Origin of the sequence: Thiomonas sp. X19 (assembly GCF_900089495.1) — a bacterium.
In the GTDB taxonomy this organism is placed as follows: domain Bacteria; phylum Pseudomonadota; class Gammaproteobacteria; order Burkholderiales; family Burkholderiaceae_C; genus Thiomonas_A.
The window spans coordinates 4,008,297-4,064,279 of sequence record NZ_LT605203.1 but is presented as its reverse complement, the minus strand read 5'-3'; the positions used below and the strand labels follow the sequence as shown (position 1 = coordinate 4,064,279).

Genomic DNA, 55,983 nt, shown 5'->3' with positions numbered 1-55,983 from the left:
CCGAGCGCGATTCCAGGTAACGGCGCCGATGACTTTGCCAAGCGCCACGCTTTACGTCGCCGAGCCGCCCGAGATCTATCTGGCGCGCACGCCTGCTGTGGTGGATTGCAGCGTGCTGGCGGCCGTCCTGTTCGAAGAACGCGAGCGCGACTTGGCGCTGGAACAGCTACGCGGCAAATCCCTGCATGCCCCCGGGCTGCTGGGTTACGAGATGGCCAGCGTCGCCCGGAAAAAGCGCGCAGGGGGTTGGCCCGAAGCCTCGGTGGCGCTGGCGCTGGAGGATTTCGATGCCCAGCGCATCCAGCTCCATACGCCGTTGGCTGCGGAACAGGTCGACCTGGCCTTGCGCTACGGTTTGTCGGCCTACGACGCGGCCTATCTCTGGCTGGCCGCCAGCATCAAGGCGCCGCTGCTGACCTTCGACCGCCTGCTCGGCGAGGCGGCGCGGCAACATCTCGCCTCCCTGGCCTAGGCCCTAGGCCGCGCATTGCCATGGCCTCGTTGTCCAAGCGCCGTACCTGAACCCCGATCCCGCATGAGCCTCTCCCATCTCAGCTTCGAATTCTTTCCGCCCAAGACGCCCGAAGGCGCCGTGAAGCTGCGCGCCGCGCGGCAGCGGCTCTATGTCCACAAGCCCGAGTTCTGCTCCGTCACCTTCGGTGCCGGCGGTTCCACGCAAGACGGCACGCTGCACGCCGTGAAGGAAATTGCCGAGGAAGGCGTGGCCGCCGCGCCGCACCTCTCCTGCGTCGGCGCCAGCCGCGACAGCGTGCGCGCCATGCTGCAGCGCTACCGTGCCGAAGGCATCCGCCGCATCGTCGCCCTGCGCGGCGACTTGCCTTCGGGCTACGGCCTGGGCGGCGAGTTTCACCACGCGCGCGACCTGGTGGAATTCATCCGCACCGAGACCGGCGACTGGTTCCACATCGAGGTGGCCGCCTACCCGGAGGTGCACCCGCAGGCGCGCAGCCCGCAAGACGATCTGCGCCACTTCGTCGAAAAAATGCAGGCCGGCGCGAACTCCGCCATCACCCAGTATTTTTTCAACAGCGACGCCTACTTCCGCTTCGCGGACGACGCCCTTGCCGCTGGCGTGGACGCGCCCATCGTGCCCGGCATCATGCCCATCACCAATGCCAGCCAGTTGCTGCGCTTCTCGGAAGTGTGCGGCGCCGAAGTGCCGCGCTGGGTGCGCCTGCGCCTGCAGAGCTTCGGCGACGACCGCGCCAGCATCCTCGCTTTCGGCCGCGAGGTGGTGGCCGACCTGTGCAACCAGCTCGTGTCCGGCGGCGCCCCGGGACTGCACATCTACACCCTCAACCAGGCGGAGCCCACGCTCGATCTGCTGACCGATCTCGGCACGCGTTGAGCCTTGCGGCGCGCGCCGAGGCGTCTGAAGATCGGCTGATTCAGACGCCCGGCCTGGGGTGAGATTGGCGCGACGGAACGAAGATCGGGCCGCCCTCAAGCACCGCAACCAGCGGCCGGCATGTCGGGTTCGCGCGAAGGCGCTTGCGCAGCCCTGGTGCCGGCAAATGGCCTTGTGGCCATGCCGGCCTGGCCCGTTTGCGGCGCTTGCCACATGGAAGCTGCATCAACGGCGACTGGGCTGGGCCGGGCGTTTGCGACCATGGCGCTTGCAGCCGGGGACGTTGCCGCGACCACCCGCAGGTTGATGGGTCCCCAGGCGCTGGCCACCATGCGCCCATGGCCGCGCAGCACATGGCTTTCGCCCGGGCGCAGGAACACATCGTCCGGCTCGCCTTCCTCGGTCAGCCACAGCAGCGGCGCGTTCTGCCCGGGGCAGGGCGGCGCGGCCGCTTCCACCCGCAGCCCGAACGCGCCGCGCAACCGCAGCGAATCGCCGGTTTGCAAGGCCACCCAGGCGCGTTGCACCTGCAGGGTATCTGTATTCCATTCGCGCATGATGAACTCCGTCGTTTCCAGGCTCGGGCGCAGTGGAGTTTTTCCTTTCCGCGCCCAAGACTACCTTGACATGGATGCAAGCATAGGTGCCGGACGACGCTTGCAAAAACGGTCATTTCGTATTCTCATGATGCACAGAACGCATGATGAAGGAAGCCGGATGCCACCTCCAGCCACAACCCCGCCACGGCGCCCGACACGGCGCATCGACACCGGCTTCCTGCGCGCGTTCGAAGCCGCCGCGCGCCTGGGCAGCTTCACCGCGGCGGCGCATGAGTTGTCCATCACCCAGTCGGCGCTGAGCCGGCAGATCCAGGCGCTGGAGGCCGAGGTGGGATTGGCGCTGTTCACGCGCGACGGCCCGCGCATCCGCCTCGCCCCGGCCGGCGAACGCCTGGCCGCGACCCTGCGCCCGCTGCTGGCCGCGCTCGACGACATGGTGGCTGCCCTGCGGCGCGGCACGCAGCGCCCCAGCGTGCGCATCACCACCTTCCCGTCCTTCGCCAGCCTGTGGCTGATGCCGCGCCTGCCGCTGTTCCAGGCCGAGCACCCGGAGGTGGACATCGCCGTGGAAGCCTCCGACCGCATGGCCGATCTGGAGACTTCCGGGCAGGATGTGGCGCTGCGCCTGGTGCACCCCGACAACCCGCTGGCCCGCGCGCCGGGCACCCGTGCCCTGTTCGAGGAGCGCATCGCTCCGGTTTGCAGCCCGCGCCTGCAGGCCGAGTTGCAGTCGCGCGGGGGTTTGCGCCGGCCTGCGGATTTAAGGAGGGCCACGCTGATTGCCGATGTTGGCTCCACGGGCGGGCAGGCAGGCTTCGGCCAGCAGCACATCGACGCCCTGTCCTGGCCCGGCTGGTTCGCCAAGATCGGCCAGCCGATGGTGGAGCCGCAGAGCTGGCTGCACCTCAACTTCACCCACCAGGCGGTGCAGGCGGCGCTGGCCGGCATGGGCGTGGCGATGGGGCAGATGGTGCTGATGCGCCACCTGCTGGCCGACGGCAGCCTGGTGCTGCCGCTGGGCGAGCCGCAGGCCAGCGGCTATGTCTACCACCTGGCCCTGCGCAGCGACGCCACGCGGCGGCCCGAAGTGGCGGCTCTGGTTCAATGGCTGCAGGCGCAATTGCTGCCGGATGGCGCGGGCATGGGTTGACAGCCCCCAGCCTCTTGCGAAACTTGTTTCAAGCTGCCGAAGCAGCAGACCGAGTCATTCAGGCAGCAGGTCTTCAGAGTCATCGGCAACGTCAGCAACGTCTTCAGCGACACCCATCCAACATGTCCCACCCCACCGCCCCAAGCACCCAACACACCAGCGCCGACAGCGCGCTGGCCCAGGTTCAGGCCATTTACGCGCAGGGCGTGGCACGGCTGCATGACGCGCTGCACCGCTTTCTCGCCGGCGACGAGCCGGCGCAGCCGGTGCACGCCTTCTACCCCTGCGTGCGCATTCGCACCACCAGCAGCGCCCATGCGGACTCGCGCCTGAGCTACGGCTTCGTCTCGCGCCCCGGCACGTTCGAGGCCACGCTCACCCGGCCCGACTTGTTCGGCGACTATTTCCGCGAGCAGTTCCAACTGCTGCTGCGCAACCACGGCGTGCCGCTGGAAGTGAGCGAGAGCACCACCCCCATTCCGCTGCCCTTCACCTTCGCCGACCACGAGCCCTTCCAGTCCCAGCTCACGTTGGCGCAGCGCGACCGCCTGCGCGAGTTGTTCGACGTGCCCGATTTGTCGGTGATGGACGACGGCATCGCCAACGGCACCTTCGAGCCGCAGCCCGGCCAGCCGCGCCCGCTGGCCCTGTTCAACGCCCCGCGCGTGGACTACTCCCTGCACCGCCTGCGCCACTACACCGGCTGCGATCCGGCGCATGTGCAGAACTTCGTGCTGTTCACCAACTACGGTTTCTACATCGACGAGTTCGTGCGCTTCGCGCGTGAACTCATGCGCACGCCGGCGCAAGGAGCGGATGACTACATCGCTTTCGTCGAGCCGGGCAACGTCGTCATCCGCCGCGTGGGTGAGGCCGCTGAAAGCCACGACGCCCTGGGCGCAGGACCTGCGCGCATGCCGCAAATGCCCGCCTACCACCTGCTGCGGCGCGACCGCAGCGGCATCACCCTGGCCAACATCGGCGTCGGGCCGGCCAATGCCAAGACCATCACCGACCACATCGCCGTGCTGCGCCCGCATGGCTGGATCATGCTCGGCCACTGCGCCGGCCTGCGCAACAGCCAGCAACTGGGCGACTACGTGCTCGCCCACGGCTATGTGCGCGAAGACCATGTGCTCGACGAAGACCTGCCGCCCTGGGTGCCCATCCCGCCGCTGGCCGAAGTGCAGGTGGCCATCCAGGAGGCCGTGGCCGAGATCACCCAGTTGCAGGGCTACGAACTCAAGCGCGTGATGCGCACCGGCACCGTCGCCACCACCGACAACCGCAACTGGGAGCTGCAGCCTTTCCACGGCCCCCTGAGCACACCCGAGCGCCGCTTCAGCCAGAGTCGCGCCATTGCGCTCGACATGGAAAGCGCGACCATCGCCGCCAACGGCTTCCGCCTGCGCGTGCCCTACGGCACCCTGCTGTGCGTGAGCGACAAGCCGCTGCACGGCGACATCAAGCTCCCCGGCATGGCCGACCGCTTCTACCGCGAGCGCGTGGACCAGCACCTGCGCATCGGCATCCGCGCCCTCGAAAACCTGCGCCGCCAGCGCATGGAACAACTGCACAGCCGCAAGCTGCGCAGCTTCGACGAGGTGGCGTTTCAGTAAGACTGCGTCGGCAGTCCCCAGCGCTGCGCAGACGATCGTGAAGCCTATGAAGATGAAAGACTATTTCGGCAATCTTTGGATCAGAGTCGGCTTTGCGCTGGTCGTGTTCGGGTGGGCGCCGCTGTTGGCCATCACGCTTCTGGTCGCAATCGGTTTTTGGCCCCATCTCAATCCCATCGTGCCGAGGCTGCTGTACTTTTTCACTGGATGGCCTGCGGTGTTCTGTCTGGTCATCGGTTTTTTTCAGGTGAAGCGCGATCGCGTGCCGGGGACGGCGCAAGTGGGCGCGGTACCCGCGCAAGCGCATGAAGACTCGCCGCCCTGGAGGGAACACCCTGCGGCTCGCGTCGTGTTGGGGCTCGTCGGCATGGGGCTCGTTGTTTATGGCACGAATGCGATGCTGCACGGTGAGGGGCGGGGGGCTGCCGTGGCCCTGGCCGTTGGCGTCGTCGCCGTGTACTGGGCCTTCGTCGGGCGCTTGCCATTCTGGTTCTGGCGCTGAACTGCACGGCTGGCGGACTCGCATCGCCCAAGCCAAACGCATCGCCCAAGCGAAACACGACCAGGCCAAGCAGCTTGATTGCGCAGCGGGCTGAAGCCGCCAAGGGGTGGCATTCACCTCGCGTCGATCAAGCCCTGGGTGGCTCGCCCCGCAGCGCCCGGCGCAGGCCGAAGCGGCCTGGCGCCAGGGCGGCCAGGAGGTCGCGTTCCACCGGCGCCGGCTCGCCTTCGATGTGGCTGGCGATGCATTCGGCAGCCAGTGTCGCCAGGGTCAGGCCGCGCGAGCCCATCGCGGTGTTGAGGTAGAGCCCCGGCAGGGGCGGCAGTTCATCGGCTGGACGCTGCAGGACGGCGGGCTTGGCGCGCGCCAGCGCTTCCCAGTCGGGCCAGGGTCCGGCGCAGGGCAGGCGATCAACGGCCACGGCGCGCACAGCTCGAAACACACGGGCTTCGGCGGGAGGCGCAGCGGGCAACGCACCCACAAGAGGTTCAAGCCCTTGGGCGATATGCGCCCAGGCCGCCTCGATCGGCATGAGCGCCGCCGGGTCGTCCTCGTAGGTGGCGCCGAGGAGTTGCCATGTTTCTCCGGCAGGCAACCCCAGCGACTGCAGGGCGGCAGGCGGCAGGGGCAGCACATAGGCGTCGCCCGCCAGTGGCCGTTGCAAGCGGGCCAGTTGGGGCAGCGTGGACGCAGGCACGAGGAAGGCCTGCCCGGCCTGGGCGCGCAATGGCAAGCTCTGCAAGTTCTGCAGGCACGGACCGCTTGGGGCGAGGCCGCTGGCGCTCAGCAGGCGGGCCGCGTCCAGCGCGGTGGCCATGATGCAAACCGGCGCTTGCGCCAGGACACGCCCGGCCGCGTCCAGCGCTTGCCAAGGGGCGGTGGCATGACCGGAGCTGTCAGGGTGGGTGACGGTGAAGATCGGCGCGCGCCGCAAGCGATGCACCTGGGCGTCGCCTTGCAGCCGCACGCCGGGGGTGGCCAGCCAGGCGCGCACCAGGCTGCCGGCCGCGGCCACGCCACCCGCCGGCCACCAGCCGCCTCGGGTGACTTGCGCGCCAGCGCGCAAGCTCGCCTCGCCAGCATCCACGGCCTCGGCGACGCTCGGCGGAAGGGCCAGGGCTGCGGCGATGGCGGAAAGATCAGGCGGGGCGGAGTCGGGCTCGGCCAGCAGCAGCCCGCCGCCTTGCCAGACGGCGTGGCGCTCGGGCTCGGGCAGGGCGGCGAGCAGGGCTGCCAGCCCGGCGCGGCTGAGGCGGGCGAGACGATCGTCGTCCGGCGAGATGCGCGCATGCGCCAACCCGGCCGGCAGCGCCGAGGCACCTGCCGCAGCGCCGTCGGCGTCGAGCACGTCCACCGTCCAGCCCCGCCTGGCCAGGGCCTGCGCGCATGCCGCTCCCGCCAGACCCGCGCCGATGACCATGGCGTGACGCTCAACCGATGTTGCAGCGGCGCGCGGCTCCAGCCGCCGGGTCCGCCAGCGCGGTGCATACACGGCCTGCAAGCGTGCCGCCTTGCCGCCGTAGCCGGGTGGCCTGCTCACGGCGAACCCGGCTTGCACCAGCGTGGCGCACAGGGCATGCGCCACGCTGGTGCTGGCCAGCCGCGCACCGGGCCGCGCCAGCCGGGCCGCGGCCTTGATGACACCGGGCTCCCACATGGCAGGGTTGCGTGCGGGGGCGAAGCCGTCGAGGTAGATGGCGTCGGCGCCCAGATCGAGCCGGGGCAACAGTTCGCGCACATCGCCCAGTGCCAGAGTGAGCTTGACGCGCCCTGCGGCGAATTGCAGTTGGTGCAGACCGCGAACGGCGGGCGGCCAGGCGGCGGCGAGTTCGTGCGCCAGCGGCAGCAGGGACGGGTCGGCGCAGGCCGCGATCAGGTCGGTGGCCGCGAGGGGATGCAGCTCCACGCTGACGAAGTGCAGGGTGTCGGGACGTGCCGCGTCGGCCAGCCACGCTTGCCAGGTGGCGAGGAAATGGGTGCCCAGGCCGAAGCCGGTTTCCAGCACCACGAATTGCCGCCGCCCGGCCCAGGCCGAGGGCGTGTCGAGCAGGCCGCAGCCACCGAGGAACACGGCGCGCGCCTGGTCCAGCGCCGCGGCGCTGCTGGCGTCAATGTCGCCATGGCGTGCGCGGTACGGACGGCCCTCGGCGTTGCGCGCCAGCGGCTCCGGATGGATGGGCGCGGGGAGACTCAAAGCTCCTCGTCGCCCAGCAGGCCGGCTTCCAGGCCGAAGCTGCCGGTTTCGGTGAGGATGAGGTCGAGCAGGTGGTCGTGCGGTTCGGCGCGCAGGTCGTCGAGTTCGCAGAGATCGAAGGCCAGGCCGATGGTGTAGACATCGCCACGGCCGGCCATGTAGCGGTCGTAGTAACCGCCGCCATAGCCCAGGCGCAGGCCGGCCTCGACGAAGCCGACGCAGGGCACCAGCAGCGCGTCGGGTTCCACCGTGCGGCTCTGGTCCACCGGCACGGCAATGCCGTAGGCGCCGGCTTGCAGCGCCTCGCCCGGCGCCCAGGCCACGAAGCGCATCTGCCGCGTCGCCGGGTCCACCACGGGCAGGGCGAATTGCACGTCGGGCAGGGCCTGCGCCAGTTGCCGCAGCGCCGGCAGCGGGTCGAACTCGCCGCGCGTGGCGCAATAGGCGCCGAGGCAGATGGGTTCGAGCGCCGTGACGGCGCGCACCACGGCGGCGGTGAGGGCGGCTTCCTTCGCGCTGCGGTCGGGCAGTTGTTCGCGCCGGGCGATGAGGGCGCGGCGCAGCGCGGCACGGTCTTCACCTTCGTTTTCGCGGGGAATGGGTGTCAGGGAGTAGGGGCTCACGCTAAGCTACGGGGTATGGAGTTTGCCGACATGGTCTTGCATATTGTGCCCTCGCCCAAGCGCCCCCCGCGGCGAGGAGGGTGGTACCGGCTGAGGCGGCTTGTGTTGAGCCTGGCGTTGAGCCTTCCGTTTCTTGCCGGCATGGGCGGCACGGCCCGGGCACAGATGCCGGCCAGCGCGCCTGACACCATGCAGACGGCGGCCAGCCAGCCTTTCGCCAACGACGCCGCCGACCAGCTCATTCTGCAAGCCTCGCAAGGCTTCCAGCGCGGCGACCCCAAGCCGGCCCAAGAGGCGCTGCCGCAGCTGCGCGGCAATCTGCTCGAGCCCTGGGTGGCGTATTGGGCGACCCAGCCCAACCTGATGCGCATGACCCAGGCTGACTTCGACCGCTTTGCGCAGCGCTACCCCAACACCTATGTGCTCGACCGCCTGCGCAACGACTGGCTGCTCGAACTCGGCCGGCGGCAGGACTGGGATGACTTTGCCAAGGTCTACCCCGACTTCATCATGCGCGACGACCCGCAGGTGCAGTGCTACGACATGCAGCGCCAGTTCGAGACCGAGAACCGCGACACCAGCGCTGACGTGCTCAAGCTCTGGACCGAGCAAAAATACGGCGGCGCGGGCTGCAACAGCGCCGCGCGCAGCCTGCTGGCAGCGGGCAAGATCAGCCAGCAGCAACTGTGGCTGCGCCTGCGCCGGTTTTTCGAGGACGAGCAATTCAAAACCGCCTTGAGCTTCGCCCCGAGCCTGCCGGTCGGAGCCTGGCAAGGCATCGACGCCGCCGCCCACAACCCCTTGCGCCTGGTGCTGAACGACGCGCGCCAGGGTGTGCCGCGTGACGCCATGCAGCGCCAGTTTCTGGTGCTGGCGCTCCTGCGTCTGGGGCAGCAAGACCCGCAACAGACCATGCACCTGCTGCTGGGCAGCTTCACAGCACTGCCCACCGCAGACCGCGCTGCAATCGCCTACCGCGCAGCCCGCAGCGGCGCGCTGCAACTCTCGCCCAACGCGGCGCTGTGGTTCGCCCAGGCGCGGCACATCGACCCCGAATACCGCCCCGCCGACTCCACCCTGGAATGGATGGTGCGCGCGGCCCTGCGGGCGCATGACTGGAAGCTGGTCGAGCAGGCCAGCCGCCAGTTCACCGGAGCCGATGCGCAGCGCCCCGACTGGACTTATTGGCACGCCATGGCGCAGCGCGAGCTGGGCCACCCCATCGAGGCGCAGGCGCTGTTCGCGCAGGTGGCCAACCCCTGGACTTACTACGGCCAACTGGCCACCGAAGCGCTGGGCATGAAGATCAGCCTGCCCGCCAGCCTGCCGACGCCGCCGGCGCGGAAGGTGCTCGAGCAGGTCCGGCAGGCGGGCTTCCAGCGCGCGCTCGCGCTGTTCCAGCTCAACCTCTACACCCCGGCGGTGCGCGAGTGGAACTTCACCTTGCGCGGGCTGAGCAACGAGCAGTTGCAGGCCGCGGCGCAAGTGGCTTGCGACCAGCAGGTCTGGCTGCTGTGCATCAACACCAGCGAGCGCGTCAAGGGTGGTGTCGACTGGTCGCAGCGCTACGCCATGCCCTACCGCGACGCCATCGGCGCCGCGGCGAAATCCACCGGCGTGAACGAGGCCTTCCTGTTCGGCCTCATCCGGCAGGAGTCGCGCTTCATTGCCGGCATTCGCTCCTGGGTCGGCGCCAACGGGCTGATGCAGCTCATGCCGGCCACGGCGCGCTGGGTGGCGAACAAGATCGGCATGGGCGACTACGCGCCCGACCGCATCGCCCACGTCAACACCAACGTCACCCTGGGCTCGGCCTATCTCGACATGCTGCTGCAGCGCTTCGACGGCTCCGAGGCGCTGGCGGCGGCGGGCTACAACGCCGGCCCGGGGCGCCCGGCGCGCTGGCGCAATATGGGCCTGCCCGACCAGCCCGACCTGTCCGGTGCCATCTTCACCGAGAACATTCCCATTCCTGAAACGCGCGACTATGTGAAGCACGTGCTGGCCAATGCCACGGTGTACGCGGCGCTGCTCACCGGCCAGCCGCAATCCTTAAAATCGCGTCTGGGCCAGGTGGGGCCGCAAGCGCAGCAGCAGGCCAACGTCGAGGCGCTGCCCTGATCCGCTGCGGCCCAGGAAACGGCCGACAGCATCAGCGGTCAGCCGGCACGGGCGGTTGGCGTTCAACGCATACAAGCAAACAGCAAACAGGGATATCGATGCAGAACATCGTGGTCTTCGGGGGTTCGGGTTTCATCGGTTCGCAACTGGTGGCGCGTCTGAGCGCAGCGGGTTGCCGGGTGCTGGTGCCCACGCGCCGGCGTGAGCGGGCCAAGCATCTGCTGCCCCTGCCCACGGTGGACGTGGTGCAGATCGACACCTTCGACACCGCCACGCTGGAGCGCCTCATGCAGGGGCAGGATGCGGCGGTGAACCTCGTCGGCATTCTCCACGGCCGCGGCGGCAAGCCTTACGGCGGCGACTTCGCCCGCGCCCATGTGCGCCTGCCGCAGAACCTGGCCGCCGCCTGCATGGCCACCGGCGCCAGCCGTCTGGTGCATGTCAGCGCCATCGGCGCCGACGCGCACGGCCCATCCATGTACCTGCGCTCCAAAGGCGACGGCGAAGCCGCCGTGCGTGCGCAGGACGGCCTGCGCTGGACCATCCTGCGGCCCTCGGTGGTGTTCGGCCCCGGCGACAACTTTCTCAACCTGTTCGTCCGGCTGCAGCGCCTGCTGCCGGTGGTGCTGCTGGGCGGGGCGAACGCACGCTTCGCCCCGGTGTATGCCGGCGACGTGGTGCAGGCCATTCAGCACGCGCTCATCGGCCCGCAGGACGACGCCACCATCGGCCAAACCTACGAACTCACCGGCCCACGGGTCTATACCCTGGCCGAGCTGGTCAAGCTCTCGGGCCAGTGGGCGGGCATCAACCACGGCCGTGGCCGTCCGGTCATCGCTCTGCCCGCGCCGCTGGCCAGACTCGCCGCGCTGCTGATGGAATTCGCCCCCGGCGAGCCGCTGATGAGCCGCGACAACCTCGACTCCATGCGTGTGCCCAATGTGGCCAGCGGCCAGCTTCCGGGCTTCGCCCGCGAACTCGGCGTGACCCGACCCTACGGCCTGGAGGCCATCGCCCCGGACTACCTGTCCGGGCGCGACCCCGAGACGCGCTACAGCCAACTGCGCGCCACCGCCGGGCGCTGAGGGCGCGCAAACCCATGCTCACCCTCATCATCGGCAACAAGAATTACTCGTCCTGGTCGATGCGGCCCTGGGTGTTGATGCGCCACTTCGGCATCCCCTTCACCGAACGCAAGCTGCGCCTCGACAGTCCCGAGTTCTACGCCGCGCTGGCGCCCATCACGCCCACCCAGACCGTCCCCGTGCTGCTGGACGGCGACCTCGTCGTGCCCGACACCCTGGCCATCGTCGAATTCCTGGCCGAGCGTTTTCCGCAGCACGCCATCTGGCCTGCCGACGCCGCGCAGCGCGCCCGCGCCCGGGTGCTGTGCGCCAGCATGCACGCGGGGTTCCAGAATTTGCGCCAGCAGATGGGCATGAACATCGAAGCCAGCCTGCCGGGCCTGGGCTGGAACCTCGCCGTGCAGCGCGACATCGACCGCATCTGCGCCCTATGGGATGGCGCGCTGCGCGCCAGCGGCGGCCCTTTCCTGTTCGGCGCCTGCGGCGCGGTCGATGCGTTCTATGCGCCAGTCTGCGCCCGCTTTCGCACCTATGCCCCCAAGCTGCCCGACTTCGCCGCCGCCTATGCCAGTCGCGTGCTCGACGTGCCGGCGGTGCGGCAGTGGTGCGACGAGGGCCGGGCCGAGCACGACTTCATCCCCACCGACGAGCCTTATCGTTCGCGGCCGGACTGGTCCTAGCCGCCACCCTCGGCATCGACGCCACACACGGCCAGCCGTGTCGGGCGCTTTCCCCATTCGCTCTCGCGCCATCCCAAACCCCCATGCTCAACGCTGCCCAGGAACGTGCCGTCTCGCATCTCGGCGGCCCTTGCCTGGTGATTGCCGGCGCCGGCAGCGGCAAGACGCGCGTCATCACCCACAAGATCGCGCGCCTGCTCAAGGCCGGCTACGCGCCGACTGAAATTGCCGCCATCACCTTCACCAACAAGGCCGCCGCCGAAATGCGCGAGCGTGCCAAAGTCCTGCTCGACGACCGCAAGGCGGCCCAGGGCTTGGTCATTGCCACCTTCCACGCCCTGGGCGTGCGCATGCTGCGCGAGGACGGCCAGGCGCTGGGCTTGAAGCCGCAGTTCTCCATCCTGGATGCCGACGATGTCGGCGGCCTGCTGCGCGAGGCCGGCGGCACCACCGACGCCAAGCTGGCCCGCAGCTGGCAGTGGCGCATCAGCCAGTGGAAAAGCGCGCTGCTCGACCCGATGGATGCCGCGCGCCAGGCGCAGACGCCGGAGGACGCGCAGGCCGCCAAGGTCTGGCTGCGCTACGCCGAGCAGCTCAACGCCTACCAGGCGGTGGACTTCGACGACCTGATGGTGCTGCCGCTGCGCCTGCTGCAGCAGCACGCCGATGTGTGCGCGCGCTGGAACGCGCGCCTGCGCTACCTGCTGGTGGACGAGTACCAGGACACCAGCGACGCGCAGTACCAGCTGCTCAAGCTGCTGGCGGGCACGCAAGGGCGCTTCACCGCGGTGGGCGACGACGACCAGAGCATCTATGGCTGGCGCGGCGCCACGCTCGACAACCTGCGCCAGTTGCCCATCGACTACCCCACGCTCGAGGTCATCAAGCTGGAGCAGAACTACCGCTCGACCAACGCCATCCTGCGCGCCGCCAATGCGGTGATTGCCGCCAACCCCAAGCTCTACCCCAAGAGCTTGTGGAGCGACCACGGCGAGGGCGACGCGGTGGAGGTGCGCGAGGCCGATAGCGACGACGACGAGGCCGAGCGCATCGCCGCGCGCATCCAGGCGCTGCGCGGCGGGCGCGGCGCGAAGTTGTCGGACATCGCGGTGCTGTACCGCGCCAACCACCAGAGCCGCCCCATCGAGCAGGCGCTGCGCCGCGCCAATATTCCTTACGTGGTCAGTGGCGGCCAGAGTTTTTTCGACCGCGCCGAAATCAAGGACGTGTGCGCCTATCTGCGCCTGCTGGCCAACCCGGACGACGATCCCGCCTTCCTGCGCGCCGTCACCACGCCCAAGCGCGGCATCGGCGCTGCCACGCTCAAGAGCCTGGGCGCGTTCGCCACGCAGTGGAAGGTTTCGCTGTTCGACGCGCTGTTCCGCGAGGCCCTGCCCGGCATCGTCGGCGCGCGCCACGCCGAAGGCCTGCGCGAATTCGCCCGCCTGATGCACGACATCGACTGGCGCGAACGCACCGAGCCCGCCGGCCCCTTGCTGCGCGAGCTGCTCGGCGCCATCGGCTACGAGGCGCACCTGCGCGAGACCGCCGACAACGAGCGCGAAGCCAGCCAGCGCTGGAGCAATGTGGGCGACTTCTGCGACTGGATCACCCGAAAGGCCGAGGAAGACGGCGCCAGCTTGAAGCGCATGGCGCAGATGGTCGCGCTCATCACCCAGCTCGCCGAGCGCGGCGACCAGCAGGAGGCCGTCACCCTCTCCACCCTGCACGCCGCCAAGGGCCTGGAGTGGCAGCATGTGGTGCTGGCCGGTTGCGAGGAAGGGCTCCTGCCGTTTTTCACCGAAGACCGGCCGCTGACCGACACCGGCCTGGAGGAAGAGCGCCGGCTCATGTACGTGGGCGTGACCCGCGCACGCCTCACCCTGGTGCTCAGCCATTGCCGCAAGCGTCGCGCCGCCGGCCGCAGCAGCCGCAGCCCCGAGCCCAGCCGCTTTCTCACCGAGCTGCGCGCCGAGCTGCCGAAGGTGGACGGCCGCGCCGCGGCGCTGGCGCGCATCGCGGCGATGAAGGTGCGCAAGCAGGGCGAGGAAAGCGGCGTGGCGGCGACTTGACGGTTTGAGGTGGTGTTGCGCGGGGGCGGTTCCCCCTCCCGGCCTCCCCCACGAGGTGGGAGGGGGAGAGAACACCGCTGCGCGACGCCCAGAATGCCCCCGGCCTCCCCAAGGTGTGAGGGGAAACAAGCGCACCGCGACCGTCAAGCCCCCTCCCCACGCGTGGGGAGGGTTGGGGAGGGGAGCGGTTCAGCCTGCCGAGTCTTGCCGATGCACGTCGTGCGTGACGAAGGGGCGATTGGCGCTTGGCAGGTCGAACCAATGGGTGTGGGCGAGGGTGCGTTGCACCGTGTGCAGGCCGCTGTTCCAGTGGGCGCGCATCGTGCCGCGGCCGAACTGGAAGTCCTTGTCCTGGCCGTCGTAGGGCTTGTCCTTGTAGATCAGGTGGATGACGTTGTAGCGCTTGTCGCGCGCCATCTCCTCCACCCGGCTGCACAGGGGGTCGCGGGTACGGCCGGTCTGCGGGATTTGTGCCAACAGGCCGCGCAGAATGCTGCGCTGCTCGTGCGCCCGCTCCAGCATGTCGGTCACGGCGCGGGTGCGGCTGGAGTACTGAATGTCCTTCACCCGTTCGCCCACCTCGCCCAGATTGCGCGGCGGGTCGCCTTGGGCGCTCCACAAATCCACCTGGAACACCAGGGTGTGCGCATGCGGGTGCCCGCCCAGCACTTGCGTCAGCGGGGTGTTGGAGACCAGGCCGCCGTCCCAGTACAGGTCGTCGCCGATGCGCACCGCCGGGAAGCCGGGAGGCAGCGCGCCCGAGGCCATGAAATGCTCCGGACCCAGGCGCTGCTCGGTGGTGTCGAAATACTCCAGGTTGCCGGTGCGCACGTTCACCGCGCCGACCGAGACGCGCATCTCGCCGTTGTTGAGCCGGTCGAAATCCACCAGTTCCTCGAGCGTGGCGCGCAGCGGCGCGGTGTCGTAGACGCTGGCCTGGTCGGGGCCGATGCCGGGCAGGGCGCGCGGCACGAAGAACCCCTTCTGCCCCTCGGCCAGGGCGCGCAGGCTTTGCAGCGGCGCCATCCACGGCAGCGCGTTCTCCGGCAGCAGCGACACCCAGGGTTCCTGCTCCCACAGCGTGGGCGGCAGCACCGGCGGTTGGGTGACGCGGTGCCAGAATTCGCGCAGGCGCTCGGCGCGTCGGTGCGGCGGATTGCCGGCGATGATGGCGCAGTGAAGGGAGCCGATGGAAATGCCCGCCACCCAGGTGGGCTGGATGCCGGCTTCCGCCAGCCCCTGCACCACCCCGGCCTGGTAGGCACCCAAAGCGCCGCCGCCTTGCAGCACCAGCGCGATGTGCTCGTAGGCGGCCACGCGCGACAGCAGCGGGTTCGAGCCGGTGGGCTCGATCGCCAGCTCGGCCTGCGCTTGTTCGAGGGCTGCACCGACGCGGCGCGCAGGCGCGGAAGCCGCTTTTTGAGGCGCTTTCACCGCCCGCTTGCCTTGAACCACCGGAGCCTGCTCGGGCTTGGGCACCGTGGCGGCGTCCATGGCCGCAGCGATGGCCTTGCGCGGCGTGCGTGCGCGCGCTGGGACAGTCTCGCTCTTGGCGCTCATTGCATGCACCAGCCGTGGCTGACGATGACCGACTGCCCGGTGAGCGCGGCCGTGGGGAAGGCGGCAAGGAACAGGGCCACCTGCGCCACGTCGTCCACCGTGGTGAATTCACCATCCACCGTGTCCTTCAGCATCACGTTCTTGATCACCTGGTCTTCGGTGATGCCCAATTCCTTGGCCTGCTCGGGAATCTGCTTGTCCACCAGCGGCGTGCGCACGAAGCCGGGGCAAATGACATGCGAGCGCACGCCCTTGTCGCCGCCTTCCTTCGCCAGCACCCGCGCCAATCCCAGCAGGCCATGCTTGGCCGTCACGTATGCGCTCTTGAGCTTCGAGGCCTCGTGCGAATGCACCGAGCCCATGTAGATGACCACGCCGCCGCGCTTGTCGGCATACATGCTTTTCAGCGCCGCCTTGGTGGTGAGGAAAGCGCCGTCGAGATGAATGGCGAGCATCTTTTTCCAGTCGGAAAAAGCGTAGTTCTCGATCGGGTTGACGATCTGGATGCCGGCGTTCGACACCAGAACGTCGATCGGCCCAAGCGCCGCCACCGCCTTGTCGAAGCCGGCGTTCACCTGCTGCTCGTTGGTCACGTCCATCGCCACGCCCACCGCCCTGCCGCCGGCGTCGATGATTTCCTTCACCGTGGCGTCGGCGCCGTCCTGGTTCAGGTCGGCCACCGCCACCGCGCAGCCCGCCTTGGCGAACACCAGCGCCATGTTCTTGCCAATGCCGCTGGCCGCCCCCGTGATGAGGGCGGTCTTGCCTTTCAAGCTGGTCTGGGTGATTTGCATGGGAATCTCCGGTTTGGGTTGGTTCGAATCGAGGCCCGACGCGCCGGATAGCGCTCGCCGGTGCGTGGAGCACTGCACGCCTGTGTTTTGGTGCAGAGCACCATTCGAGTGTAGGACCACCGCCGGCGCCGTGCTACCGCGCCGGCGGTGGTCTTGTCAGCAGGCAGGACAGACCTTTGCATTCTGGCCCCACCGTCTTAAGCGCCTCTGAAGCTGCACCTAGGCTGCCAGGACTGGATGGAGCGGGCCGAACTGCATTTTGCGCGCAAGACGAGACAGAAAGGCTGACCGCAAACGAAGTGTGCGCGGACCAGTACCGGAAGATCTCTCACTGACAGCTAACGTGTTTTAGGGCGACAGCATCGTGTCTCCCTAACCTTCTTGCTCTTTGCCACGCTTGCTTGATCCTATCCGAATACTGATCCATTTGGCAACGGGATTTGCGGTGTTTGCGTCTTTTGGCAGAGTTGCATCCACCGATGCAGGGTCGGCTCATGGAACATGCCGGGATATCGGGCTGGCGCGCGCGCTGGATTGCCGGGTCTGAGCCGACGCCCGGCCCTGGGGTGGCTCCAAGCCAGGAGTTATTGGGGTGAGGCGCATGGCATGACGCTGTCCGCACGGCAGGCAGGGCTGGGCGTGAACCCCAGGCTGGCTGCGCGCCAGCCCCTTCACCCGAACTGCCCCGGGTGCTACTTCAGCAGCCGCTGTCCCAGCAGGATGGCGATGGATTCGGCGATCAACGCGACCAAGGCCAGCACGCGCTTGAGCGTTCAGAGCCGCTGACAGTCTGACCTACACGGCCTCACTCAGGGCTTGCCGTGGCCTCAGGCCGCCAGTGCCCCGCTGCGCTCCAGCGCCTGCAGCACCTGCTCGCCTGGCACGGCCTGATTCAGCGGCGCGCCCAATTCGCTCAACAACACGCAGCGCATGTGCTTGGCACCCGTCTCGCCATCCAGCGGCAACAGCTCCAGCCAGCGGGCGGTCGGCGCCCGCGGCGGCGTCATCGGCAGCCCGGCACTCTGCAGCAGGCGGCGCAGGCGCTCGGCCGATTCGGCGCTTTGCACCCCCAGCGACTGCCCCAGGTCCGCCGCCAGCAGCATGCCCAGGCCGATGGCCTCGCCATGCAGGTAGCGCCCGAAGCCGAGCACGGACTCGACCACATGGCCCAGCGCCATGCCAAAGTCCAGTGGCGATGGCGAGCGGTGCTGCTGCCGGTCCTCGGCCTCGATCTGGTCGCGCAACTGCTGGATTCGTTGCACGGCATGCTGCTGTGGTGCGCGCAAGTCGTCGACGTGGCGCTCCAGCCAGGCGAAGAGTTCCGGGTCGGCGATGGCGGCGCACTTGATGATTTCGGCCAGGCCGGCTGAAATTTCGCGTGGCGAATCGGAGCGTGATTCCAGCGCGGCGCGCAGCCCCTGGCCCAGCTTGGCAAAGGCCGTGCGCCGCGGCGCCGGCTTGGGCTCGGGTGCGGCGGCGGGCGCGCGGGCATCGGCGCGGGCCGTCAACGCCGGCGCGACTGCGGCTGACGCCTGCGTCGGCACCGTCTGGATCAGGCCGCGTTCGAGCAGCTTGGCGAAGGCCTGGGAGTCGAGCCCGCTTGCGCCCAGCATGCCCAGCAATTCGGCCTCGCTCCAGGCGCCGTCCACCAGCAACAGCAGCGTGCGCAGAGGGCGGGGCAGGTCCGACTGGCGGTTGGCCAGTGTCAGACGTCCGGCAGCAGTTTTTTCGTAAGTCATGGCATACACGCAAAAACGGCCCCGACAGGGGCCAAGAACACCCCGGAGGATGCGGGAGAACGCATGTGAAAACGCCGCGCCGCTCCAAGTCTTCTCGGCGGGCCCAGCGCAGAGTATGCGCCGAGGCCATGCGCACCCCCCCCCCGCGGGGAGATGCCGCAAGGCCGCAGCCTGGGGGGCGCTTTCAACAAGGATGGGCTGGATGATGCGACAAGTCCGACACGATGTCACGCTTGGGCTGGCCTGTCTTGCAGGCTGTCATTTCGTTCGGGGTGTGAGGATGCCCAGGCGGTGCGTGCGCCAGTTCGGCGCGGCTGTGAAAGCGCACGATCCAGCTGTCCTTGAAGCTGCTGGCAAAGTAGAGTAGAAAGCTGAAACTCTGGATTCGGTTCCGGCTCGACGCGGCGGGCGATGAATGACGCCGACGCAACGACATGACTGACAACGGAGGCCACCATGCACCGGGACCATTCCCCTTGCACCGCGCGGGCCGCGCCAACCCAAGCTGTGCCCACCCATGCCGCGCGGGCGCGGGCCAAGCTCTGGCCGGGGTGCGACGGCAACTGCTGCGCGTGCTGCAGCCTGGCTTGTCGGCTTTGATCCTGCTTGGCGCCCCGGCCCTCAAGTCCAGGTGGCAAACTTGCCGAGCAAGCCATCCATCACGGTCATGCCCTTCGACTTGTTCGACGGCTCCGCCGACCAGCGGCCGGCCGTCGTGGCTGCTCAGCAACGCGCGTTGCTGGCCTTGCCGGGCGAGGTGAACCAGGCTTTGCGCGCAGGCCGGCGTCGACTATGTGGTCGTGGGCCAGTTGCGCAAGGTGAGCGATCTGATCATCGATCTGCAAGCGGATATCGACGACGTGCGCACGCATCAAGTCGTCGATCATCTGCTGCTCGAGGTCAAGGCCGACAACGCCGCCATGCTGCGCCGCGCCTTGATCCCCCGTGCGGGTGCTCGCGGTGGCCTCTGCCTGCCGCCACTCTCCACATTCCCGCTGGCCTGCAGACCCTGCGCGGGATGTGGACAATACAGCCACCAGTGCAGGGGTGGTGTCTGCCGTCGCCCATCCTCCGCCCGAATCCCGCGTCCAGCGCTGCAACCGCTCGCAACCCTCTGCCATCACGTTCCAGCCCTATGTCCAGCCAACTGTTCTCGCCCTTCCAACTCGGCCCCCTCGGGCTTGCCAATCGCATCGTCGTCAGCCCCATGTGCCAGTACAGCGCCGATGATGGCTGCGCCACCGCCTGGCATCGCGTGCATCTGGGGCAGATGGCGCAAAGCGGGGCCGGCCTGCTGTTCATCGAAGCCACGGCGGTCGAGGCCATCGGGCGCATCACACCCGGTTGCCTGGGCCTGTACTCGGAGGCGAACGAACGTGCGCTGGCCGCGGTGCTGGCCGACGTGCGCGGTTTCAGCACCATGCCCATCGCCGTCCAGCTCGCCCACGCCGGGCGCAAGGCGTCCAGCGCGCGGCCCTGGGACGGTGGTCAGCAACTGGCGCTGTCCGAAGGCGGCTGGGCCGCGGTGGCGCCTTCGGCCATCCCCCATGGGGCGCATGAAGCGCCTCCCGCGGCGCTGGACGAGGCGGGCTTGGCGCGCATCCGCCAGGCCTTTGTCGACGCCGCGCAGCGCGCAGCCCGCCTGGGCCTGCAGGCGGTGGAACTGCATGCCGCTCATGGCTATCTGCTGCACGAATTTCTCTCGCCGCTGGCCAACCAGCGCGACGATGCCTACGGCGGCAGCCTGGACAACCGCATGCGCTTTCCACTGCAGGTGTTCGACGCCGTGCGCGCCGCGCTGCCGGCAACGGTGGCACTCGGCGTGCGCCTCTCCGCGACCGACTGGGTCGAGGGCGGCTGGGACCTGGAGCAGAGCTTGCGTTTCGCCGCGGCCCTGAAGCAGCGCGGCTGCGACTGGATCGACGTCTCGTCCGGCGGCATCTCGCCGCTGCAGCGCATTCCAGTCGGCCCCGGCTACCAGGTGCCGCTGGCGCGCGCCATTCGCCAGGCCACGGGGCTTGCCACCATGGCGGTGGGCCTCATCACCGAAGCGCAACAGGCCGAGGCGCTGGTGCAGGACGGTAGCGCCGACCTCGTCGCCCTGGCCCGCGCCATGCTGTGGAACCCGCGCTGGCCGTGGCATGCCGCCGCGTCGCTCGGTGCCAGCGTCACGGCCCCCGCACAGTATTGGCGCAGTGAACCACGCGCCGCACGCGGCGTGTTCACCAACGCCCACATCGGCCAACGCTGAGCGCGGACCAGCAAACGTGCTTGAGCACGTTTGCGCGCCGCGCGAAGGGCCTGCCGGCCTGCGAGCCGGCAGCCTCCGAGCGACTGGATGGAGCGGACCGGCGCAAGCGGCAGGCGCCATGCCGGTGCATGCCCCGGGGCCGCCCAAGCAGCCCAGACTCTGGCCGCACCAAAGCGGTGCCGGCAGATCATGCCGGCCTGGCATGGGGCTTGCTGGTTGCCTGTATGGAGACAGCGAGCGAGGCGATGATGCGGGCCTATTCCGAGTGCAACGGCTTCGATGACCCGGCCGCTGCGGATGCAGCTCGTCCGGCGTGGGCCCGGCTCACGCGCTGGATGCGCGACACCGGCATGCCCGCGCTGGCCGCCAAGCAGGAGGAGGCGCGGCTGGCGTTCTACCGCGAGGGCATCACCTTCGCCGTGTACGGCGAGGGCGGTGGCACCGAGCGCGCCATTCCCTTCGACATCATTCCGCGCATCATCACCGCCGCCGAATGGGCGTATCTGCAGCGCGGGCTAGCGCAGCGGGTGCAGGCGCTGAACCTGTTCCTGGCCGACATCTATGGCCCGCAGCGCATCATCCGGGACAAGGTGGTGCCGGCCGATGGCATTCTCGACAACTCGCAGTACCGCGCCGGCATGAAGGGCGTGAAGGTGCCGCGCGGGGTGTACGGCGCCATTTGCGGCATCGACCTGGTGCGCACCGGCGAGCAGGAGTTCCACGTGCTGGAAGACAACCTGCGCGTGCCTTCCGGCGTGAGCTATATGCTGGAAAACCGGCGCATCCTGTCGTGGCTGGCGCCCGATCTGTTCGAGTACCACCGCGTCGCGCCCATCGGCAACTACCCCGATCTGCTCGACCTCACCCTGCGCGAACTGGCGCCCAGCCACACCGACGACCCCACCGTGGTGGTGCTCACGCCCGGGCCATTCAACAGCGCCTACTTCGAGCACGCCTTCCTGGCGCAGAGCATCGGCGCCGAGCTGGTGGAGGGGCAGGACCTGTTCGTCGACGCCGGCTTCCTCTACATGAAGACCATCCGCGGGCCGCAGCGGGTGGACGTGATCTACCGCCGCATCGACGACGACTTCCTCGATCCGCGCGCTTTCCGCCCCGACTCCATGCTCGGCGTGCCGGGGCTGTTCGAGGCCATCCGCGCCGGCAACGTGGCCTTGGCCAACGCCGTGGGCACGGGTGTGGCCGACGACAAATCGGTCTACCCCCATGTGCCGGCCATGATCCGCTACTACCTGGACGAAGACGCCATCCTGCCCAACGTGCCCACCTACACCCTGAGCGACCCGAAGCAGTGCGCCCATGTGCTGGCCCACTTGGCCGAGCTGGTGGTGAAAGAGGCGCAGGGCGCGGGCGGTTACGGCATGCTCATCGGCCCCAAGGCCAGCCAGAAGGAACGCGAGGCCTTCGCCGAACGCATCCGCGCCAAGCCGGACAAATACATCGCCCAGCCCACGCTGGCGCTGTCCACCTGCCCCACACTGGTGGACGAGGGCGTGGCGCCGCGCCATGTGGACCTGCGCCCCTATGTGCTGCAGGGCTCCACCATCCGCATGGTGCCCGGAGGCCTCACCCGCGTGGCCCTGGTGGACGGCTCGCTCGTGGTCAACAGCAGCCAGGGCGGCGGCACCAAGGACACCTGGGTGCTGCAGGATTGAGAGGGTGTGAACAAATCCGCCATGCCCGCTCATCGCACCTAAACGGCCCCACTCGGCGTTGCCAATGCGCGCCGTGCCGTCAGGCACGGCTGTGCTTGGCGCCTTGATTGGAACCATTTGGGCGCCCTGCTCGGCCACGCCGGATTCATTCACACCCTCTGAACCCTGGCGAAACGTTGGATTGGCTTGAACCGATTTCAGGAGAGCCCCCATGCTGTGCCGCACTGCTTCCGATCTGTTCTGGATGGGGCGCTCCGCCGAGCGTGCCGAATCCATGGCCCGCATGCTCGATCTGGCCCGCCGTCTGGCCGCGTTGCCCTCCTCGCATGGCGGCCATGCGGCGCACTCGGTCTGGGCGTTGCCATTGCTGTCCACCGGCGGCATTCCGGCCGGTGTCGCGCTGCAAGACCTGAGTCCGCTGGACATGCTCAGCCGCTGCCTGATCGACCGCGACAACCCCTCGTCCGTGCTCACCTGCGTGCAGCTCGCGCGCGACGCCGCGCGCAACCAGCGCTCGGTGGTGTCCGCCGAGGTGGTGGCGCCGCTGCAGCTCATGCTCGGCAAGCTGCGCGCGCTCAAGCCCCAGCATCTGGTGAGCGGCGGCCTGGGACAGGTGATCGGCGAAATCATGGCGTTCACCGACGCCTTTCGCGGCGTCACCATCGCCAACATGATGCGCAACGAGGCCTGGCATTTCCTGCGCCTGGGCAACTTTCTCGAACGCGCCGACAGTGCCGTGCGCCTGTGGACGACGCAGGCCGATCCCGAGTTCTCGCTGGTGCGCGACGGCCCCGACAGCCCGCACGCCGGCTTTCACCGCGTCGCCCTGCTGGAGGCCGCCTCGGCCCTCATGCCGCTGCGCCGCCTGCACGGCGAGCCCAACCGCCAGGGCGTGACCGAGATGCTGCTGCGCCGGCCCGACTTCCCGCGTTCCGCCAGCTTCTGCCTGAGCGAAGCCCAGAGCAACCTGGCGGCGCTGCAGGTGGACATGTGCGAACCCGTCATGCGCCAACTCGGCAAAGCCCTGGCCGGCGTGTCATATCTCGAACCGGAGGAGGGCGCCGCCGGCATGTTCGCGTTCGGCGCCGCGCGCCAGGCTGACATCAGCGCCGTCGAGGCTGCGGTGGACGAACGCTTTTTCGTCGCGCAAATGCCGCTGCGCCGCGCCGCCTGAAGCTGTACCCTGGGGCAGTCGTCATGAGCGACCCAGCGCCACGCCCGCCACCGGGTGCCATCCAACCCTTCTCCGCGTTCCCCCAGCATGACCTACTGCTGCGCCGTCAAGCTCAACGCCGGCCTCGTCTTCGCCTCCGACAGCCGCACCAACGCCGGGGTCGACAACATCGGCCGCTTCAGCAAGCTGCACCTGCTGGAGCGGCCCGACGAGCGCGTCATCACCATGCTCTCTTCCGGCAACCTCAGCATCACGCAAGGGGCGGTGGAGCATTTGCACCGCGCCGTGCGCCAGGGCGAGGCGCAGAACTGGACCAATGCCCAAAGCATGGCCGACGTCGCCCAGTTGCTGGGCGAGGCCATGCGCGCGGTGCGCGAACGCGACGAGCCCTACCTGGCCAAGAGCGACATCGACGCCCACGCCTCCTTTCTGCTCGGCGGGCAAATTCGCGGTGAGCGCCCGCGCCTGTTCCTGGTGTATTCCGAAGGCAACGCCATCGAGGCCACGGCCGAGACACCGTTCCTGCAGATTGGCGAAGTCAAGTACGGCAAGCCGATTCTCGACCGCGTCATCCGCCCCGAAATCAGCCTGCTGGACGCCACCAAATGCGTGCTGGTGAGTTTCGACTCGACCATGCGCAGCAACGTCGGCGTCGGCCTGCCCATCGACCTGCTGCTCCTGCCCGCCAATCATCTGCGCGGCGACATGAAGTTCCACATCGACGAGCAGGACGCCTACTGGCGCGAACTCTCCGCGCGCTGGGCCGCTGGCGTGCGCCGCGTCTTCGCCGAGCTGCCGCCGCCGCAGTGGTATCCGGATTCGCAGCAGTAGCGGAGCGGAGGTGCGATCAGCGCGTCCGACGCGGCGCTTGACGCAGCCGCGGTCTTGGCGCGAAGGCGCTGGTTGCCGTTTTCACCGCGCCTGCCGCGATGGCAAGCGCGTGGCTGGCCACGGCTTACAGCAACTGCGGCAACCGCGACCTCATGGATGCGGGCGGCAGCGCGAGCTCATGCGGCCACGGCCTCGGCAGGCTCGGGGATCGGCGTGCGAATCAGGTAGTCGAACGCGCTGAGCGCAGCCTTCGCGCCGTCGCCTGCGGCGATCACGATCTGCTTGTACGGCACCGTGGTGACGTCGCCTGCGGCGAACACGCCAGGAACCGAGGTTTGCCCCTTGGCGTCGACCACGATTTCACCGAACTTGCTCAACTCCAGCGTGCCCTTGAGCCACTCGGTGTTGGGCACCAGGCCGATCTGCACGAACACGCCTTCGAGCTGCAGATGATGGCGCTCGCCGCTGCGACGGTCGGTGTAGCTCAGGCCGTTGACCTTGCTGCCGTCGCCGGTGATTTCCGTGGTCTGCGCATGGCTGTGGATGGTGACGTTGGGCAGGCTGCGCAGCTTGCTCACCAGCACCGCGTCGGCGCGCAGCTCGGGGGCGAATTCCAGCAGCGTCACATGCCCCACCAGTCCGGCCAGATCGATGGCCGCTTCCACGCCGGAGTTGCCGCCGCCAATCACGCTCACGCGCTTGCCCTTGAACAGCGGGCCGTCGCAATGCGGGCAATAGGCCACGCCCTTGTTGCGGTACTCGGCCTCCCCCGGCACGTTCACGTTGCGCCAGCGCGCGCCGGTGGCGAGGATGACACTGCGCGCCTGCAAACGGCCGCCATTGGCCAGTTGCACGCCAATCATGCCGCCCGACTCGGTGTGCCCCCAGGGTCGGCCAGCCGACCCGCCCCCCGGGGGGGTCAAGGGCACTTGGGGCGGCCCGGCGTGCCCTTGTGCCGCGGGAATCAGCTTGGCGGCGCGCTGCAGATTCATGATCTCCACACCGTACCGCCGCACATGCGCTTCCAGCGCCAGGCCGAATGTCGGGCCGTCGGTTTCGAGCACGGAGATGTAGTTTTCGATCGCCAGAGTGTCGTTGACCTGACCGCCGAAGCGCTCTGCCGCAATGCCCACGCGAATGCCCTTGCGCGCCGCGTACACCGCCGCCGCCGCGCCTGCTGGGCCACCGCCGACGATGAGCACGTCGAACGGCTCCTTGGCGTCGAGCTTGGCCGCATCGCGCTGCGCGGAGCCGGCGCCGAGCCTGGCGGCGATTTCTTCCACGTCCATGCGCCCGCTACCGAACAACTCGCCGTTGAGATACACCGTCGGCACCGCCATGATCTGCCGCGCATCCACCTCGCCCTGATACAGCGTCCCGTCGATCACCACGGTCTGCACGCGCGGGTTGAGCACCGCCATCAGCGACAGCGCCTGCACCACGTCCGGGCAGTTGTGGCAGCTGAGGGACATATAGACCTCGAAGCGATGGTCGCCATCGAGATGGCGAATCTGTTCGATCAACTCCGGCTCGACCTTGGGCGGGTGGCCGCCGGTCCACAACAGCGCCAGCACCAGCGAGGTGAACTCGTGGCCGAGCGGAATCGCGGCGAAGCGCAGATGTTGTTCAGCGCCAGACGCGCGACGCAGCGCGAACGAAGGCCGCCGTGCATCCGTGCCATCCAGCCGCAACGCAATCTTGTCGGACAGGCTGGCGATTTGCTCCAGAAGCGCGCGCATCTGCGCCGAGTTCTCGCTGTCGTCGAGCGAGGCCACCAACTCGAACGGCTGCGTCACGCGCTCCAGATAAGCCTTGAGTTGGGATTGCAGGGAATCGTCGAGCATGGCGCGCTCCTTGATGGAAGGGGATTGGCGTGTGCGGTGTGTGCGCCCGCCACCCGCGTGTCGAATGGACACACGGGAGGATGGACAGGGCGTGAACGCAGCAACAAGCTGCAGGCCTGAAGCAGCCTCAGGCCTGCACTGCGCCCGCCCGCAGGCGCAGGCCGATCGGCCGATCAGATCTTGCCGACCAGATCGAGCGAGGGCTTGAGCGTGGCCGCGCCCTCTTTCCACTTGGCCGGGCAGACTTCACCCGGGTGCGACGCCACATACTGCGCGGCTTGCACCTTGCGCAGCAGTTCCTTGGCGTCGCGGCCAATGCCGTTGTCATGGATTTCGCACAGCTTGATCACGCCTTGCGGGTTGATCAGGAAGGTGCCGCGCAGCGCCAAGCCTTCTTCTTCGATCATCACATCGAAGTTGCGGGTCAGCGCGCCGGTCGGGTCGCCGATCAGCGGGTACTTCACTTTCTTGATGGCCTCGGAGGTGTCGTGCCAGGCCTTGTGGGCGAAATGCGTGTCGGTGGACGCGCCATAGATTTCGACGCCCATGGCCTTGAAGGTGTCGTAGTTGTCGGCCAGGTCTTCCAGCTCGGTCGGGCAGACGAAGGTGAAGTCGGCGGGGTAGAACACGACCACCGACCACTTGCCCTTGAGGGTGGCTTCCGTCACCTCGAAAAACTTGCCGTTCTGGAACGCGGTGGCTTTGAAAGGCTTGACTTGGGTATTGATCAGGGACATGGCAAACTCCATCGGGATTCGTTGTTGGACTCGGGTTCAAGCCTTGAAGGGGCTTGACGCCGTCGTTCTCGTCACGGACCGTTTGGCAAAAAACCGTTTCGGTGTGCGATGCAGCAAAAATTTAAGGGATGGGGACTGATCCGTCCAATTCAACATTTCAATTTGCCTCATAGCAATGGGCTATGTCGAGCGTGACAAGCGGTTCGATGCGCGTCGAGGCTGTCAAAAATCTCGCATCGTTTCAACAACTTGGGAAAGTAATGTCGCCAATGAACGCGCCGCTTGGGGTGCGCTCAAGAGCCCGGATTCCCTGCTCACTTAGATTGCAAATCAGCCATCTCCGCTTGATCGATGGTCTTGCTGCACTGCAAGGTCAAGCGTAGGTCAAGGCATCGGCGAAGTCTGGTTTGCGAAGCAGTGCAGCGCGCGGATGGCCCGTCCTCGGCGCTGGGTGATACCGCCTGCCGCCTTGGCAATGGCTTCAAGCGGATTCGCCTCCACGTACCCGTCCGCGCAGCCGCTTGACCTCGCCGCGCCCCACCTTGGTGTCGACCCGTTTGCGCTGCGAACTGCGTGTGGGGCGGGTGGGTTTGCGCGCCTTGGGCAGGGTGGCCACGCTGTCCACCAGGGCTTGCAGCCGGGCGATGGCCTCGGCGCGGTTCTGCTCCAGGCTGCGACTGGTCTGGGCCTTGATCACCACCACGCCGTCGGCGGTGATGCGCTGGTCGTTCAGCGCCAGCAGCCGCAGCTTGACGGCCTCGGGCAGCGAGGAGTCGGGAATCGAAAACCGCAGATGCACCGCGTTCGACACCTTGTTCACGTTCTGGCCGCCGGCCCCCTGGGCGCGGATGGCGCTGAACTCCATCTCCTCCTCGCGCAGCGCGACGAGGGCCACGGCTTCGCCCATGTTCACACCACCGTGGGCGTGGCGGCGCCGTCGAGCGACAGCACCGCGCCGCTGACATAGCCGGCGCGCGCCGAGGCCAGGAACACCACCACGTCGGCAACCTCCTGCGGCGTGCAAATGCGCCCCAGCGGCAAGGCGCGCTCGCGCTGCGCCAGCAACTCGGCCACCGGCCTGCCGGTCAGCCGCGCCTCGGCCTCCAGGCCTTCCTGCATGCGCCCGGTGGCGGTGATGCCGGGGTTGACCGCGTTCACCCGCACGCCCTGCGCGGCGAAGGCATGCGCCAGGCCGGCGCTGGCCAGCATCAGCGCGGCGTTCGCGGCGCCGCCGGCCAGGTGCACCGGGGTGGCGAGCTTGCCGCCCATGCCGACGACGTTGACGATGACGCCGCCACCGCGCCGCGCCATGCCCGGCAGCGCCGCATCGATGGCGTGGATGGTGGTGAAGTATTTCGCGTCCATCGCCGCATGCCAGTGCGCCGCCGTGAGTTCCGCCGGCGGCGTGCACTTGGCCGCACCAGCCGAATTCACCAGCACGTCGATGGGGCCGAGTCCGGCCTCCACCTCCCGCACCATGCGTGCAGCCTGCGCGGCGTCGCACAGATCCACCGCCACCGTGAGCACCGGCACGCCTTCGGCCTGCAGCGCGGCGGCGGCCTGCATCAGATGCGCGGCGTCGCGCGCGGCGATGGCCACGCGTGCGCCCTCGGCGGCAAAGCGCTGCGCGCACGCCAGGCCGATGCCCTTGCTGTCACCGGTCACCAGGACAATCTTGCCTTGCAAGCCCAGATCCATCGTTGTCTCCTTGTTGTGCTCGACAAGCCGATTTTGCCCCGCCTTCGGCATCGCCGCTGCCGCCATGCCCTGCCCTCCCACCCAGAGCGCTCATGCCCGCGCCAAAGCCGGCTTGGCCAGCACAGCGACGAGGGCCGAGTCAACCCCGGCAGCGCCCGGCCATCACCGCAGCAGAAGCTCAGGCATTGCGCTGCGTGCCCCCGGGACGGCGCCGGAGAAATTGATCGCGCCACTGCACCGCAGCAGCACGGCGCGAACGCGCGAGTTGCTGCGCGTCAATCTGGAGAGCGCGCTCTCCATGCTCGGCGCCTGGATCGAGTCGCGCCGCGCGGCGTGCGGTGCGGCCGTGCTGGTGAGTTCCATGGTGGCGCAGATCGGCGCGGCCAACCACGAAGCCATCGCAGCAGCGAAGGCCGGCATCGAGGCCCTGGTGCGCCGCGCGGCAACGCCGTGGCCCCGGGCATGACCGACACGCCGCTGACCGCCGGCATGCTCAAGGTGCCGGCGATGCGCGAAGGCGCGGGCAGGCAATACCCGCTCGGCGGCGTGCAAAGCGCCGAGGACGCGGCGCAGACCATGGCCTGGCTGCTGCCGGCCGCGGTCTCGCGCATCACCGGCCAGGTCATTGCCGTGGACGGCGGTTTCACCACCATCCGGCCCCTGGTGAAGCAGCGCCAGCCGTGGCCCGGCGGCCCGGCGGTGCGCGTGGGGCGCTCTCAAGGGAACGCAGGGCCGCCCCAAGTTTCCTTGACCCCCACGGGGGGCGGGCCGGCGAGCCGACCCTGGGGGCGCTCAATACATCTTGTAGGGCAGGAACTTGCCGCTCATGCTGATGTGCACACGGTCGCCCTTGGGGTCGGGCTCGCGGGTCAGGTCCATCTTGAAATCGATGGCGCTCATGATGCCGTCGCCGAACTCCTCGTGGATCAGTTCCTTGAACGTGGTGCCGTAGACGCTGACGAGTTCGTAGAAGCGGTAGATCAGCGGGTCGGTGGGCACGGTGGTGGGCAGCGAGCCCTTGTACGGCACCACCTGCAGCAGCTTCACGGCGTCCGTGGGGAGGTCGAACAGCCGGCCGATGACGGCGGCCTGCTCGGAGTTGAAGGTCATCTGGCCGAGGCAGCCGGCCGTGACCCATTCCTTGCTCCGGCCCACGGCCTGCGCCACGTCGGCCCAGTTCAGGCCCTTGGCGATTTTGGCGGCGATGATGGCTTCGGTCACGTCATTGCGGGTCATGGCTTCTCCTGAATGGGTTGCTTGGATGGGTGATCGTAAGGTGTGGTAAGGATGCAAGGCTCATGCCACGCGCGCCTTCGAGGCGGGCACTGGCGACACCAGATGCAGCGCGGCGGCGGGCATGGAGTGGTCGGCGAGCGGGGCGGCATCGGCGTCCGGTTCCGAGATCGCGCCAAGTCCCGGGCTGAGCAGCGGCACCTGGCGCGGGTCATAGCCCGGCAGCGATCGCGGCGGCGTCTTGGCGCGGTGCATGAGGAAGTCCACCAGATGGTTGCGGATGCGGTAGTACTGCGGGTCGTGGTGCAGGGTTTCGCGGCTGCGGCTGCGCGGCATGGTGATGGCCACCATCTCGGCGATCTTGGCATGCGGGCCGTTGCTCATGAGCAGGATGCGGTCGGCCAGCAGGATGGCTTCGTCCACGTCGTGCGTGATCATGAACACGGTTTGCTGCGTGGCGCGCACGATGGCCAGCAGTTCGTCCTGGATGGTGCCGCGCGTGAGTGCGTCCAGCGCGCCGAAGGGCTCGTCGAGCAGCAGCATCTTGGGGCTGATGGCGAAGGCGCGGGCGATGCCCACGCGCTGCTTCATGCCGCCCGAGAGTTGATGCGGCTTCTTCTCGGCGGCTGCGGCCAGGCCCACCATGTCGAGAAACTTCAGGCTGTGCTGCCGCACCTGCTCGCGGCTCCACTGCGGCCAGCGTGAAGCCACGGCGAACGCCACATTGCCCAGCACCGTGCGCCAGGGCATGAGGGCGTGGCCCTGGAACACCACGCCGCGGTCGAGCGAGGGGCCGTTCACCTCGCGGCCATCCATGAACACCGCGCCGCGGCTGGCTTGTTCCAGCCCGGCGAGCACGTTGAGGATGGTGGTCTTGCCGCAGCCGGAATGGCCGATGATGGCGACGAATTCGCCGCGCGCCATGTCGAAGTGCACGCCGTCGAACACCGCGGGGCCGGGCTTGCCGCGGGCATCGGGGTACTGTTTCGCCAGGGCTTCGACGCGCAGGAAGGCTGGGGTCATGGCATCACTCCGCGTAGGTCACGAGGCGCTGCAGGCGCGCGAACAGCAGGTCCAGCAGCATGTCCACCAGGCCGATGAGGACGATGGCGAACACCACGCTGGACAGGGCGAGGTTGTTCCACTCGTTCCACACGAAATAGCCGATGCCGGTTCCGCCCACCAGCATTTCGGCCGCCACGATCACCAGCCAGGCGATGCCCATGGAAATGCGCATGCCGGTGAGGGTGGTGGGCGCCGCTGCCGGCAGCACCACCTGGAACGCGCGCCGCATGCCGCCGACCTCCAGCGTGCGCGCCACGTTCAGCCAGTCGCGCCGCACCGATGCCACGCCGAAGGCGGTGTTCACCAGCATGGGCCAGATGGAGCAGATGAAAATGACGAACACACCCGAGACATTGGCGTTCTTCAGGGTGTAGAGGGCGATGGGCATCCACGCCAGCGGCGAGATGGGTTTGAGCACCTGGATGAAGGGGTCGAGCGCCCGCCGCAGCAGCGGCACCATGCCGATGACGAAGCCCAGCGGCAGCGCCACCAGCACCGCCAGGCCGAAGCCCGCCGCCACCCGCGCCAGCGAATACGCCAGTTGCAGGCCGATGCCCTTGTCGTTCGGGCCGTGGTCGTAGAACGGGTCGCGCAGTTCCTTCACGAACGTGGCGCCCACTTGCGCCGGCGTCGGGAAGCCGCCGGACTTCACCGCGCCCTGGCCCATCAGCGCGGCGTATTCGGCGCTCACCCCTGCTGGCAGGTTCGATGCCTTGGGCAGCGTGGCGAGTTGCCAGACGCCCAGCAAGGCGGCGAACAGCAGCAGGCTGAGCAAGGCCGCCTTCAAGCCGATGTGCGGGGTGGCGCTCATGGCTGCGCTCCTAGGCCGTGTGCCGGATGGGGAAGCTGTTCACATAAGCGGCGGCCTTGGCGGGGTCGAAGGTCTTGCCCATGACCACATAGCTGCGCATGTCGGTGGCGGGCGGGTTCATGCCGAGCTGCTGCATGTGCTTGCGCGCATCGGTCAGCAGGTAGACCTGTTCGGCGATGCCCTTGTAATTCACCGCCCCCTTCACATAGCCCCAGCGCTGCATCTGCGTCAGGATCCACATCGCCATGGAGTACCAGGGGAAAGGCTGGAAATCCACACGGTCGGGCACCGTGCGCACATTCCCGAGTCCATCGGCGAAGGTGCCGGTGAGCGCCTGCTGCACCACGATCTCGGGCTGGTTCAGGTATTTGGCGGGGGCGATGGCCTTGGCGATCAGCGGGCGGTTCTTGTGCTCGTGTGCCATGGCGCTGGCTTTGAGGATCGCGCGGTACAAGGCGGCGAAGGTGTTGGGGTTGTGCTGGATGAACCTGGTCGGCACGCTGAACGAGCAGCAGGGATGGCCGTTCCAAATCTCCATCGAGAGCAGGTGGATGAAGCCGACCTCGTCGTACACCGCGCGCTGGTTGATCGGGTCGGGGCCGAGGAAGCCGTCGATGTTCCCGGCGCGCAGATTGGCCACCATGTCGGGCGGCGGCACGACCCGCAGCTGCACGTCGCGGTCCGGGTCCAGGCCGGCCTGCGCCAGGTAGTAGCGCAGCAGCATGTTGTGGATGGAGTAGTCGAAGGGGATGGCGAACTTGAAGCCCTGCCAGTTCTTCGGGTCGCGGTTGGTCTTGTGTTTGAGCGCCAGCACGATGGCTTGACCATTGATGTTCTGGATGGTCATCACGTTCAGCGGCATGGCGTTCGAGCCAACCCCCATGGAGATGACGATGGGCATGGGCGCCAGCATGTGGCTGGCGTCGTATTCGCCATTGATGACCTTGTCGCGAATCAAGGCCCAGCCGGCCGTTTTCATCAGCTGCACGTTCAAGCCTTCCTTGGCGTAGAAGCCCAGCGGGTCGGCCATGATCAGCGGCGTGGCGCAGGTGATGGGGATGAAGCCGACCTTCAGGTCCTTCTTCTCCAGCGCCCCGTTGGTCTCCTGCGCCATGGCTTCCAGCGCGCCGAAGGGCACCAACTGCGACAGCGCGGCCAGCGCCGTGTTGCGGCCCACCGCGCGCAGGAAGCGGCGGCGCTCGCCGTCATTCGGAAACATGGCGCGCATCACCGCGGTTTCGATGGCGCGGCGGCTCAACTGCCGCACATCGGTGGCATCGATCTGGCCATCAGCATCAGCATCGGCATCGGCGTCGTGCGCGGCTTGCGGGGCATGGCGGCCGCAGCAGCAACCACCGAGACGGACATAGGGGTTGAAAGGGTCGTCGTGAACGCTCATGGCTGGGTCTTTGGAGTCAATGTGGATGGGTGCATGTCGGGCCGTGATGCTGACGTTACGTTGTGTTGCAAGTTGCGTGCCAAGGCGTGCAGGCTTGGTGGCTTGCAGCCATTCAAAACACCAGCGGCTCGAAATCCGCCTTGGTCACGCCGCAGTCGGGGCAGTACCAGTCGTCGGCAATGTCCTCGAAACGCGTGCCGGGTGGAATGCCGTCCTCGGGCAGCCCCTCGGCCGGGTCGTAGACCAGGCCGCAGACCATGCAGACCCATTGCTGCTCGGCGGTGTGGGGCGATGCGGCCTCGGCCACGGTGGGAGTCCGTTCGAGATTCATGGTCGGCAGATGCAGGGGTGATGGAACGGGATCGGCGCGGGGCTGAAGCAAGCCCCGGCCGATTCGGCAAGTTTCACGCGGCAGCGGCCATTTCGGGCATGCCGGTCTCGATCGGCAGGGACGGATCGCGCGACCATTCGTTCCACGAGCCGAAGTACCTCTTCACCTTCCTCACTCCCGCCGGCTGCAGCGCCAGGTCGGTGTTGGAGGCGCGCGCGCCCTTGAAGCAGTCGAGGTGGACGGTGGACTGCGGCGCGATGCCCACCGTGGCGCATTCGGCCAGAATTTCCTCCGGCTCCTTGAACATCTGGCCCTGCGGCATGGGCTTCGTCATGCGGTACCGCTCCAGCCAGCGCGCACCGGGAATGCGGCCCTTGCGCGGGCAGTAGTCCTGGCCATAGGGTGAGGAACTGGTGCCGACCCACTCGTCGACATCGCGCACGTCGAGAATGACGATGGAGGGGTCGTCGAGCGCGGCCAGCATCTGGTGTCTGTCGATCATCACCGCGGCCGCGCTGGCCTTCAGCGGGAAGGTCGCCGCCTTGGGCGTGGGGGCGTCCAGGCTCACCGGCATGCCCGCTGCGGCCCATGCCGCATAACCGCCATGCAGCACCTTCACCTTGGGGCAGCCGAGGTCGGTGAGCAGGAAATAGCCGCGGCAGGACTGGCCGAAGCCGCTGTTCGTCGAACTCCCCGCACAACACGGCTGTCTCCGCCCCCGAGAGCCCGGCGGCGCCGAATTCGTCGGCGAAGCGTTGCTGCAGTTCCTGGCGGCCTTGCGGCGTGGAGATGGCCAGGTGGGTGAGGATGTCACGCAGGTTCACCGCGCCCGGCAGATGGCCCTTGGCGTAGGCCTCGGGGTCACGGGTGTCGATGATGACCATGGGCCCGGTCTTCATCGCTGCGGCCAGATCGGCGGGGGAAATCAGAATGCGCGCGTTCATGATGGACTTCTGGGTTGACTTCGCGGCAGGAGGAAACGGGCCTGCGGCTGGGGGATGGGTGCGGGCATGCCGTGGGTGGGGTGCGATGACTTGCGGGACGCAGCGGCTGGCGCGACGTCAAGCCGCACACACAGCCTGGCCGGATTCCAGCCGGGCAATTTCGCGCCGCAGATGCTTGGTCGCGGGCGTGACGATGGCGACGAAATACGCCTCGCGCACCCGGCGCTGGGCCGGACTTTTCTGCAGATATCCCTTGGCGCCCAGGTGCAGCAGCGCGCTTTGCGCCGCGCGCAACGCCAGTTCGCCACCGGCCAGCCGCAGCTTCAGGATGTCGAGCACGATGTCGGCCAGCGGGTTGGCTTGCAGCGTGCGCGCTGCGGCGGCGGTTCTTTCGCGCAGGACGGCGAACTCGGCGGCGAGTTCGTCCTCCTGGTCGTCGAGGTGGCGGTTGACATGGGCGTGGGTGCGGTTGGACTGGTGCACCAAGTCCACGCAGGCTTGCGCCAGGCCCAGGCACATGCCCATCTGGCCGAGGATCATGCCCGGCTTGATGCGCCGCACATAGGCCTTGGACTGACCCGGATGCGACAGCACCATGGCGTCGGGCACGAAGGTGTTCTTGAAGTGGCAGGCCAGGGTGCGCGTGCCGTCGACGGCCATGAAGTGCGCGCAATCCACCAGCTTGAAACCGGGCGCGTTGCAGTCCACCAGCAGGAAGGCCAGGCCGTCGTCGCCGGGGCCGGCGCCCTCCACCGGGCAGCCGGTGGTGAACACATGGTCCGGCCCGAGGTTGGACACCCAGGGCAGCACGCCGTTGACCAGATAGCCACCGTCGATGCGCCTGGCCGAGAGGCGGAATTCCTCCACCGCGTCGCACGACTTCACGGTGTTCGACAAGCCCGTGCCCGCCAGCAGCTCGCCGCTGGCGATGCGCGGCAGCAGCGTGCGCTTGAGCTCGGTGTTGTCGCTCATGGCGATGTAGCGGGCGCAGGCGGTTTGGCACCACGTCAGAAAGCCGGTGGACAGGCAGGTTTGCGACACCAGGGCCATGACCTCGATCACATGCGGCAGCCCCAAGCCGCTGCCGCCGAACTCCGGAGGCACGGCGCCGCGGAAGCCGCCCGCCGCGCCCAGGGCGTGCAGAAAGGCTTCCGGGTAGACGGCGTCCAGATCGATGGCCAGGACCTGCGGCCCCAGCACCTGGGTCACGAGCTGCCGCAAGGGGGCCAGCCCCTCATCCAGCTGGGGCTCCGGCGCTTGCCCGGGCGGGGGCGCCAGCGGCACGGCGGCGGCAGCCGGAGGGCGTGCCAGGGTCAGGGTGGGCATGGGCAAGATCTCCTGGAGGCGAGGCTCGAGCGCTGCGGCGTCGCGTGGGAAGGAGTGTTGATGTCGGGTGGCGACGTCAGGCCGCCGTCACGGCCACGTTCACCGGGTTGCGCAGGGTGTTGGCCACCGGCGACCAGTGGTCCGCGCTGGCGATGATGGCGTCGAGCATCTCGCGCGGCGCATCGCCCTCGGCGGTGATCTTCACGCGAATGTCGGTGAAGCCCAGTTTCTTGGCCGGGTCCAGGTCGCCCACGCCCCACACCGCGGTGACGTTGATGTCGCCCTCGATCTCCAGCTCCAGCTTGGACAGCGCCACGCCGCGCGCCGTGGCATTGGCGTGCACGCCCACCGACAGGCAGGCGCCGAGCGCGGCCAGCGTGGCCTCGGACGGATTGGGCGCGGTGTCTTCGCCCAGCAGGTGCGGCGGCTCGTCGATAACGTAGGCCGGCAGATCGCGGATGTAGGTGAGGTTGCGGAACTGGCCCTCGCACACCGTCTTCGCCTTGAGGGTGACGATGTTCTTGGGGTTGGCCTTGCCCTTGGTGGCCAGTTGGTCCAGGCCATCCTTGTCGATGGGGCGCAGCAGTTCGGGATAGAGGCAGGCGACTTTCTGCGTGGCGGTCTGGCTCATGAAGCGTTCTCCTGGTGCGTGTTTGTGGGCTTGCGTGATGCGGGTGCCGTTTGCGACACACATCACATGAGCACGATCTGTGCCAGGAGAGAACCGCTTTTAATTCATGGGTTTACGCATTCAGCGACAAAGGCTTGGGTTCCCCTTTGTCAACATTGTGTTAACGCTTTGTCGAGGCGCCGGTGTTCGCGAAGCGGGCCAGGCGGTAGTTGAGCTGGCGCAGGGTCAGCCCCAGCAGCCGTGCCGCCTGCGACTTGTTGCCGCCCGTGCGCCGGATGGCATCAAAGATGGTTTCGCGCTCGCTTTCCATCACCGCGCGGTAGGGGCGGATGCCGGAGGCGGGGTCGTGGTTCGCGTTGGGGTTGGCAGTGGCGGCGGCCCAGGTTTGCGGCATGTCGGCTGCCTGCCGCGCAGCGCGGGCTGGCGTTGGCTCCAGCACCTGGCCCTGCACCTCGCTGATGAGGGCGGCATCGACCAGCGCCTCGTCCGCGAGGTCCGCCTCGCACAGCACGACGATGCGCTCCAGCACGTTGTAGAGCTGGCGGATATTGCCCGGCCAGGGGTAGGCCGCCAGGCTGTTCATGCCCGCCGGCGCCAGCCGCACGCTGCGCTGGTGGCGCTCGTTGAGCTGGAACAGGAAATGCCGAATCAGGTGGCGCATGTCGTCGGGCCGCTCGCGCAGCGCCGGCAGCTGGATGGGCACCACGTTCAGCCGGTAGTACAGGTCTTCGCGAAAGCGCCGCGCGGCCATCAGCCCCTGCAGGTCCTGGTGCGTGGCGGCGACGATGCGCACGTCCACCGCAATCTCACGCTGCCCGCCCAGGCGCTCGATCACCCGTTCCTGCAACACGCGCAGCAGCTTGACCTGCATCGCCAGCGGCAGGTCGCCAATCTCGTCGAGCAACAGCGTGCCGCGGTGCGCCTGCTCGAAGCGTCCGGCGCGGGCGCTGGTCGCGCCGGTGTAGGCGCCTTTCTCGTGGCCGAACAGCTCGGCCTCGAACAGGGTGTCGGGAATGGCGGCGCAGTTCACCCGCACGAAGGGGCCGTCGCGGCGCGCGCTCTGCTGGTGAATGGCGCGGGCGAACAACTCCTTGCCCGTGCCCGACTCCCCCAGCAGCAGCACCGTGGCGTCGGTGGCGGCGGCCTGCTCCAGCTTGCGCACCGCGCGCAGCAGGCTGGGCGCGTGGCCGACGATGCCGTAGGCCGCCACGCTCGTCGCGCGGCTCTCCAGCGCCAGCTTGAGTTCGGTGTTCTCGGCTTCCAGGCGCGCGGTGCGTTCGCCCACCAGCCGGTTCAGGCGCAGCACCTGGCCGATGAGGGTGGCGATGGAATCGAGCACCGCCAGGTCTTCCGCCAGCGAGCGCCGGCGCCGGCGCAGCCGGTGCACCGCCAGCACGCCTGCGGGCCGGCCATCGCCGGGAATGGGCAGGGCGATGTAGGACACGGTTTCCTGCGGCAGGCGCTCGCGCGGCACGGCGCGCGCCAGGTACAGCGGCTCGGTGTCGATGTCCTGCACGATGGCCGCCTTGCCACGCAACATCACCCGGCCGCTGATGCCCTCGCCCGGGGCGTAGCGCCCGCGCGCCATCTCCTCCGCGCGCAGCCCGTAGGCGCAGGCGATGGCCAGCGTGCCGTCGGTTTGCGGCAGCAGCACGCGGCCGCGGTTCAGGCCCAGCAGCTCGGACATGAGGTGCAGCATTTCGCGCAGCACCGGCATCGGCTCCAGGCTGTTGCCCAGGCGCCGCGTGACTTCGCGGAACAGCAGCTTCTCGGCCGAGTCCAGCCGCTCCAGTCCCAGGCGCAGGAAGGCTGCGGCCGGCGCCTCCGCAGGCGGCTCGGGCGTGAGATCGGGTCCTGCTGTCGCAGCCGCATTCATCGGGGTTTGTGCTCGGATCAGGCTGCCTGGCTTGCGGGGCGAAGCCCGGGCTGCAAGCCGGGCCGGGCCCAGGACGGAGCATCGGCCTGCATCTGCGTCTGCATCTTCGCCTCGGTGACCTCGCCGATGATCATCACGCAGGGGCTGGCCAGGCCGCTGGCGGCGAGGCTCTCGGCCAGCCAGCTCAGGCGGGTGCGCAGACGACGCTCGTCCAGGGCGCTGGCGGACTGCACCAGCAGTGCCGGGGTTGACGCCGGCAGGCCGCCGTCGAGCAAAGCCTGCTGGATGGCGGCGGCGGTGGACACACCCATATAGACCACCAGGGTCAGTCCGCTGCGCGCCAGTGCGGCCCAGTCCACGCCGTTGCCGGCCGCGGCGTGGCCGGTGACGAAGGCCACGCCGCGGGCGTGGTCGCGGTGGGTGAGCGAGACCGCAGACGCCGCCGCCGCGGCAACGCCGGCGGTGATGCCGGGCACCACCTCGACCGCAATGCCGGCGGCGCGCAGCGCGGCGATTTCTTCGCCGGCGCGGCCGAACAGCAGCGGGTCGCCGCCCTTGAGGCGCACCACGCGCTCGCCGCGCAGCGCTTCGGCCACCATCAGGCGCTCGATGAAGGCTTGCGGCGTGCTGGCGCAGCCGCCACGCTTGCCCACATGCACGACGCGGCAGGAGGGTGGCAGATGCTGCAGACAGCCTTCGTCGACCAGATCGTCCACCAGCGCGACGCTGGCTTGCTGCAGCACGCGCACCGCCTTGAGGGTGAGCAGCTCCGGGTCGCCAGGGCCAGCGCCGACGAGGTGGACGGCGGGTGCCGTGCGGGTCGATGGACGGGTTGATGCGGCAGCTGGTGCATGGGGCATGGCAGGGCTCCGGGAATCAGGCATGCAGGAGGGATTCGGCAGCGAAAAAACTGACGTGACCGGCTTCGGTTCGAGCGGCGGTGGGCGGCGATTCCCCGGCGCCGGCAAGCGTGCTGCTGATGCCGAGTATGGGCGCGGGGTGGGCTTCTGGCCCATCGCCGCTCTCGCCGCCCGAGCCGCCAGTCTGTGCCGCGCGCAAAGCTGCGGCAATGCTGTCGGCCTGGCGTGCCAGGGGCATCGGCACGGGCTTGCGGCCGGCGCGCACATCGGCAATCCAGCCCAGGGTGGCGGCCAGGTCGGTGCCGCAGGGCGGCAGGGCGACTTCGGCTTGCGGCGCCTCCGTGGCCAGTTCCGTGTGCAGGCCGCCGGCGGCGTCGATGTGCAGCAGCTCGCCCGCGCGGCTCGGGTGGGCCACGGCCTCGCCTTCGCAGCCGCGCATCAGCAGCGCGGGCTGGCCCAGGCGCTGCAGCACGTCGCGCATCAGCACCGCGTATTCCGGGTGGGTGTAGCTGGCCAGCAGCAGGCTGGGGCTGGCGACGGGGGCCAGCAACTTCACCACGCTGTGGCCAGCGTTGCGCACGCCCAGCACGCTGCGCCATTGCAGCAGCGCGGCCAGTTGCGGGCTGATGCGGCCGAGGTCGAGATAGACCGCTTCGCCCGCGTCCAGCAACGCTTGCGCCTGCATGCTGCTCCCGGCGAGATGCAGGCCGAGCGCGGCCCAGGTGCGCGCCGTATGCAGCCGGCCATCGTTCTGCTCGGTGCCCAGCACCAGCACCGGAATGCCGCGCTGGCGCAGCAACAGGGCCAGCAGCGGCACCTGGTTGGGCAGGCGCCGCGCGCCGTTCACGCTGGGCAGAACCACCACGGGCCGTCCCGGTGTGATGGCCGGCAGCGAGGCGCGCACGGCGCGGGTGAAGCCTTCGAGTTCCTCGGCGCTCTCGCCCTTCATGCGCAGCGCCAGCAGCACGCCGCCCATTTGCGCGTCCGACAGTTCACGCCGCAACAACCAGCCCATCAGAGTCCGCGCCTGCTCCATGCTCAAGCCACGGCTGCTATGCGCGCCACGGCCGATGGTGCGCAGCATAGGCACGACTTCGGGGTTGAAGTGGCCTTCGCCGCAAGCGGCGAAATCTTCGGGCGGCGCCTCGGCGTTGGACTCCGGCGGCGAGCGTCGCGGCGCAACGCCCCCCTCCCCAACCCTCCCCACGGGTGGGGAGGGGGCTTGAGCACTTCCCTCGGCCAGCGGAGACGGCATGGAGGGGGGGCTTGCGAGGCTGGGCATGGTGCACTCCTTCAATTTCCATTCAAGCCGCGACGGCTGCGTGCTCGCGCACGATGCGGCGCAGCTCGGGCAGGCAGGAGCCGCAGTTGGTGCCGCACTTCAGTTGCTGCTGCAGCGTGGCGAGCACGGTGTCGGCGTCGCCATCCAGCGTGGGCAGCATGGCGTCGATCTGGCTTTGCCAGACGTCGAAGCAGTTGCACACCTGGTGGCCGGGGCTGGGCAGATGGCTCGGCGGCTTGGTCGAGGGCCGCAGCAGCCAGCGGCCATAGGGCTTGGCGCTGGCCTCGCTCTGCAGCAGTTCGCGCAGCCAGCCTTGCGCCACCACGCTGTCGGCCGGGCCGGACAGCATCGCGGCATCGATGCGCTCGCCCATCAGCCGCACGGCACGGCGCACGCTGCGGCCGGGGTCGGCGTAGTGCAGGGCCGCGCTGCCCTGCACGCCGAAATGCGCTTCGATGCGCGCCAGCAGTTCGGCAGGTGGCGCACCGCGCGCGGCGGCGCGCAGCAGCAGGCCGGTGCGTTCGCGGCCGAAGGGCACGCACATCACGAACGGCAGCGCGGCCAGTTCGCGCATCAGTTCGCGACGCAGCGCGTGCGCGCTCGTCTCGGGCATCCAGCCGAAGGCGGCGAGGTGCCAGGCGAGGTTGGCGGCCTCCACCCGCACCGCGCTGTGCTTGAGTTCGGGCTGGAAGGAATAGGGGTCGATCGCGGGCAGGGTGAGGCCGTTGACGCCCAGGCGGGCGACGCCTTCGGCATTGCGCCCGGCGAGGAATTCCGCGCCCCAGTGCATGGCGATGAAGGCCTGGCCGGGGCGCACCGTGTCGGTGGCGCGGGCGGGAACGATGATGTCGCCGCGACGCGAGGCCACGCGCAGCAATGTGCCATCGCTCAGACCGCGCCGGGCGAGGTCGCTGGGGTGGAGGTCGATGCAGGGCTCGGGTGCGTGGTTGAACAGCCGCGGCACCGAGCCGGTGCGGCTCATGCCATGCCATTGGTCGCGCAGCCGCCCGGTGGTGAGGGCCACCGGATAGCGTGCGTCGCAAGGCTCGGCCACGGGCTTGAAGGCCTGGGCGAAAAAGCGCGCGCGGCCGTCGGGCGTGGGGAAGACGCCGTCCTCGTACAGCCGCGCCTTGCCGCTGCTGGCACCAGCCGGGTAAGGCCATTGCTGCGGGCCGTCGCGCTCCAGCAGAGCCCACGACAGACCGGTGATGTCGAGGTCGCGCCCACGCGTGGATTCGCGGTGCTCGTTCCACGCCGCCTCGGGCGTGGGGTAGGGGAAGAGGGTGAGACGGCCGCCGTGATGCCGATGCAGGGCCGCTCCCAAGTCGGCATCATTGCCCCCTCGGGGGGCTGGCGCCTCGGCGCCTGGGGGTGGTGCATGCCGCCGATGCAGGGCCGCTCCCAAGTCGGCATCATTGCCCCCTCGGGGGGCTGGCGCCTCGGCGCCTGGGGGTGGTGCATGCCGCCGATGCAGGGCCGCTGCCAAGTCGGCATCATCGCTCCCTCGGGGGGCTGGCGCCCCGGCGCCCGGGGGTGGTGCATTCAGTCTTTGCGGAAGAAGCGATTCAAGCCGGTGGGCGAAGTCCACCGCGATGGCCCAGTCGTCGCGCGCCTCGCCGGGCGCGGGCGTGGCGGCGCGCACCCGGCTGATGCGGCGCTCGGAGTTCGTCACCGTGCCGTCCTTCTCGCCCCAGGTGGTGGCGGGCAGCAGCACGTCGGCGTAGGGCACGGTTGCAGCAGTGGTGTACGCCTCCTGCACCACGACGAGTTCGGCGGCCTCCAACGCGCGGCGCACCAGCGCCTGGTCGGGCAGCGATTGCGCCGGGTTGGTGCAGGCAATCCACAGCGCTTTGACCGTGCCGTCGGCCACGGCCTGGAACAGTTCGATGGCGGTCTTGCCGCGCTCGGCGGGCACGTCGGCCACGCCCCAGAGTCTGGCGACTTCGGCGCGGTGCTCGGGGTTGGACAAATCGCGATGCGCGCTGAGCAGATTGGCCATGCCGCCCACCTCGCGCCCGCCCATGGCGTTGGGCTGGCCGGTGAGCGAGAACGGCCCCGCGCCCGCCTTGCCGATCTGGCCGCAGGCCAGGTGCAGATTGATCAGCCCGGCGTTCTTCGCCGTGCCGCTGCTGGACTGGTTCAGGCCCTGGCAATACATGGAGAGCGTGGGCTGACGCCTGGCCACATCAGCGCCCGGGCCGCCCAGCGCGAACCAGCGTGCGGCAGTGACGATGTCCTGCGCCGCAAGCCCGCACAGATTGGCCGCGACAGCAGGGCTCATGTCGCGCACCAGCTCGCGCAGCGCGGCATAACCGCTGGTGTGGGCGGCGATGAAAGCGGGGTCCACCAGGTCTTCCCACACCATCACATGCAGCATGGCGTGGAACAGCGCCACGTCGGTTCCCGGCAGGAGTTGCAGATGCAGATCGGCGAGTTCGGCGGTTTCGGTGCGGCGCGGGTCGATGACGACGATGCGCAGCTCCGGCCGCCTCGCCTTGGCCTGCTCGATGCGACGGAAGGCGATGGGGTGCGACCAGGCGGCGTTGCTGCCCGCGAGAACCAGACATGCGGCGTGGTCGATGTCGTCGTAGCTGCAAGGCGGTGCGTCCGCGCCGAGAGTCGCCTTGTAGCCCGCCACCGCGCTGCTCATGCAGACGCGGGAATTGGTGTCGACGTTATTCGTGCCGATCAGCCCCTTGGCCAGCTTGTTGAAGACGTAATAGTCCTCGGTCAGCATCTGGCCGGAGATGTAGAAGCCCACGCTGTCGGGGCCATGCTCGGCAATGATGGCGGCGAAGCGTCGCGCCGCATGGTCCAGCGCCTGGTCCCAGCGCACCGCCTGGCGCGGCGCGTCGCGGCGCGTGCGCAACTCGGGCCGCAGGGCGCGAAGCTGCGGCAGCAATTCCGGCTTGGCGCTCAGATGCAGCGCGCCGCCCTTGGTGCAGAGCTTGCCGAAATTGGCCGGATGATCGGGGTCGCCCCGCACCCCGGTGATGCGCCCGCCCTCGCTCCGGATGAGCACGCCACAACCGACGCCGCAGTAGGGGCAGGTCGAGCGTGTCTCGCGCACCGCGCCCTCGGGCGCGATGGCGATGGAACCGGCGGGCAGGTCGGCGGCGTTCATCTTGGGCCTGCTGTCGAGGTGCGCGCAAGCTCCCCACCCCGGCCCTGCCCACGCATGGGCAGGGGGTGGATGCTCCTCCCCCACCACGTGGGGGAGGTCGGGAGGGGGAGGCCGCGCATCGCGGATCGGGTTTTCATGCCGCGCTCCCGCAGGCCGCGCCGTGGCAAGTTGACGCGGCCATTGCGGCAATCGGGGCGTGCAACTGGTCGCGGCGCAAATAGACCTGCTCGCCCTCCACCTTCACGGCGAAGGCGGGGGTGCAGCCGTCGTCCGGAGCCTGGGCGCGGCCATCACCCAGCCGGATGGTCCAGTTGTGCAGCGGGCAGGCGACCGACTCGCCGAAGACGATGCCTTGCGACAGCGGGCCGCCCTTGTGCGGGCAGCGGTCGAGCAGGGCGTAGATGCGGTCGCTTTCGGCGCGGAACAGGGCGATGTCCACGCCATCGGGGCGGCGCACGCGGCGCGCGCCGAGGGCGGGGATGTCGGCCAGGGTGCAGACTTGGGTCCAGGCCGCATCGGCGTGGGCGGCGCTTGCCAGATCGGCAGCGAAGTCGGCAGCGCTCATGCCGGTTCTCCTTGCGCAGCGACGGCGGCGATCGGCACGATGGGAATGAACTGCCGCGTGTCCACCTGGGCGCGGTCGATCTCGAACCACGGGTCGGGCTCGCCTTGCAGGGCGAACTGCAGGCGCTCCCGCAGCGCCTCGCGGCCAGCGGCGTCGTCGAGCACGCGCTGCTTCACATAGTCCAGCCCGACGCGGGCGATGAAATGCACGGTGCGCTCCAGATACCAGCCCTCTTCGCGGTAGAGCTGGATGAAGGCGCCCGTGTATTCCAGCACCTCCTCCTGGGTCTTGAGCTTGACGAGGAATTGCGCCACTTCGGTCTTGATGCCGCCGTTGCCGCCGACATACATCTCCCAGCCGGAATCGACACCGATGATGCCCACGTCCTTGATGCCCGATTCGGCGCAGTTGCGCGGGCAGCCGCTGACGGCGAACTTCACCTTGTGCGGCGCGTACATGCGCCAGGTGGCGCGTTCCAGCAGCTTGCCCAGCGCCGTGCTGTCTTGCGTGCCGAAGCGGCACCATTCGCTGCCGACGCAGGTTTTCACCGTGCGCAGCGCCTTGGCATAGGCGTGGCCGCTGGGCATGCCGATGTCGCGCCAGACGTTCTGCAGGTCTTCCTTCTTCACGCCCAGCAGGTCGATGCGCTGGCCGCCGGTGATTTTCACCGTGGGAATCTTGTACTTGTCCACGGCGTCGGCAATGCGGCGCAATTCGGAGGCCGAGGTCTCGCCGCCCCACATGCGCGGGATCACCGAATAGGTGCCGTTTTTCTGGATGTTGGCGTGGCTGCGCTCGTTGATGAAGCGGCTTTGCGGGTCGTCCTTGGCCTCGTGCGGCCAGGTGGAGATGAGGTAGTAATTCACCGCCGGGCGGCAGCTCGAACAACCGTTGGGCGTGCGCCAGCCCATCGTGGCGTAGACGTCGGCAATGGTCAGCAGATGCTGTTCGCGAATGGCGTCGCGCACTTCCTGGTGGCTGGCGTCGGTGCAGCCGCACATGGCCTTCTTTTTCGGTGCCGAGCTGTAGTCGCCGCCGGCGGTGAACATCAGCAGCTGCTCCACCAGGCCGGTGCACGAGCCGCAACTGGCGCTGGCCTTGGTGTGCTTGCGCACCTCTTCCAGGGTGAACAGGCCTTTCTCCTTGATGGCTTTGCAGATGCTGCCCTTGTCCACGCCGTTGCAGCCGCAGACTTCGTCGCCATCGGCCATCAGTTGCGCCTTGCTGCGGCCCTGGTGACCGGCGTCGCCCAGGTGGCTTTCGCCGAACATCAGCTTGTCGCGAATGTCATGCACCTTGCGGCCTTCGCGCAGCAGCTTGAAGTACCAGGAGCCGTCCACCGTGTCGCCATAGAGGCAGGCGCCGATCAGCTTGTCGCCTTGAATCACCAGGCGCTTGTACACGCCGGAAAACGGGTCCGACAGGATGATGTCTTCGCAGCCCTCGCCGCCCATGAAGTTGCCTGCCGAGAACAGGTCGATGCCCGTGACCTTGAGCTTGGTGCTGGTCTGGCTGCCGGTGTAGCGGCCAATGCCGAACTGCGCCAGATGGTTGGCCGCCACCTTGCCCTGCTCGAACAGCGGCGCCACCAGACCGTAGGCAATGCCGCGATGCGCGGCGCATTCGCCCAGGGCGTAGATGCGCGGATCGGTGATGGTCTGCAGCGTGTCGCTGACGACGATGCCGCGGTTGCAATGCAGGCCCGCCTTCTGCGCCAGCGCGGTGTTGGGGCGTATGCCAGCGGCCATCACCACCAGGTCGGCGGGAATCTCGCTGCCGTCCTTGAACTGCACGGCGCGCACGCGGCCTGTGTCGTCGCCGCGCAAGGCTTGTGTCTGCGCGCCAATCAGAAATTTCAGCCCGCGATCCTCCAGCGATTTTTGCAGCAGCTTGCCCGCCACGTCGTCGAGCTGGCGCTCCATCAGCCACGGCATGATGTGCGCCACGGTCACGTCCATGCCGCGCAGCATCAGGCCGTTGGCCGCTTCCAGCCCCAGCAGGCCGCCGCCGATGACCACCGCGTGCTTGTGCACCTTGGCCGCCTCGATCATGGTTTCGGTGTCCTTGATGTCGCGGTAGGCGATCACGCCACCCAGCTCCTTGCCCGGCACCGGCAGGATGAAGGGCAGCGAGCCGGTGGCCAGCAGCAGGCGGTCGTAGGCGGCCTCGGTGCCGTCGTCGGCGCGCACGAGGCGCTTGACGCGGTCGATCTCCACCACGGTCCTGCCGGTGTGCAGGGTGATGCCGTTGTCGGCATACCAGGACAGCGGGTTGAGGATGATCTGCTCGACGGTCTGCTCGCCGGCGAGCACCGGCGACAGCAGGATGCGGTTGTAGTTCGGGTGCGGCTCGGCGCCGAACACGGTGATGTCGTACAGGTCCGGGGCGAGCTTGAGCAGCTCTTCCAGCGCGCGCACGCCGGCCATGCCGTTGCCCACGAGGATGAGCTTGAGCTTTTTCATGCGCGCAGCTCCTGCGTCGCGGGATAGGCCGCGGCGATCATCACGCCCGACAACAGCCCGTAGGCATCGGTCCAGGCCTGCTTCACCGCGGGGGTGAAGTCCGTGCCCAGGCCCTGGCCCAGGGCATGCAGCAGGGCGCTGCCGACGAATGCATAGTGCTCGGGCCGCACGCCGTAGTCGACATGGCGCTTGGCCATGCTCTGCGCGGCCGGCACGATGCTGTCCAGATTCGTCAGCCCGTTGACCACGGTGTTCAGCATGGCCATCAGCTTGCGGCCCTGCTCGGCCATGTCGCTCTTGAACATCGGCCTGACCTGGGGCGCGATTTCGAACAGGCGCGCATAGAAGATCGCTGCGGCCTGGTCGGCGATGGGCCTGACCTTGGCGAAACTGGATTGCACCAACTGGATTTGCTCGGCGGTAAGACTCATGGTGGAACTCCTCAATGTGTTTGTTCGACAGCGAGCGACGGCATCAAGCCGCCTTCGCCTGCGGATGCGCCTGGCGCTTGTAGAGAAACGCCATCACCTGGGCGCGCAGGTGGGCGTAGTGCGGGTCTTCGCTCAGGGCCAGGCGTTCGCGCGGACGCGGCAGATCGACGGTGAGGATTTCGCCGATGGTCGCTGCCGGGCCGTTGGTCAGCATGACGATGCGGTCGGACAGCAGCACGGCTTCGTCCACGTCGTGCGTCACCATCACCACGGTGGCGCCGCTGGCGGCGACGATGGCCTGCAACTCGTCCTGCAGCTTGGCGCGGGTGAGGGCGTCGAGCGCGCCGAAGGGCTCGTCCATCAGCAGCACCTTGGGCTCCATCGCCAGCGCCCGGGCGATGCCGACGCGCTGCTTCATGCCGCCGGAAAGTTCATGCGGGTGCTTGTGCGCGGCATGCGGCAGGCCCACCAGTTCCAGCGCGGCCTGGGTGCGGGCTTTCAGCTGCGCCTTGGTCTCTGAGCGCCCCCAGGGGCGGCGCGCCGCCCTGCCCTCTGCGGTGCGCGAGGAAACTTGGGGCGGCCCGGCGTTTCCTCGCGCACCGCCGAACACCCGTTCCACGCCGAGGTGGATGTTGCCGAAGCAGGTGAGCCAGGGCAGCAGCGAGTGGTTCTGGAACACCACGGCGCGGTCGGGTCCGGGTGCGTGGATTTCGCGGCCATCGCAAACCATCACCCCGGTGCTGGGCAGCGTGAGCCCGGCGATGAGATTGAGCAGGGTGCTCTTGCCGCAGCCGGAATGGCCGATGAGGCTGATGAACTCGCCACGGGCGATGTCCAGGTTGATGCCTTGCAGGGCGTGGAAGGGGCCGCGTGCGGTGTCGAACACCATCTCGACTTGTTGGACGACGATGAAACGTTCCATGATGGATGCCTCGTGTGAATGTGTGCCCCAGGGCCGGGCTTCTCCCAGCCCGCCCCCCGAGGGGGTCAAGAAAACTAGGGGCGGCCCTGCGTTTTCTTGGAAGATGGGGACGGTTAGCGCGCTTCGTCGTAGCTGAAGCGCCGCGCCAGCAGCATCAGCGCGCCTTCGAGCGCCATGCCGGTGACGCCGATGACCAGGATGGCGATGATGATGTGGGCGAGGTTGAGGTTGTTCCACTCGTTCCACAGCCAGAAGCCGATGCCGGTGCCGCCGGTGAGCATTTCAGCGGCGACGATCACCAGCCAGGCGGTGCCGACCGACAGCCGCACGCCGGTCATCATGTAGGGCATGACCGAGGGCAGCAAAATCTTGGTGAACACCTTCCAGGTGGAGAGGTCGAGCACCCGCGCCACGTTCAAATAATCTTGCGGAATGCGCTGTACGCCGATGGCGGTGTTGATCATCATCGGCCAGATGGAGCAGATGAAAATGGTGTAGATGGCTGCCGCCGGGGCGTTGCTGAACACGTACAGGCCGATGGGCAGCCAGGCCAGCGGCGACACCGGGCGCAGCAGGCTGATGATGGGCGAGAGCATGCGATGGAGAAAGCGCATGCGGCCAATGGCGAAGCCCAGCGGAATGCCCACCAGGGCTGCCAGGCCGAAGCCATAGGCCACGCGCTGCAGCGAGGCCAGCAGGTTCCAGCCGATGCCCACATCGTTCGGCCCGTTGTTGTAGAAGGGATGGGCGAACACCTTTTGCGCCGACTTCCAGGTGACGAGCGGCGAGGGGAATTGCGCGCTGTGCTCGGCCGCCAGCTCCCACACCAGCAGCAGCAGCGCCAGGCCGGCCAGCGGCGCCACCAGCGCCAGCACGATCCGGCGGTTGCGCGCGCGCTTGCGGTCGTCCGCGCTCATCGGGCGGATGGCGAACTTGCTGCGGCTCGAAGTTGCCGTGGCAGCCGAGGCGGGTTCGGCATGCGCTGCGGTCCGCGCGGTTTGCGCGTCGAGCGCGATGCTCTCGCCCGGCGGTTCGGGGTTGAATCCGGCGGCGCCGGACAGGACTGCGGTGTTCATGCTGGACTCCTGCTTCATCGTCATGCGTTGCGTTTCAGGTGGGGCGCCGGGCGGTTGCGATGCCGCGCGGCGCCCGGGCCATCAAGTGGCCAGATCGTTGATCTTGAAACTGCGGGCATAGGCCTTCGGGTCTTTGCCGTCCCAGCTCACGCCGTCGATCAGCTTGGAGCTGCGCAGGGTGCCGGCAGGCACCGGCACCTTGAGTTCGGCGGCCACGTCCTTGTAAAGATCGACCCGGTTCACCGCCTTGGCCACGGCGAGGTAGTCGGGGTCGGTCTTGATCAGGCCCCAGCGGCGGAACTGGGTCAGGAACCACATGCCGTCCGACAGCCAGGGAAAGTTGACCTGCCCGTCTTCATAGAAGGTCATCGGGTGCTTGTCGTCCCAGCTTTTGCCCAGGCCGTTGGTGTAATGGCCGAGGATGCGCGGCAGGATGGTTTCCACCTGCGTGTTCACATAGCCCGGCGCGGCGATGGTTTCGGCCATCTTGGTGCGGTTGGCGCTTGATGCGTCGATCCAGCGGCAGGTTTCCAGCACCGCGGCCATCACCGCCTTGGTGGTGTTGGGGTACTGCTGCACGAACTCGGCGGTGGTGCCCAGCACTTTCTCGGGGTGATCCATCCAAATCTCCTGGCTGGTCACGGCGGTGAAGCCGATCTTCTGCTCGATGGCCACCGCGTTCCACGGCTCGCCGACGCAAAAGCCGTCCATGCTGCCCACGCGCATGTTCGCCACCATCTGCGGCGGCGGCACGGTAATCACCTTGTCGTCTTTCAGCGGGTTGACGCCGTAGGTCGCCAGCCAGTAATACAGCCACATGGCGTGGGTGCTGGTGGGAAAGGTCTGGGCGAAGGTGTAGGTGCGCTTCTTTTCGGCGATGGCCTTGGCCAGCGCCGGGCCGGTGGTGATGCCTTCCTTGGCCAGCGCATCGGCCAGGGTGATGGCCTGGCCATTGCGGTTCAGGCCCATCAGAATGGCCATGTCCTTTTTCGGCCCGCCCACGCCGAGTTGCACGCCATAGGGCAGGCCATAGAGCACATGCGCCATCTGAATGCCGCCGGTGACGAGGTTGTCGCGCACGGCAGCCCACGAGGCCTGCTTGCTCGGGATGATCTTCACCCCGTACTTCTTGTCGAAACCCAGCACCGCCGCCATCACGATGGGGGCGCAGTCGGTCAGGGGGATGAAGCCGATCTTGACCTCTTCCATTTCGGGCTTGCCGAAGCCGGTTCCTGCCGCGCGCGCCTGGGACTGCAGCCCGGGCAACAGGCTGGCGACTGCAACTGCAGCCCCGGACTTCATGATGGCGCGACGGGCGGGCTGGGCCGGAGCATCGGTCTTGGGTGTGGCGTCTTCGGGTTTGCGCATGAAAGGTCCTGTGATGGGTCGGGTCGAGAGGAGCGGTTGAGTCGGGCGGTCGAGCATGACGGTCGAAAAAAAAGCCCTCAAGCGCAGCCACAACCGTGGTGCTCTTGAAGGCATCGTTGCCAAAACCGGAGGGGAGACGCCGGCAACCGGAAGTCCCTGCATAAGCCGCCATTGGCCTACGTCTGGTTACACGCAATAGGCGTGCCAGGCCGTCAAACCGCCGGCTTCAGAGGGAAAGGTCGAATCTGCCCAGCTTTTGCGGCGGTCGTTTGTGGTGCGCCGCACTGTGCGAGTGCGCCGACGCAGGCGAGAATGCTCGCATCTGGTGCCAACTCCTATGGGTATCGGCAACCGCTGCCTGCGTGCGCCACGTTCAGATCAACCCGACCGTGTCCAGAATGCGCTGCGCCACCTCGGCGAGCTTCAGCCCTTTCTCCATCGCCAGTTTGCGCATGCGGCCGAAGGCTTCCTCCTCGCTGCAGCCCTGGCGCTGCATCACGATGCCCTTGGCGCGCTCCACCAGCTTGCGCTCGGAGAGTTGAAGCCGTGCCTCGCTGAGTTCGGCGCGCAGTCCCTGCTCGCGCTCGAAGCGCGCCAGCGCCACTTCGATCACCGGCTTGACGCGGCTGGGCTTGAGCCCGTCGACGATATACGCGGTGACTCCGGCGGCAATGGCGAGCTGGGCGGTCCCGGTGTCGTCGTCGTCGGTGAACAGCACGATGGGCCGGGGCGTGTCGCGCGAGGCCAGCACCACATGCTCCAGCAAGTCGCGCACGCCGGATTCGGCATCGACGATGACCAGGTCCGGCGCGGCGGCGGCGATGCGCTCGTCCAGGTCGGGCGAAGCCGGCAGCACCGCCACCACCTCGTAGCCCGCATCCTGCAGTCCATGCACCAGCGCGGCACAACGCTGCGCCTGGCGCTGGTGGTCGGCATCGTCCTTCCCCAGCGCGGGGTCGGGCGAAATGACGGCAACCTTCAGGGTGCGCTGCAGGATGTGGGGAGCAGAGCTTGGGGGGCGAGAGCGGGCCATGGCACGGCTCACGCGAGCAAATTCCGTGCCCTGCCGCTGTCGGGCGCATCGGTGGACAGTCTGGAGTTTGCTCGTCTCGGAGCGCGCAGAAACCGGCTTCTTTCCTCGCCGGACCTCAAGACCCTGGCACGGCGATGGATGGGTAAGTGTCTGACCGCATGGCCTTCACGCACGCGGGCTGCATTCATGAAATGGGGGCGCCCGAGCAGTTGTTCGCCTCGCCCCAGACCCCGGAGTTGCGCCGGTTCTTGTCGTCGATCGACCGCTAGGGCCTGTTGCGCAGTGCGCCGCCTCGGCTCAGCCCTGCGCGCAACGCAGCGCGTAGGCCGCCAGCGCGGCGACGATGTCCGGGCTGTCGCCAGCCGCGGCCGCAACGCGCACCGTGAGATGGGGGTGCTGTAGTTGGGCATCGCGCACCGCTTGCGGAATGTCGCGCTGCAAATGACCGCCCGCGCCGAGGAACAGCGGCACGAGATGCAGTTGCGTGCAGCCCGCCGCGCCCGCCTCGAGCAGCGCCTGCGCCAAGGATGGCTGCATGGATTCGAGATAGGCCAGCTCAACCCGCAACTCGGGCCGGCTGGCGCGCACGGCGGCGAGCACAGCCTCGAAAGGCCGCGCCCATTCCGGCTGACGCGAGCCGTGGGCGAGAAGCAGCAGGCGGGGTGTCGTGGTGTTCATGTGCGATGGGTTGGGCGGGGGATGGGGCGCAGCGCCAAGGCTGTTGCGTGGTTCGCGTTGCATCAGGCCACTTGCAACAGCCCCTTGGTTTCGATGAAGCGCACCACCGCGTCCAGCCCCTCCAGGGTTTTGAGATTGGTCATCACGAAAGGGCGCAGGCCGCTTGCGCCCGTGCGCATGCGCACGGTGTCGGCGCGCATCACGTCGAGGTTGGCGCCAACATGGGGGGCGAGGTCGGTCTTGTTGATGACGAACAGGTCGCTCTTGGTGATGCCGGGGCCGCCCTTGCGCGGGATTTTTTCGCCGCCGGCGACGTCGATGACATAGATGGTGAGGTCGCTCAGTTCCGGGCTGAAGGTGGCGGCGAGGTTGTCGCCGCCGGACTCGATGAACACGATGTCGGCGTCGGGGAACTGCTCCAGCATGCGGTCCACCGCTTCGAGGTTGATCGACGCGTCCTCGCGGATCGCGGTGTGCGGGCAGCCGCCCGTCTCCACCCCCATGATGCGCTCGGGCTCCAGGGCACCCGCCACGGTGAGCAGGCGCTGGTCCTCCTTGGTGTAGATGTCGTTGGTCACCACGACGAGGTCGTACTGGGCGCGCATGGCCTTGCACAGCATTTCGAGCAGGGTGGTCTTGCCCGAGCCCACCGGCCCGCCGATGCCCACGCGCAGCGGCGGCAGGCGCTTGCTGCGGCGGGCAATGTGGTGCAGGGGCGAGGTGGGGGGTGTGGAAGGTTGTGCGCTCATGATCGGAACAGGCGGGAGTATTGGGTTTCGTGACGGCTGCTGAGAATGGCCAGCATGGGCGAGAAGCTCTGCCAGTGGTCCATGCGGTGCTGCAGGTTTCGTGCCTGCGCCACGGCGGCGGGGATGTCGGGCGTGAGCGCGGCCAGTAGCCGCTGCCCGCTGCTCTGGCCCAGGGGAACGGCGCGCATCGCCGCCTGCACCTGATTCTCCAGCCAGGAAAAGGCGAGCGCGTGGGCCATGTGATCGGTGTCCAGCCCCAGCGCGAGGCCGCCCAGCGCAAAGGCCAGCGGCCAGGCGGGGGCGGGCGCGATTTGCGCCGCCAGCGCCAGGGCAGGGTGGCCGGGGCGCAGATGGCGCAACCATTCCAGCATCGAGCGGCCCATCTGCTGGCTTTGCTGGCGCAGCTCGGCGCTCTCGCGCGTGGCCAGCACCCAGGTCTGGATGGCTTGCAGCGCGGCGCAATCGCCGGCTTCCCACGCGGCATGGGCGGCGCAGGCTGCGGGAAGTTCGCTGCGCGCGAGCGTCAGTTGAAGTTGGCCGCGCAGCCATTGCAGGGTCTGGGCTTCGTCGGTGACCAAACCTGCGTCAACCGCTGCTTCCAGTCCTTCGGAATAGCTGAATCCGCCCACCGGCAGGGCGGGAGAGGACAGCCACATCATGGACAGCAGGGGGGTGGGGTTGTGTGCTTCGGGCAGCGAAGTGTTGTGTTGCTCTGTGCGAGGAAGGGGTGGCTCGTTCCGGCCTTCGTGATGTGGCGGGGATGGGCCTTCGCCCCCTCCCCACGAGTGGGGAGGGCTGGGGTGGGGAGCATCGCCCGCCACGCCTTCGCCCTCAATGCGCGTGGTCATGTCCATGCTTGTGTCCATGCTCGTGTTCGTGCTCGTGCGCATGATCGTGATGCTGCCCACCGCCCTCCCCATACGCCCCCGCCTCCGGCTCGAACGGAGCCAGCGCCTCGGTGACGATCAGGTGCATGCGCCGCAGCATGTCGGCCAGCACCGGGTCGGGTTCGAACTGCAGGCAATCGGCCTGGACTTCGAGCTGCACATGGCGGTTGCCAAGGTGGTAGGCGGCGCGCGGCAGATCCGTGGCGGTGCCGCGGGCCTGGCAGGCCCGCACCTGCAGCACGGCTTGCGGCGCGGCCTCGATGCGGATCAGCGAGCCATCCTCCGCCACCAGCGCGTCGCCGCCGCGCAGCACGGTGCCGCGCGGCAGGAACACGCCCAAGTGACGCCCAGCGCTGTCGTGGGCGTCGAAGCGGCTTTTGCTGCGCGTGTCCCAATCCAGGCCGACGCTTGCGGCACGCTTGATCAGCGCCGGGGCCAGGCCGCGGGCGGCGGGAAGGTGTTTGTTGACGGTGAGCATGGCGGTGGCTTGGGGAAAGTTTGCAAGAAAGCGGGGCAGGGCTTAATATAACAATTGTTATAACATCATCACCCAGGCGTCAGGAGAACAGCATGTCCGCCCTCAAACTCACCCAGATCGGCAATTCCGTCGGCGTCATTCTGCCCAAGGAACTCCTCGCTCGCCTCAAGCTGGAAAAAGGCGACATGGTGTTCGTCACCGAGGCGGCGAATGGCGTCACGCTCACGCCTTACGATCCCGCGCTTGACGAGCAACTGCAATTGGGCCGCGAATTCATGCGCGAGTACCGCGACACCTTCCACCAGCTCGCCAAATGAGCTGGCGTTTCATCGACCGGCGCGCGCTGCTGTTGTTGCACGACGAAAGCCTGGCCGAACACGGCGGCGCACCCGGTCTGCGCGATGAAGGCTTGCTTGACTCTGCGCTCGCGCGTCCCTTGAGCTTGATGGCCTACGGCGAGCCGGATCTGGCCGCACTCGCTGCAGCCTATGGCGTGGGCTTGGCGAAAAATCATGCCTTCGTCGACGGCAATAAGCGCGCCGCTTTTCTCGCGGTGGGCTTGTTTCTCGCTTTGAACGGATACCGCCTCACCGCTACGCAGGCTGACGCCACACTCACCATGCTTGCCGTCGCGTCCGGTGACACGAGCGAAGACGATTTCGCAGCTTGGATACGGGCGCATCTGCAGCCGCGCTAGGCAAATGGGTTGACCACGCGCCCGCCGGCGATGATGGCTCCGGCGGCGTGCAGGTCTGCGGTGAGCAACACCGTGCAGCCGCCGGCCTGAGCCGCCAGGTTTAGATGAGGGACTCATGGCATCAATGGGCGCGGTATCCGCCAGCTTATCGACGCGCCTCAGTCGCCACGCGCACAGCCAATGCGGTCAGTACCGTACCCATCAGCCATCGTTGAATGGTGATCCACGCTGGCCGCTGCGCCAGAAATCTGGCAATCGAACCCGCCATGAGAACGATCGAGGCGTTTACCGCAACGCTGATCACGATCTGCGTCATGCCGAGCGCCAGCGACTGGCCGAGCACGGAGCCATGCGCGGGGTCGATGAACTGTGGCAAGAGCGACAGATACAAGACCGCAATCTTGGGGTTCAACAGATTGGTGACAAAGCCCATCGCGAACAATTTGCGTGGCCGATCCAGCGGCAGATCGCGAACCTGAAACGGCGAGCGACCGCCAGGCTTGATCGCTTGCCAGGCGAGATAGAGCAAATACAGCGCGCCGCCGAAGCGCAGCGCGTCATACGCATAGGGCACCGCCAGCACGAGAGCCGTGATGCCGAATGCTGCGCACAGCATGTAGAACACGAAACCAAAAGCCACTCCGCCCAATGAGATGAGACCAGCGGTGCGGCCCTGGGAGATGGAACGCGAAATAAGGTAAATCATGTTCGGCCCTGGTGTCAGCACCATGCCGAGAGCAACCAGGGCAAAGGTGATGAGGTGAGTCAAGGTTGGCATTCCAGTCTCCGGTTTTGGGGAAGTCAAAACAAAAAATACCGCTGCGCCATCGGCAGCACGGTGGCGGGTTCGCAGGTGAGGAGCTGGCCGTCGGCGCGGACTTCGTAGGTTTGGGCGTCCACCTGCATCTGCGGGGTGTAGGCGTTGTGGATGAGGTCGGCTTTTTTCACGCTGCGGCAGCCGCGCACGGCGGCGAGGGGCTTGTGCAGCTTGAGGCGTTGGCCGATGTCGTTCGCCAAGCCGGCTTGCGAGACGAAGGTGAGCGACGTGGCGTGCCGTGCGCCGCCGAAGGCGCCGAACATGGGGCGGGTGTGCACGGGCTGCGGCGTGGGGATGGAGGCGTTGGCGTCGCCCATCAGCGCCGCGGCGATGAAGCCGCCTTTGAGGATGAGGCTGGGCTTGACGCCGAAGAAGGCGGGGCGCCACAGCACCAGGTCGGCCCATTTGCCGACTTCGATGGAGCCCACCTCATGCGCGACGCCATGCGCCAGCGCGGGGTTGATGGTGTATTTGGCGATGTAGCGCTTGGCGCGGAAGTTGTCGTTGCGGCTTTGCGTTTGCGCGCCGCGCAAGGAAACGACGGGCCGCTCCCGAGCTTCCTTGCCCCCCGAGGGGGGCGTTACTTCTGCCGGCGGCGCCAGCCAGCCGCGCTGCACTTTCATCTTGTGCGCGGTCTGCCAGGTGCGCAGCGCCACTTCGCC

Annotated in this window: 53 protein-coding genes and 2 pseudogenes (2 of these 55 running past the window's edge); 19 read left to right on the top strand and 36 right to left on the bottom strand. The window is 68.2% G+C overall.

Annotated elements, in window-relative coordinates:
• The 3 genes from THIX_RS19765 to metF all read left to right on the top strand — a co-directional run.
• On the top strand, positions 1–20 hold the end of the coding sequence (locus THIX_RS19765; RefSeq protein ID WP_112487559.1) for an Arc family DNA-binding protein. It extends 301 nt beyond the left edge of the window; only the last 20 of its 321 coding nucleotides appear in the window; the start codon falls outside the window, past its left edge; it ends in the stop codon at positions 18–20.
• An 8-nt stretch (positions 21–28) separates the two neighbouring features.
• Entirely contained in the window at positions 29–472 is a 444-nt protein-coding gene (locus THIX_RS19760) for a type II toxin-antitoxin system VapC family toxin (RefSeq protein WP_112487558.1), read from the top strand.
• Positions 473–535: 63 nt separating this feature from the next.
• The gene (gene metF / locus THIX_RS19755; RefSeq protein ID WP_112487557.1) at positions 536–1,369 is read left to right on the top strand and encodes a methylenetetrahydrofolate reductase [NAD(P)H]; all 834 of its coding nucleotides are present in this window, start codon (positions 536–538) and stop codon (positions 1,367–1,369) included.
• A gap of 95 nt (positions 1,370–1,464) precedes the next feature.
• Here metF and THIX_RS19750 read toward each other — a convergent pair whose 3' ends face one another.
• Positions 1,465–1,926 (bottom strand): DUF2917 domain-containing protein, encoded by a 462-nt coding sequence (locus THIX_RS19750; RefSeq protein WP_112487556.1) that lies wholly within the window; start codon positions 1,924–1,926, stop codon positions 1,465–1,467.
• A gap of 160 nt (positions 1,927–2,086) precedes the next feature.
• Here THIX_RS19750 and THIX_RS19745 point away from each other — a divergent pair, with 160 nt between their 5' ends.
• From THIX_RS19745 to THIX_RS19735, 3 genes are all read left to right on the top strand, one after another.
• Positions 2,087–3,079, top strand: a complete 993-nt coding sequence (locus THIX_RS19745; protein WP_233224644.1) for a LysR substrate-binding domain-containing protein — start codon at positions 2,087–2,089, stop codon at positions 3,077–3,079.
• A 122-nt stretch (positions 3,080–3,201) separates the two neighbouring features.
• On the top strand, positions 3,202–4,698 hold the full coding sequence (locus THIX_RS19740; protein ID WP_112487554.1) for an AMP nucleosidase: 1,497 nt from the start codon (positions 3,202–3,204) through the stop codon (positions 4,696–4,698).
• 37 nt (positions 4,699–4,735) lie between these two features.
• Positions 4,736–5,200, top strand: a complete 465-nt coding sequence (locus THIX_RS19735; protein WP_158540966.1) for a hypothetical protein — start codon at positions 4,736–4,738, stop codon at positions 5,198–5,200.
• Positions 5,201–5,327: 127 nt separating this feature from the next.
• Here the strand turns inward: THIX_RS19735 and mnmC are convergent, their stop codons facing one another.
• Positions 5,328–7,394, bottom strand: a complete 2,067-nt coding sequence (mnmC, locus tag THIX_RS19730) for an FAD-dependent 5-carboxymethylaminomethyl-2-thiouridine(34) oxidoreductase MnmC (RefSeq protein ID WP_112487552.1) — start codon at positions 7,392–7,394, stop codon at positions 5,328–5,330.
• Positions 7,391–8,017, bottom strand: coding sequence for a 5-formyltetrahydrofolate cyclo-ligase (locus tag THIX_RS19725; protein WP_112487551.1), 627 nt, complete (start codon positions 8,015–8,017; stop codon positions 7,391–7,393). The genes mnmC and THIX_RS19725 overlap by 4 nt, the downstream gene beginning before the upstream one ends.
• Before the next feature lie 117 nt (positions 8,018–8,134).
• Between THIX_RS19725 and THIX_RS19720 the strand changes: the two genes are divergently transcribed.
• From THIX_RS19720 to THIX_RS19705, 4 genes are all read left to right on the top strand, one after another.
• The gene (locus THIX_RS19720; RefSeq protein ID WP_233224643.1) at positions 8,135–10,138 is read left to right on the top strand and encodes a lytic transglycosylase domain-containing protein; all 2,004 of its coding nucleotides are present in this window, start codon (positions 8,135–8,137) and stop codon (positions 10,136–10,138) included.
• Between the two features lie 92 nt (positions 10,139–10,230).
• On the top strand, positions 10,231–11,223 hold the full coding sequence (locus THIX_RS19715; protein ID WP_112487549.1) for a complex I NDUFA9 subunit family protein: 993 nt from the start codon (positions 10,231–10,233) through the stop codon (positions 11,221–11,223).
• Positions 11,224–11,237: 14 nt separating this feature from the next.
• Positions 11,238–11,903, top strand: a complete 666-nt coding sequence (locus THIX_RS19710; protein ID WP_112487548.1) for a glutathione S-transferase family protein — start codon at positions 11,238–11,240, stop codon at positions 11,901–11,903.
• Positions 11,904–11,986: 83 nt separating this feature from the next.
• A complete protein-coding gene (locus tag THIX_RS19705; RefSeq protein WP_112487547.1) occupies positions 11,987–13,975 on the top strand; it encodes an ATP-dependent helicase in 1,989 nt (662 codons plus the stop codon).
• Positions 13,976–14,164: 189 nt separating this feature from the next.
• On the opposite strand, the gene THIX_RS19700 is transcribed toward THIX_RS19705, so the two are convergent.
• Positions 14,165–15,535, bottom strand: a complete 1,371-nt coding sequence (locus tag THIX_RS19700) for a patatin-like phospholipase family protein (RefSeq protein WP_233224642.1) — start codon at positions 15,533–15,535, stop codon at positions 14,165–14,167.
• Entirely contained in the window at positions 15,532–16,329 is a 798-nt protein-coding gene (locus tag THIX_RS19695) for a 3-hydroxybutyrate dehydrogenase (protein ID WP_112487546.1), read from the bottom strand. The genes THIX_RS19700 and THIX_RS19695 overlap by 4 nt, the downstream gene beginning before the upstream one ends.
• Positions 16,330–16,935: 606 nt before the next feature.
• Between THIX_RS19695 and THIX_RS23230 the strand changes: the two genes are divergently transcribed.
• Positions 16,936–17,115, top strand: a complete 180-nt coding sequence (locus THIX_RS23230) for a hypothetical protein (protein WP_146748642.1) — start codon at positions 16,936–16,938, stop codon at positions 17,113–17,115.
• Positions 17,116–17,156: 41 nt separating this feature from the next.
• Here THIX_RS23230 and THIX_RS19690 read toward each other — a convergent pair whose 3' ends face one another.
• On the bottom strand, positions 17,157–18,068 hold the full coding sequence (locus tag THIX_RS19690) for a hypothetical protein (RefSeq protein WP_112487545.1): 912 nt from the start codon (positions 18,066–18,068) through the stop codon (positions 17,157–17,159).
• A 1,135-nt stretch (positions 18,069–19,203) separates the two neighbouring features.
• Here THIX_RS19690 and THIX_RS19680 point away from each other — a divergent pair.
• The 4 genes from THIX_RS19680 (at position 19,204) to THIX_RS19665 (ending at position 23,997) form a co-directional block, all read left to right on the top strand.
• Positions 19,204–20,319: an NADH:flavin oxidoreductase/NADH oxidase gene (locus THIX_RS19680; protein ID WP_112487544.1), complete on the top strand. Its 1,116-nt coding sequence runs from the start codon at positions 19,204–19,206 to the stop codon at positions 20,317–20,319.
• A gap of 248 nt (positions 20,320–20,567) precedes the next feature.
• Positions 20,568–21,992: a circularly permuted type 2 ATP-grasp protein gene (locus tag THIX_RS19675; RefSeq protein WP_112488492.1), complete on the top strand. Its 1,425-nt coding sequence runs from the start codon at positions 20,568–20,570 to the stop codon at positions 21,990–21,992.
• Positions 21,993–22,203: 211 nt separating this feature from the next.
• On the top strand, positions 22,204–23,166 hold the full coding sequence (locus THIX_RS19670; protein WP_112487543.1) for an alpha-E domain-containing protein: 963 nt from the start codon (positions 22,204–22,206) through the stop codon (positions 23,164–23,166).
• Between the two features lie 87 nt (positions 23,167–23,253).
• Positions 23,254–23,997 (top strand): peptidase, encoded by a 744-nt coding sequence (locus THIX_RS19665; RefSeq protein WP_112487542.1) that lies wholly within the window; start codon positions 23,254–23,256, stop codon positions 23,995–23,997.
• Positions 23,998–24,173: 176 nt separating this feature from the next.
• Here the strand turns inward: THIX_RS19665 and THIX_RS19660 are convergent, their stop codons facing one another.
• The 4 genes from THIX_RS19660 to THIX_RS19645 form a co-directional block, all read right to left on the bottom strand.
• Positions 24,174–25,841 carry an alkyl hydroperoxide reductase subunit F gene (locus THIX_RS19660; RefSeq protein ID WP_112487541.1) on the bottom strand — a complete coding sequence of 556 codons (1,668 nt, stop codon included), beginning with the start codon at positions 25,839–25,841 and terminating at the stop codon, positions 24,174–24,176.
• Positions 25,842–26,014: 173 nt separating this feature from the next.
• Entirely contained in the window at positions 26,015–26,578 is a 564-nt protein-coding gene (gene ahpC, locus THIX_RS19655) for an alkyl hydroperoxide reductase subunit C (RefSeq protein ID WP_112488491.1), read from the bottom strand.
• Positions 26,579–27,059: 481 nt separating this feature from the next.
• On the bottom strand, positions 27,060–27,485 hold the full coding sequence (gene arfB / locus THIX_RS19650; RefSeq protein WP_112487540.1) for an alternative ribosome rescue aminoacyl-tRNA hydrolase ArfB: 426 nt from the start codon (positions 27,483–27,485) through the stop codon (positions 27,060–27,062).
• A 2-nt stretch (positions 27,486–27,487) separates the two neighbouring features.
• Positions 27,488–28,276: an SDR family oxidoreductase gene (locus THIX_RS19645; protein ID WP_112488490.1), complete on the bottom strand. Its 789-nt coding sequence runs from the start codon at positions 28,274–28,276 to the stop codon at positions 27,488–27,490.
• On the opposite strand from THIX_RS19645, the pseudogene THIX_RS19640 reads away from it, so the two are divergent.
• Positions 28,170–28,864: pseudogene (locus THIX_RS19640) on the top strand (SDR family oxidoreductase); the annotation flags it as partial. The gene THIX_RS19645 and the pseudogene THIX_RS19640 overlap by 107 nt on opposite strands.
• Before the next feature lie 204 nt (positions 28,865–29,068).
• Here THIX_RS19640 and cynS read toward each other — a convergent pair.
• The 20 genes and pseudogenes from cynS to THIX_RS19540 all read right to left on the bottom strand — a co-directional run bounded on the left by cynS (position 29,069) and on the right by THIX_RS19540 (position 51,015).
• Entirely contained in the window at positions 29,069–29,512 is a 444-nt protein-coding gene (gene cynS / locus THIX_RS19635) for a cyanase (RefSeq protein WP_112487539.1), read from the bottom strand.
• Between the two features lie 60 nt (positions 29,513–29,572).
• Positions 29,573–30,532: an ABC transporter ATP-binding protein gene (locus THIX_RS19630; RefSeq protein WP_112487538.1), complete on the bottom strand. Its 960-nt coding sequence runs from the start codon at positions 30,530–30,532 to the stop codon at positions 29,573–29,575.
• Positions 30,533–30,536: 4 nt separating this feature from the next.
• Positions 30,537–31,385, bottom strand: a complete 849-nt coding sequence (ntrB, locus tag THIX_RS19625) for a nitrate ABC transporter permease (RefSeq protein WP_112487537.1) — start codon at positions 31,383–31,385, stop codon at positions 30,537–30,539.
• A gap of 10 nt (positions 31,386–31,395) precedes the next feature.
• Positions 31,396–32,784: a CmpA/NrtA family ABC transporter substrate-binding protein gene (locus THIX_RS19620; RefSeq protein ID WP_112487536.1), complete on the bottom strand. Its 1,389-nt coding sequence runs from the start codon at positions 32,782–32,784 to the stop codon at positions 31,396–31,398.
• A 112-nt stretch (positions 32,785–32,896) separates the two neighbouring features.
• Positions 32,897–33,115 (bottom strand): rubredoxin, encoded by a 219-nt coding sequence (locus THIX_RS19615; protein ID WP_112487535.1) that lies wholly within the window; start codon positions 33,113–33,115, stop codon positions 32,897–32,899.
• A gap of 73 nt (positions 33,116–33,188) precedes the next feature.
• Positions 33,189–33,599 carry a rhodanese-like domain-containing protein gene (locus THIX_RS25000; protein WP_371413020.1) on the bottom strand — a complete coding sequence of 137 codons (411 nt, stop codon included), beginning with the start codon at positions 33,597–33,599 and terminating at the stop codon, positions 33,189–33,191.
• Positions 33,600–33,915: 316 nt separating this feature from the next.
• A pseudogene (locus tag THIX_RS24995) lies at positions 33,916–33,999 on the bottom strand (rhodanese-like domain-containing protein); the annotation flags it as partial.
• 177 nt (positions 34,000–34,176) lie between these two features.
• Complete coding sequence (locus THIX_RS19605; RefSeq protein WP_112487534.1) at positions 34,177–35,385, bottom strand: acyl-CoA dehydrogenase family protein; 1,209 nt, start codon at positions 35,383–35,385, stop codon at positions 34,177–34,179.
• Positions 35,386–35,461: 76 nt separating this feature from the next.
• Positions 35,462–36,016 carry an OsmC family protein gene (locus THIX_RS19600; RefSeq protein ID WP_112488489.1) on the bottom strand — a complete coding sequence of 185 codons (555 nt, stop codon included), beginning with the start codon at positions 36,014–36,016 and terminating at the stop codon, positions 35,462–35,464.
• Between the two features lie 160 nt (positions 36,017–36,176).
• Positions 36,177–37,892: a sigma 54-interacting transcriptional regulator gene (locus tag THIX_RS19595; RefSeq protein WP_112487533.1), complete on the bottom strand. Its 1,716-nt coding sequence runs from the start codon at positions 37,890–37,892 to the stop codon at positions 36,177–36,179.
• Between the two features lie 17 nt (positions 37,893–37,909).
• A complete protein-coding gene (cobA, locus tag THIX_RS19590) occupies positions 37,910–38,752 on the bottom strand; it encodes a uroporphyrinogen-III C-methyltransferase (protein WP_112487532.1) in 843 nt (280 codons plus the stop codon).
• A 16-nt stretch (positions 38,753–38,768) separates the two neighbouring features.
• Positions 38,769–40,034, bottom strand: a complete 1,266-nt coding sequence (gene ybiB / locus THIX_RS19585) for a DNA-binding protein YbiB (protein ID WP_146748641.1) — start codon at positions 40,032–40,034, stop codon at positions 38,769–38,771.
• A 22-nt stretch (positions 40,035–40,056) separates the two neighbouring features.
• Entirely contained in the window at positions 40,057–43,158 is a 3,102-nt protein-coding gene (locus THIX_RS24415) for a nitrate reductase (protein WP_233224641.1), read from the bottom strand.
• 133 nt (positions 43,159–43,291) lie between these two features.
• Positions 43,292–43,723, bottom strand: a complete 432-nt coding sequence (gene nirD, locus THIX_RS19570; RefSeq protein WP_112487530.1) for a nitrite reductase small subunit NirD — start codon at positions 43,721–43,723, stop codon at positions 43,292–43,294.
• A complete protein-coding gene (nirB, locus tag THIX_RS19565; RefSeq protein ID WP_112487529.1) occupies positions 43,720–46,185 on the bottom strand; it encodes a nitrite reductase large subunit NirB in 2,466 nt (821 codons plus the stop codon). Before nirB ends, nirD begins: the two co-directional genes overlap by 4 nt.
• Positions 46,182–46,616: a globin family protein gene (locus THIX_RS19560; protein ID WP_112487528.1), complete on the bottom strand. Its 435-nt coding sequence runs from the start codon at positions 46,614–46,616 to the stop codon at positions 46,182–46,184. Before THIX_RS19560 ends, nirB begins: the two co-directional genes overlap by 4 nt.
• A 43-nt stretch (positions 46,617–46,659) precedes the next feature.
• The gene (locus THIX_RS19555; protein ID WP_112488488.1) at positions 46,660–47,541 is read right to left on the bottom strand and encodes an ABC transporter ATP-binding protein; all 882 of its coding nucleotides are present in this window, start codon (positions 47,539–47,541) and stop codon (positions 46,660–46,662) included.
• A gap of 110 nt (positions 47,542–47,651) precedes the next feature.
• Entirely contained in the window at positions 47,652–48,614 is a 963-nt protein-coding gene (gene ntrB, locus THIX_RS19550) for a nitrate ABC transporter permease (protein ID WP_233224640.1), read from the bottom strand.
• A gap of 81 nt (positions 48,615–48,695) precedes the next feature.
• Complete coding sequence (locus THIX_RS19545; RefSeq protein WP_112488486.1) at positions 48,696–49,982, bottom strand: CmpA/NrtA family ABC transporter substrate-binding protein; 1,287 nt, start codon at positions 49,980–49,982, stop codon at positions 48,696–48,698.
• Between the two features lie 373 nt (positions 49,983–50,355).
• Positions 50,356–51,015, bottom strand: a complete 660-nt coding sequence (locus THIX_RS19540) for an ANTAR domain-containing response regulator (RefSeq protein WP_199195336.1) — start codon at positions 51,013–51,015, stop codon at positions 50,356–50,358.
• A gap of 146 nt (positions 51,016–51,161) precedes the next feature.
• On the opposite strand from THIX_RS19540, the gene THIX_RS24410 reads away from it, so the two are divergent.
• Positions 51,162–51,284, top strand: coding sequence for a hypothetical protein (locus THIX_RS24410; RefSeq protein WP_371412953.1), 123 nt, complete (start codon positions 51,162–51,164; stop codon positions 51,282–51,284).
• A 28-nt stretch (positions 51,285–51,312) separates the two neighbouring features.
• Here the strand turns inward: THIX_RS24410 and THIX_RS19530 are convergent, their stop codons facing one another.
• The 4 genes from THIX_RS19530 to ureE form a co-directional block, all read right to left on the bottom strand.
• Positions 51,313–51,693 (bottom strand): sirohydrochlorin chelatase, encoded by a 381-nt coding sequence (locus tag THIX_RS19530; protein ID WP_112488484.1) that lies wholly within the window; start codon positions 51,691–51,693, stop codon positions 51,313–51,315.
• Between the two features lie 62 nt (positions 51,694–51,755).
• Positions 51,756–52,442: an urease accessory protein UreG gene (gene ureG / locus THIX_RS19525; protein ID WP_112487527.1), complete on the bottom strand. Its 687-nt coding sequence runs from the start codon at positions 52,440–52,442 to the stop codon at positions 51,756–51,758.
• On the bottom strand, positions 52,439–53,101 hold the full coding sequence (locus THIX_RS19520) for an urease accessory protein UreF (RefSeq protein WP_112487526.1): 663 nt from the start codon (positions 53,099–53,101) through the stop codon (positions 52,439–52,441). The genes ureG and THIX_RS19520 overlap by 4 nt, the downstream gene beginning before the upstream one ends.
• Positions 53,102–53,273: 172 nt before the next feature.
• Positions 53,274–53,807, bottom strand: a complete 534-nt coding sequence (gene ureE / locus THIX_RS19515) for an urease accessory protein UreE (RefSeq protein WP_112487525.1) — start codon at positions 53,805–53,807, stop codon at positions 53,274–53,276.
• A gap of 92 nt (positions 53,808–53,899) precedes the next feature.
• Here ureE and THIX_RS19510 point away from each other — a divergent pair, with 92 nt between their 5' ends.
• Both THIX_RS19510 and THIX_RS19505 read left to right on the top strand, forming a co-directional pair.
• On the top strand, positions 53,900–54,124 hold the full coding sequence (locus THIX_RS19510) for an AbrB/MazE/SpoVT family DNA-binding domain-containing protein (RefSeq protein WP_112487524.1): 225 nt from the start codon (positions 53,900–53,902) through the stop codon (positions 54,122–54,124).
• Entirely contained in the window at positions 54,121–54,504 is a 384-nt protein-coding gene (locus tag THIX_RS19505) for a type II toxin-antitoxin system death-on-curing family toxin (RefSeq protein ID WP_112487523.1), read from the top strand. The genes THIX_RS19510 and THIX_RS19505 overlap by 4 nt, the downstream gene beginning before the upstream one ends.
• Positions 54,505–54,649: 145 nt before the next feature.
• On the opposite strand, the gene THIX_RS19500 is transcribed toward THIX_RS19505, so the two are convergent.
• Together THIX_RS19500 and THIX_RS19495 are read right to left on the bottom strand one after the other, a co-directional pair.
• Entirely contained in the window at positions 54,650–55,282 is a 633-nt protein-coding gene (locus THIX_RS19500; RefSeq protein ID WP_112487522.1) for a LysE family translocator, read from the bottom strand.
• A gap of 23 nt (positions 55,283–55,305) precedes the next feature.
• A protein-coding gene (locus THIX_RS19495; protein WP_112487521.1) for an urease subunit alpha crosses the window boundary here: on the bottom strand, positions 55,306–55,983 show its 3' portion. It continues 1,116 nt past the right edge of the window; 678 of the gene's 1,794 nt are visible here — the last part of the coding sequence; the start codon falls outside the window, past its right edge; its stop codon occupies positions 55,306–55,308.

Excerpts from the sequence above, each read along its gene's own strand:
- THIX_RS19660 (WP_112487541.1), bottom strand. The coding sequence starts at position 25,841 with ATGCTCGACGATTCCCTGCAATCCCAACTCAAGGCTTATCTGGAGCGC.
- THIX_RS19520 (WP_112487526.1), bottom strand. The coding sequence starts at position 53,101 with ATGATGTGGCTGTCCTCTCCCGCCCTGCCGGTGGGCGGATTCAGCTAT.
- THIX_RS19540 (WP_199195336.1), bottom strand. The coding sequence starts at position 51,015 with ATGGCCCGCTCTCGCCCCCCAAGCTCTGCTCCCCACATCCTGCAGCGC.
- metF (WP_112487557.1), top strand. The coding sequence starts at position 536 with ATGAGCCTCTCCCATCTCAGCTTCGAATTCTTTCCGCCCAAGACGCCC.
- THIX_RS19760 (WP_112487558.1), top strand. The coding sequence starts at position 29 with ATGACTTTGCCAAGCGCCACGCTTTACGTCGCCGAGCCGCCCGAGATC.
- THIX_RS19620 (WP_112487536.1), bottom strand. The coding sequence starts at position 32,784 with ATGAGCGTTCACGACGACCCTTTCAACCCCTATGTCCGTCTCGGTGGT.
- ahpC (WP_112488491.1), bottom strand. The coding sequence starts at position 26,578 with ATGTCCCTGATCAATACCCAAGTCAAGCCTTTCAAAGCCACCGCGTTC.
- ureE (WP_112487525.1), bottom strand. The coding sequence starts at position 53,807 with ATGCTCACCGTCAACAAACACCTTCCCGCCGCCCGCGGCCTGGCCCCG.
- THIX_RS19680 (WP_112487544.1), top strand. The coding sequence starts at position 19,204 with ATGTCCAGCCAACTGTTCTCGCCCTTCCAACTCGGCCCCCTCGGGCTT.
- THIX_RS19615 (WP_112487535.1), bottom strand. The coding sequence starts at position 33,115 with ATGAATCTCGAACGGACTCCCACCGTGGCCGAGGCCGCATCGCCCCAC.
- THIX_RS19750 (WP_112487556.1), bottom strand. The coding sequence starts at position 1,926 with ATGCGCGAATGGAATACAGATACCCTGCAGGTGCAACGCGCCTGGGTG.
- THIX_RS19740 (WP_112487554.1), top strand. The coding sequence starts at position 3,202 with ATGTCCCACCCCACCGCCCCAAGCACCCAACACACCAGCGCCGACAGC.
- arfB (WP_112487540.1), bottom strand. The coding sequence starts at position 27,485 with ATGGGCGAAGCCGTGGCCCTCGTCGCGCTGCGCGAGGAGGAGATGGAG.
- THIX_RS19510 (WP_112487524.1), top strand. The coding sequence starts at position 53,900 with ATGTCCGCCCTCAAACTCACCCAGATCGGCAATTCCGTCGGCGTCATT.
- THIX_RS19695 (WP_112487546.1), bottom strand. The coding sequence starts at position 16,329 with ATGCAAATCACCCAGACCAGCTTGAAAGGCAAGACCGCCCTCATCACG.
- nirD (WP_112487530.1), bottom strand. The coding sequence starts at position 43,723 with ATGAGCGCTGCCGACTTCGCTGCCGATCTGGCAAGCGCCGCCCACGCC.
- THIX_RS19665 (WP_112487542.1), top strand. The coding sequence starts at position 23,254 with ATGACCTACTGCTGCGCCGTCAAGCTCAACGCCGGCCTCGTCTTCGCC.
- ntrB (WP_112487537.1), bottom strand. The coding sequence starts at position 31,385 with ATGAGCGCCACCCCGCACATCGGCTTGAAGGCGGCCTTGCTCAGCCTG.
- THIX_RS19500 (WP_112487522.1), bottom strand. The coding sequence starts at position 55,282 with ATGCCAACCTTGACTCACCTCATCACCTTTGCCCTGGTTGCTCTCGGC.
- THIX_RS19505 (WP_112487523.1), top strand. The coding sequence starts at position 54,121 with ATGAGCTGGCGTTTCATCGACCGGCGCGCGCTGCTGTTGTTGCACGAC.
- THIX_RS19530 (WP_112488484.1), bottom strand. The coding sequence starts at position 51,693 with ATGAACACCACGACACCCCGCCTGCTGCTTCTCGCCCACGGCTCGCGT.
- THIX_RS19545 (WP_112488486.1), bottom strand. The coding sequence starts at position 49,982 with ATGCGCAAACCCGAAGACGCCACACCCAAGACCGATGCTCCGGCCCAG.
- THIX_RS19670 (WP_112487543.1), top strand. The coding sequence starts at position 22,204 with ATGCTGTGCCGCACTGCTTCCGATCTGTTCTGGATGGGGCGCTCCGCC.
- nirB (WP_112487529.1), bottom strand. The coding sequence starts at position 46,185 with ATGAAAAAGCTCAAGCTCATCCTCGTGGGCAACGGCATGGCCGGCGTG.
- ybiB (WP_146748641.1), bottom strand. The coding sequence starts at position 40,034 with ATGCCCAGCCTCGCAAGCCCCCCCTCCATGCCGTCTCCGCTGGCCGAG.
- THIX_RS19710 (WP_112487548.1), top strand. The coding sequence starts at position 11,238 with ATGCTCACCCTCATCATCGGCAACAAGAATTACTCGTCCTGGTCGATG.
- THIX_RS19560 (WP_112487528.1), bottom strand. The coding sequence starts at position 46,616 with ATGAGTCTTACCGCCGAGCAAATCCAGTTGGTGCAATCCAGTTTCGCC.
- THIX_RS19630 (WP_112487538.1), bottom strand. The coding sequence starts at position 30,532 with ATGACCCCAGCCTTCCTGCGCGTCGAAGCCCTGGCGAAACAGTACCCC.
- THIX_RS19675 (WP_112488492.1), top strand. The coding sequence starts at position 20,568 with ATGCGGGCCTATTCCGAGTGCAACGGCTTCGATGACCCGGCCGCTGCG.
- ntrB (WP_233224640.1), bottom strand. The coding sequence starts at position 48,614 with ATGAACACCGCAGTCCTGTCCGGCGCCGCCGGATTCAACCCCGAACCG.
- THIX_RS19605 (WP_112487534.1), bottom strand. The coding sequence starts at position 35,385 with ATGCCCACCCTGACCCTGGCACGCCCTCCGGCTGCCGCCGCCGTGCCG.
- THIX_RS23230 (WP_146748642.1), top strand. The coding sequence starts at position 16,936 with ATGACGCTGTCCGCACGGCAGGCAGGGCTGGGCGTGAACCCCAGGCTG.
- THIX_RS19700 (WP_233224642.1), bottom strand. The coding sequence starts at position 15,535 with ATGAGCGCCAAGAGCGAGACTGTCCCAGCGCGCGCACGCACGCCGCGC.
- THIX_RS19705 (WP_112487547.1), top strand. The coding sequence starts at position 11,987 with ATGCTCAACGCTGCCCAGGAACGTGCCGTCTCGCATCTCGGCGGCCCT.
- THIX_RS19595 (WP_112487533.1), bottom strand. The coding sequence starts at position 37,892 with ATGAATGCGGCTGCGACAGCAGGACCCGATCTCACGCCCGAGCCGCCT.
- cynS (WP_112487539.1), bottom strand. The coding sequence starts at position 29,512 with ATGACCCGCAATGACGTGACCGAAGCCATCATCGCCGCCAAAATCGCC.
- THIX_RS24415 (WP_233224641.1), bottom strand. The coding sequence starts at position 43,158 with ATGAACGCCGCCGACCTGCCCGCCGGTTCCATCGCCATCGCGCCCGAG.
- THIX_RS19690 (WP_112487545.1), bottom strand. The coding sequence starts at position 18,068 with ATGACTTACGAAAAAACTGCTGCCGGACGTCTGACACTGGCCAACCGC.
- THIX_RS19645 (WP_112488490.1), bottom strand. The coding sequence starts at position 28,276 with ATGGATCTGGGCTTGCAAGGCAAGATTGTCCTGGTGACCGGTGACAGC.
- THIX_RS19600 (WP_112488489.1), bottom strand. The coding sequence starts at position 36,016 with ATGAGCCAGACCGCCACGCAGAAAGTCGCCTGCCTCTATCCCGAACTG.
- THIX_RS25000 (WP_371413020.1), bottom strand. The coding sequence starts at position 33,599 with ATGCTGGCCGCGCTCGACGACCCCTCCATCGTCATTCTCGACGTGCGC.
- THIX_RS19745 (WP_233224644.1), top strand. The coding sequence starts at position 2,087 with ATGCCACCTCCAGCCACAACCCCGCCACGGCGCCCGACACGGCGCATC.
- cobA (WP_112487532.1), bottom strand. The coding sequence starts at position 38,752 with ATGCCCCATGCACCAGCTGCCGCATCAACCCGTCCATCGACCCGCACG.
- ureG (WP_112487527.1), bottom strand. The coding sequence starts at position 52,442 with ATGAGCGCACAACCTTCCACACCCCCCACCTCGCCCCTGCACCACATT.